Consider the following 57098-nt stretch of genomic DNA (forward strand, 5'->3'; position numbering starts at 1 on the left):
GCGAAGTCCTGAATCTTTCCCGGCGACCCCCGCTATTCCGCCGATCACAAGAAACACACCATATATCCAAATTTGCTGATTTTCTAATGTCTCTCTGGTTATTTTCATTGGCTGACACCTCTTCTCCGCCCATTATACCTTCTTTTCTGCCGCTCTTGCATTATGGTTCTGCCGGAATTAAAAAACACCAAGGGTCTGTGACACTTGGTGTTTTTGGAACGCGAGTTATTTTTGTCAAAACCGCTTATGAAAGTTTACTTGTGTTCTCTGTCCTGCCAACGAATAAGGTGACCGCAACACTGGCTGAACTGACCAAAGTTCCCAGGACAGCAGCAAGAATTGTCAAAAAGCCATTGGGAATCAGAAATCCAATCGGAATGAGCCCCGCAAACGTGAGGACGATAAAACATTGATAGACTCCGGATATGATTCTCACAACCAAACTGCCAAAAAAGGACATGACGAATGGAGGAATGAACAAACATAAGATGATTCCGAGTGAGATCAATAAAATCATAGGCTCGTCAAAAGAAATGACACGATCGCCGGGAGACTCTTCAGCAGCCGCGAATACAGCAAATACAGACATTATCAGCGTAAGAAAAACAAGAAAAAACCTTCTCAGCAACGTTATGACTCCTTTTTTATAAAAACGGGTATCTTTTTTTTAATCACAATAACCATTTTATGTTATCAAATGAAATAATATGAAGTCAATTGATGAAGGAATCATAATAAAGCGTGTCATTCCCCGGATGACTTGACAAATAAGAGTAATGAGGCAAACTTAATATAAAAATTGTACTAATGAGGTGGGGTTAATGATTTTAGATTTAAAAGGTGAAACACACATGGATCATGTTGTGGGGATGCTGTATTCTGCCGTTAATGAAAATTACAGTCGCTTAAAAACCATAGTATCTGACATGTCACAGGAGGAAATCGATTATAAAGGGCCAAATCAAAAATACAATAGTACAGCTCAGCTAATAAGACATTTAGCATATGTTGATCTCTGTTGGATATTTAGAATTAAGGGTGAGCCTGTACCAAAGGAACTGGAAGAAAAGTATGGACCAATGTTAGATCAAAACAATGAGATTCCTTTCATTTCCGGTGTGTCATTAAAACAAATTCTCTCTGATTATGATGAGATATTCAGCATGTTTAAGTCTGTTTGTTATCAGTTAACTGACGATCAACTGAATCATACAGTAGATTATGAAGCTGGAAAACAAGCAACCATTCAGTGGGGGATATGGCATGTAGCAGATCATAATAGGTACCATCAAGCTCATATCAATCAACTTCACAAATGGTTTGAAGAAGAAAAACAGAAACTTGGCAGTTAAAGCGAGATTGAGCAAGGGGCTGCTCCAACTGCAGCTAAATTTATTTCAAATTCCCTTTAGATTATAAATTTAGAATCAAGCCCAACAATTAACCTCTCATCACCCTTGAGCGGCAGTTAAAATTGATAATACCAAAAAATCGCGATCTCATTCGCCGTTGAAAAGTTGGAATAAAGCATAGTATCAACTGCGCCTATTACAAAGCCGTGTTTAGCATAAAAATGACAAGCTGATACATTAATATCTTGTGTTTCAAGCATGAGACCGCAAAAATCATTCTCCTTTGCCCATTCAATCCCTTTATTTAATAATGCCGTTCCAATCCCATTGTTTCGATAGTCCTTTGCAACCGCAATGTCCTCTATCAGCGCATATCCATTCCAATTAGAACGTATCTTAATCCGGCCGATGCAGTTATTTTCATCATAATAAAAAAAAACTGCTTTCCCCTCTTCCTCAACATAACTGACGTCAATTTCGTCATCTTCATATTTCTTAACATAAGGCTTAGAAAATCGTTCCTCAGTATATGTCCAAACATTGTTTTCAAGTGCGGGTATAATTCTCCCGAAAACAACCAGAGGTTCATTTGATTTATTGAAGTCTTTCATATGAAACGAAGTCATTTTAATGATCATCTCAATCTCCTTCTCAACGAGATTACATTTCATCATTTCCATTATATGTTACTTCGCAAATAAATCAATAACGTGTGCAAAATGAACGTAGAAGCTAAAAAAGATGGTCTCTTTCTTTGCCGAAAAGCCTAATCAAGAAGGCCATATTTGGAATCGTGCCGTGGTATTTCGGAGAATTTGAGGCCGTTAAAACCGATTCATTGCCCGCAGCGATCAAAGACCGTTAAAATAAATCCAACAAAAAATAAGGCCGATTCATATTAAATCGGCCTTATTTACCGTACTCTTGGGCAGCCAGAATGGCATAATCCCAGTTTGTCAAACCTCCGCAGCATACTTTATGCTAACCTTCCGCAGCCTCTGCATCTGCCTTAGTCACATGAACCGTACCAAATGGATGGTTGGGAGGCGCATAAATTGAATATAGCTTTAACGGCGTATTACCCGTATTAATTACATTGTGCCAAGTGCCAGCAGGTACAACAATGGCAAAGTCATCATAGACATTTCTTTGGAAAGTTAAATTTTCCTTGCTCCTGCCCATTTTAACGATTCCCCGGCCTTGCTCAATCCGTAAGAATTGATCTACGTGGGGGTGGATTTCCAAACCGATATCTTCCCCAATGCCAATACTCATCAAAGTAATTTGAAAATGTTTTCCTGTCCATAAGGCAGTACGGAACGTATGATTTTGTTTTGCGGCTTTATTGATATTCACAACTAATGGTTTTGATCCGTAATCTTTTAGGAGAAGATTTCTATCTTCGGGTGAAGATCGCAACCCCATGTCATTTGGATAAGCCCAATAAACAGATCTTCCGTCGTTATACATCGGTACATTCACATAATAATAACATTGATGCGAAAAAGGTATATAATACATTTTTCATCCCCGCAATTTCAAATTTTTACGATGTTATCCTATGCTTTTACAGTGAGAATGTGCCACGCTAAGGAATTTTCCCCTTATCATGAGTACGACTGAGAAAACTTGAACTTCCGCAGGTCACTCACCCATTGTCCCTCAATGATACTGTTCTCTGTTCCAAAAACCGGCTATATGTTGATACGTAATGAGAAGAGAGCGACAGCAATTGATAAACCCGTCAGCTTTGCATTAAAAGTTAAAGCTTAAAAAATCGCTTTTAGTAAGCATCGCAATTGCTTGGACTGATGTTATATTTTTTTCGGAATCGGGCATCCTTACTCTATACAATAAACTTGTTGCTATTAAAAACTTACAGTTTCTGAAAATGCTAAACTCACTAAAAAAATAATGATACATTGCGGATCAAGTAACGGTGTTAGACGAATCCGGAGGCGTTTATGTCACATTTAATCACATTATTTGAACAACATAGTTATTTGATTTTATTTTTAGGTATTATTTTAGAGCTTTTAGCTATTCCGATTTCAGCTGAATTGATCATGAGTTATGCAGGGTATTTCGTTTATCAAGGGAAAATGAATTATGTTTTAGCACTGTTAACTGCTTTTATTTCCACGGGCGCAGGAATAACAATTACGTACTGGATTGGCCGACTCGGAGGATATAGATTAATCGAGAGATATGGAAAGTATGTTCATTTAGGGCCCGAAAGGTATCAAAAAACAGCGGCTTGGTTTCAACGGTCAGGAAGTAAATTACTTGTGTTTGCTTATTTCATTCCCGGGGTCAGGCATTTTGCCGGTTATGTATCAGGAAGTTCCAGAATGTCATTCCAGACATTTATTATTCCTGCTTACATTGGGGCCATTTTGTGGGGAAGCTGTTTTATTACTTTAGGGAAATTATTGGGACCTAAATGGGAAAACTTACATCAGGCAGCAAGCAAATATTTAATCATTTTTCTTCTTGTTCTGGCTGTTTTGTTAACGGGATATCTTCTTTTTAGATTTTATAAAATCCAGATTAAAAACTTTTTTATCCAATGGCTGACGAGGTTAACAAATCGATTCAGAACGATAAGAGCCACTGAAATATTCCTTACTTGCCTCACGTCAGTTTTAATTGGATTTGTGATCCTGATGTTTGGCTTAGCTCAGGATTATCTTGCAAATGACGTTGCCCAGTTTAATCAAATTGCGGAATATATCGTTTATACTGCCTTTTATATGGACTGGATGAAAGAATTATTCATTTTTCAACAACCGGCTGCCCTTGCCGGCCTCATCATTTTAACCCTATTAGTCATTTGGTTGAAGAATCAGAACAGGCTGCTGGAGTATCTATTATTGTCGGTTTCCATACTCGGGGGAGCCCCTTTTCGTGAATTTATTATGGAGGCCTTCTCTATCCTTCGAACAATTGGTTTTAAGGGGAAATTTCATTCTGCCGATTTTCCGGATCTGAATGCCGCTATGATGATGATCATTTATGGAACTTGCATATTTTTGCTTGTTCGTCATTCAAACACACATTATGTGACCATTGCGGCTCCTTTATTTGGATTATTGTTATTAATAGGTCTCGCGATTGTAAATATGAAATGGACAAGCGTTCTTCCAAGCGACATAGTGGGCGGATATGTATATGGCGGAGTTTGGATGTTTTTTAACTTCTTGTTGTTTGAACTATTTCGGCTTGTAATCGAAAGGATTAAAGGAGAAAGGCTGAACAAAAAGTGAAAGCAAACATTTTATATGAACCATATGTAAACAATAGAAAAGCTCCCTTAACAAGGAGCTTTTCTATGTGCGTGAGCTAAACAATTCTCTGTAAATTTACTTACCAAGCGTATACATCCCGGAAAGCTTTGGAGCATCAGGAGGCTTTCATCCATCTCTGCATTCAAATCAGATAAAAATTTAATGATGATGGCGGCCGTCCGTCTGCTCAATTTTTGCCTGACAAAGGATTGCATTGTCGTGATTATGAGCTGCTGTTTCCATTTGAATCGTTACATGCGTAATGCCTTTATCTCCAAGCTCATGTTCAATTTTGCGTAAAATATGTTCGCTTTCTGAAATGGTCAGCTGATCGTCAACAACAGCGTGGCAGGAAAGAGCATTCAACCCGCTTGTGATAGACCATATATGTAAATCATGAATATGCTGAATGCCCTCTGTCTCTTCAATCGTATGGATGATGTCAGTCACGTCAATATTTTCCGGAGTTCCTTCCATTAATACGTGAATGGAATCTTTCGTCACATGGTAACCGCTTCTTAAAACAAGAACAGCTACAATGACACTGGCCAACGGGTCTGCCCAGCCCCACCCGAAGAAGATGATAAGCACCGCAGCCAGAATGGCACCTACAGAGCCGAGCATATCACTGATTACATGTAAATAAGCTCCCCTTATGTTCAGGTTATTCTTTGTATCTCCGCCGCTCAGCATAATCCAAGCGACCAATATATTCACAGCTAACCCGATGATACTAATGATAAGCATGCCCGTTGTTGCCACTTCTGGCGGATGAGAGAAACGTTTGATTGCTTCATAAATGATATAAAGGGAAATCAATATTAAGGCAACACCGTTTATCACAGCTGCGAGAATCTCAAATCGTTTATAGCCGAATGTCTTATGATGACTTGCCTTTTTTTCGGCCAATTTAAAAGCAATCAGAGCAACCATTAATGAGATTGAGTCACTCAGCATATGACCGGCATCTGACAAAAGCGCTAAACTATTGGTTACAAATCCACCTATCGCTTCTATTATCATATAACCTGTAATTACGATAAAAGAGATCAATAAAACCTTCTTATTGGACCCGCCGGCGTGATTGTGATTGTGACCCATAAAAAATCTCCTCCTTATCTCATACACTGCATTTATTATTTCTTTTCTGTTATGAAGCATTCTAACATGGACACAAAAATAATCATATATGATTATGTGCTCATATATGAATATATAGGTTCTTTACTGAAATGTCAAAATCTTTTTCTATATGATGCTGCAGCGCAATAATGAAACTTGATATCATTGTCTTATCATCAGCTTGGGAGGTTATATTTTTATGAAACCGCGGGTTACAGTCATCACTTTAGGCGTAGATCATCTGGAACGATCACCTCGCTTCTATCGGGACGGCCTCGGACTGCCTACTGGGGGAATAGTCGGAAAAGAGTTTGAACATGGCGCCGTTGCCTTTTTTGACTTACAAACAGGACTGAAACTCGCCCTTTGGAATCGTAAAGACATCGCACATGAGACAAACATTGCTTTAACTGCACCAAGCCCGGCAGAATTTACATTAGGACATAATGTTACGAGTAAAGCTGAAGTCGATAAAGTCATGGAACAGGCAAAACAGGCAGGAGCGACGATAACTGATCCCGCTCATGATACTTTTTGGGGCGGATACTCCGGTCACTTCCAAGACCCCGACGGGCACCTATGGGAAATCGTTTGGAATCCGCATTGGGATATAACTGAATAACGGAATGTTCATCAGTGAAAAACAGATAGGCCAGAGCAGTGTTTTTCCTGCAAGACCGTTCTTGACACATCACTGACGGCAGGGCTAAAAATAAAAACACACCTGAATGTTCTGGTGTGTTCCAACTGGATGATGTTCAGCACTAAGCGTTTTTATTTTGTGTAACAAAACGAATAAACTATTGATTGGATGGCGGTATGCTTTGCGGAAAACGAAATACATTTTCGGGATCGTATTTCGCCTTTATTTTTCGAAGCCTTGCAAAGTTTGAGCCATAATATGCTTTTCCGAAATTTTCAATATTCTGATCCGGAACATTAACGTATGAACCAGTTACATATGGTTTCAACAGCTGACGCACTCTTTCAACTGATGCAAGGTTCGAGGCTTCTTGTGATTTATTTTTCCAACTGGCCGTCCATTCCGTATAAAACAATGGACGGCGCCAAAAGAAGGCTGTTTCGCTGCTGGGAACTCTGCTTATCGCACCGCCCCAATTGATAAAAAAGAAATTTGTTTCTGTTCCGGTGGCTTTTTCTAAAAATTGTCTCATCACTGAAATAGGTTTTTCCGGCCAAAGATTTAGCGCCCACGCCGAGGAGAATTTAACACTCTGATCAGATCTTCCCGGGATCGGTTCATCAGGGTCCAGGAAATCTATGCAATCCGGATAGTATAATGTTTTGATAATTGTCCGTGTCGGGGTTCCGGCATTTAATAAAGGATTTAATAATTGAATCAGCTCAGGTTTTGAACCGAGGAACAATCCTTCCGCATGGCACAAGCCATTTACTTTGCTGTAAATCTCAAGGTAGCACCCCAATCGTTCGTCTGTAAACGGCGCCCACTTTTGCCAAGCTTTAAAGACCGTCTCCAACTGCTCCCATGGCCAAATAATATTAAAGACGGTTGCGGTTTTAGGAGCACGGTGAACTTTGAACGTGTATTGGGTATTATATCCGAAGTTGCCTCCCCCGCCGCCTCTGGAAGCCCATAGTAAATCTTCATTGTGAGATTGATTTGCTTGAATGATCCTGCCTTTTGCATCTACCATTTTCAGTGCGAGAAGGTTATCACTTATCAGGCCGATTGATCGTGAAAGCACTCCAAATCCGCCGCCCATCGTAATTCCTCCGATCCCCACTGTCGGACTGTCTCCAAACGGAGCCATAAAACCATCCCGGGCCAATCCTTTCACAAGCGGGCCAACGTGAATGCCGGTTTGAACGGTTGCAATCGCGTTTTTTTCGTCTAATAAAACTTTATTCATGTCACTCACATCAATAACTATTCCATCACTTACGACTGAAAGGTTTCTATCCAGAGCATGGCGGCCGCTTCTGACACGCAAAGGCACATTATTCTCACGCGCCCATTTAATCGCATTACTTACATCGTATGAATTTTGTGCAAAAACAAAGACGAGCGGACAGACATCAACATAAGGGTTCCAATTCTTAACCGCCTGCGCATAGCCGGGGTCCCCTTTGAAGATGACGCGCCCTGTTAACTGTGCTGATCCCATCTGTTTCACTCCCCATAAACATTTGATTCCGATTCCAGTATATGCAGGATGTGGACAAATTCTTAGACGGATGATCTGCTGACTTAAAAATAAACAGAAATACGCGAAGATGATATAAAAACACAAAAAAGACAAGAGCGGCAGGCTGCCAAAACTCTTGTCTCTCCTATCTTTTTAATATGATTGGCGTGATATACTGCCTTGGCTATGGAAGCTCATAGGAAAGTTTTTGTTTGCCCTGCTATGCGTCCTTTTTGCCGCACCAGCTGAGTAATCTTCCTGTTTGATCCTCCAACAAGAATCTTTTTCTTTATCGTTTTTGCAGCCTTGGGCCGGAATTTCTCTTATTTTTTCTTCTTGTGTTTACGTTTGCAATCATGTTTTTTCTCTTTCTTATGATGTTTTTTACATTTCGCTTTTGCTGCTGCTTTTGCCGCTTTTACCTTTGCTTCTGCTGCTGCTCTTTCTGCTTCTGCTGCTCTGGCTCTTGCTTCTTCCGCTCTTGCTATTGCCTCTTCCGCTCTTGCTCTCGCTTCTTCTTCTCTAGCAGCTTCTGCTCTTGCTTCGTCTTCCGCCATATCAAAATCATGGCCAAGGTCACAGGCTTCGTCGTATGGTTTTTTCTGAACGTGTTTATCACCTGGGTTATAATACATGAACTACCACTCCTTCTCATATTTTTTAATCTCTTCATACTATGTAGATAAAAGACTCCAGCTTGGATTATTCATTTGGTTAACCAACACATTTCAGCCGCTATTTTCATTTATCCATACAACAAACTCTGGATGCCTGCAATAAACTTGAAAAATAATAAGCGGCGAAAACCACAAAAAACCAAGGGGCTGAACCCTTGGTTTTTTGTGAGGCTGAGAGATGCTGCACGCTGCAGCCTTCTTCTGTACCGACATTTTTGACTTTTAATTTGCTTGCTGTGTTTGTTTTACCGGTTCTTTGCTAAAAAGTCCAACAATGTTCCACAAGACAACTACTGAAGCTATTATTAAACGAGCAGTGTTAACTTCTTGGTTGGTCAATAATTTATAACCATATATTGATCCCAATGCAACTATACAAAAAATATTGAACCATTTACTCCAACGCAATTAGAAAACTCCTTATCAAATGATAAAATTTCCAAACAATGTATTATAATATTAACAAAATTTTTCAATATTTAACCTTAAACCTTTCTTAATTTCGGTTTATCATTACAGGCTAGACCCAGACATCATTTTCAGCTGTTTGATCAGTTATTTCTTGCCCGGTATTCACAACACCCTTAGGTTCTACAAGCAAAATTTTACACTCTGATTCTGCATAAGGTTTATGTTCAGCATTTTTCGGAATGACAAACATTTCACCTTCATTTAATTTTACTTCTCCATCACGAAATTCAATGATTAAATTCCCCTCAATAACAATAAAGACTTCATCTGTTTCCTCATGCTTATGCCAAACAAAGTCCCCTTGTACTTTAACAAGTTTAAATTGATAATCATTCATTTCAGCAATTACTTTTGGAGACCATTGATCTTGGAATGCAGCTAATTTCTCTTGAAAATTAATCGGATTATATTTCATTCTTTCACCTTCCCCTGTAAAACTAAAGACATCATATTTCCGCCTTTGTTCTTCTCCTGATTTTAACTAGTCCCAAATGAAAGGCCGCTCCGCTTCAGCAGTTCTGAGATAGTCTAAAAGTTGACCGGTATGTACTGACTCATGATAATCAATGTCCCCCAGTTCGCAGACATATCCAACATCAGACCTATTAATCTTTATATTTGTTAAATCTGGTTCGTTTTAAAATTCGATGAATGTCAAAAACTCGGTCCAAAACGGTTTTGCAAATATGTTTTAGTAACATTTGACGATAAAGAAATTCTGCTTCTAAAACATGTCTTATCATTTCCTTACACGACATGGCTTCGGAATCCGGGCGCCAGTCCATTCTTTCCTTAGGGATAGCTGTCCACAAACTTGATGCTTCGCCGTCTCACTTATTTTTAAACCATTCTCCTTCTTCCCGGAAAAACCTCTTCAATTAAAGAAGATATTTTTTCCCATCCCGCTGGATTGATAAATCAAACAATTTTTAAGATCAAGAGATATCCATTCATCCATACAATAGACTCTGGCTGAACATATACTGAATGATAGTTTTCATTAGAAAGGAGACATCAGCTTTGGCAAAATATCGGATCATGACCTTTGATGGGGGAGGTACGTTAGGTGCTTTAAGTTTACAGCTATTGAACAGATTGGTTAAACAAAATCCCACTTTAATAAGCCGGACCCATGTGTTTTCAGGAAATTCAATCGGTTCATTCACTGCCCTTGCATTAGCCAGCGGAAGATCGCCGCATGAGACATTCCGCTATTTTAAGGAAAAAATCCTGCCCGCATTCAGCGTTTCCCGGCCGGGCGGACCCGTTTTCAATCAACAATTACCATATTCCGGTTTTATTAAAGCGGTACGGAATTTTTTCCCGGCAGATCTTCGCCTCAAAGATTTAAGAAAGCGAATTGTTGTCCCTTCATTCAAATTATACTCTCCAAAACTGGATCGTTGGACTCCTGTATTATTTCACAACTTCCCCGGCTCTCCCTATTTAAATGAGAAAGTGAGTGATGTCATACTGCGGAGCAGCGGTGCCCCTGCGACGCAACGCGCCTATCAAAACTATGTGGACGGATATGTTGTAGCAACGAACCCCAGTACAGCCAGTATCGCGTTTGCAGTTGGTAAAGCCAACGTGCCATTGGATCAAATTGCGGTATTGTCCATCGGAACAGGTGAAGCCCCGACCCGTTTAAGAAGAGATACGAGGGGATGGGGAATGGTAAGTGCAGATAACATACGTCCCGAAAATCTGAAGAACCTTCCGCCAAATTGGGGAGTCCTTTTGGACAGGTCGCCTAATGAACCTTTACTGCCATTTCTTCAGATAATTGCTGGCGGAAATGGTTACTATGAATCCATGGTCAGTGCGAATCTTCTGGGAGATCGGTTTTTCCGATTAGATCCGAGGATTCCGAACTTCTCCAAAACGGACCCTGCCGTCGTTCCCGCTGTCATTGAAATTGCGAACAAAACCAACTTACAGCCTGCGATTGAATTCATAGAGAAAAACTGGAACAACAAATAAGAACAGACAAAATACCAAGGGTGGAAAAACCCTTGGTTTTTTAGATACGGCCCGAGGACTGATTAATATGAAGCTGAATCGGTCTCCGGCTTTTGCTCTTTTTTTATTTTCACCGTTTCAGGCAGTAAGAAATTCAATATTGCCGCTCCCAACAAAATAATCATTGAGAAATAAAACGAAAGATCATAGTTACCCATTTCACTATAAAGAAAACCCGGTACATAAGCGCCCAGCGCCGATCCTATCTGATGGCTCAGGAATAACCAGCCTAAAATAAAACCAACTGAATATTGCTTAAAATATTGCGTGGCTAACATTTGGGCAGGAGCTACAGTTGCAAAATCAACCAGCCCAAACAGAATTGCAAAAATAAGTAATATAACCGGATGATGACTGTATAACAGGATGCAAATCGATAATGCGCGGATGACATATAAAAGAATAAGCATCTTTTTACTGCTCCAGCGGTCTGCCGCAATTCCTGAAATGATTATCCCCAAAATATTAAATCCCGCCAACACACTAACTGCAGCACTGGTTACACTTGTTGAAAACCCATGGTCATGAGAAAAAGGAATAAGGTGAGTATCCATCAGGCCTGTAGTTGTAAAACCGCATATCGCAAAGGGTAATATTAAAAACCAGAATTGTTTCTTGCAAAATACTTCCCAAACAGAAATGCCGGTCGTATGCTGCCCACTTCCAGCTTCTTCTTTCATAAAGCCGCCCATAGGAGATAACCCCATCTCGCCGGGATGATTCCGTAAAAATAACAGGATGACAGGAAACACAATAACCATTAAAAGCAGACCCAAAATCACTACAGTTAACTTCCAGTCAAACCATTGAATCAAAATGAGAGAGCCGGGAACAAGAAGCATCTGACCAGCGCCAAACCCCGCCTCCATAATTCCAAAAGCAAGCCCGCGTTTTTCATTAAACCAATTTGTAACCACAACTGTTGCGGCTACATTAGATGCCCCTCCAACACCGACGGAGATAACAACTCCGTAAAGGATAAATAATTGCCATGGATGACTCACAAAAGAAGTTAAAATAAAGCTAAGCCCGACCAAGAAAGTGCTGACTGACAAAATCATTTTGGGGCCTAGTTTATCAACCAGCCTCCCTATTATGGGCTGAGATAGGCCATATATGATAAAACTCAGAGTAGAAATAAGTGAGATTGTTCCTCTGTTCATAGAAAAATCTTTTTCCCACGGTTCAACAAAAGCTCCAAATGAAAGACGTGCCCCTTGAACCGCTAATAAGGTTAAAAAACTGACAAAAACAATGATCCATGCGTAGTGATATTTTATTCGCATCCTATCCCCCCTCACTTTTATTTATAATTCCAAATCCCAGCGCTCTTCTATTAAATTTGATCCCCATAAAGGTTTCTCTTCATGAATTTCTGTTATTTCGAATCCGTTTTTTTTATACAATGGCCGGGCTGTTGACATGTCTTTTACCGTCCAAAGAAATATGCGCTCGTATCCATTTTCTTTACAATATTGAACAAGTGCCTTCATCAGACGGCTGCCGACACCTTTTCTTTGAAAAGACGGATCGACTAAAAACCATCTTAACTGTCCTGTTTTTTCACCGTCATTCACTAAGCCGATACAACCCGCAAATGTATTCCCGCTTTCCGCCACCCATATTTTTTCAATATCAGCTTTAAACGTATCGCGAAGATAAGATAAGAATGTGTCATCCCACCCATGGGATTTGGCATAAAATAATCGCTGTTTTTCAATTATGTTTTTGACATCCTCTGAAGTATAATAGTCTCTTATTGAAATCGGAGATTCTTTATCATAAAAAGAATGCTGCAAAATGTGTCGAATGGTTTCCATTGAATCTACAAGTTTTTCTTGTTCCTCTTTGTCTATGCATTCAAGGATATATTCAACTTGCTGATTGGCTTTTTTCTCCAGACTTTTATAAAGACTTTTCCCTGACTCGGTGACATAAAGGAAATGATTACGTCCGTCTTCTTTGCATTTTTGCTTATATATGAATCCTTCCTCTTCGAATTTTCTGATAATTCTGCTTACATATCCTCTGTCCAGGTCTAATCTTTCTTGAATGATTTTTGCTGTACAATCGGGCGTATTATAAATTTCGTATAAAATCCTGGTTTCTGTTAAAGAGAATGGACTGTCATAAATATGTTCATTCAGAAAACCCAAAATATCTGTATAAAATCTATTAAATTGTCTGAATGCCAAAACACGTTTTGTTTCCAAATTGATGTACCTCCTCCAAAAGATTGACTTAAGCAACTTTTTCCATCGTAATCGAATCAGTTGCTTAAGTCAACTATATTTTTCATTCCTTCTACCTTTTTTGTAATGAGCACTTTTGATTTCTAAAAAACAAAAATCAACGGCACTGTTTCATCGGAGAACCGTTACGCACCGCCATAAATTCTTTTTTACTTCAAGTTCCTTTTACAAATTTTGAAAAACTCATTGACTATTCAGTTGAACTGTATTACATTATTATAAAGTTGAACTATATAGTCGAACTGAATAGAGGGTGAGGATATGAAACATAAATTATTACCGCTGTCTGAAACCATGCATTACATTTTATTAGCTCTGCGTGAGCCGCTTCATGGCTATGCCGCTATGCAGAAGATAGAAAAGATGAGTAACGGTACTGTTATTTTAGCGGCCGGCACATTATACGGCGCGATTGAAAACTTGAATAAGCATGGCTGGATTGAGCCTGTCGGAGAGTCGGGCCGGAGAAAAGTCTATATGATCACTGCGGAAGGAAGCGCCATTTTAAAAATGGAACAAAACAGGTTATTGCATATTTTATCCCTGTACGAAGGAAGTGAATCGAATGAAGAAATTTAAGATGTTTTTTGATATTGAAAAAGAGGAGCAATGGCTGAACGAGCAATTACAAAAAGGCTATCGTTGTACAAATATTAGCGGATTAGGAATATACACCTTCGAAAAAACAGATAAGAGATATGTAATGCGAGTGGATTATCAAGATTATTTATCAATGAAAAAGTTCAAAGATTACAAAGGAATTTATGAAGACTTCGGCTGGAGTTATATAAATGGCCCGTGGGGGCTTGGAACTCGATATTGGCAAAAAGAAGATGATGGTCAAAATGAAATCTTCTCGGATCGCCAATCAAAGAGTAATTATTATAAAAGATTAATGAGTTATTCATCAAGTTTTGGTTTCCTGTGTTTGTTTATTTCTTATATGTTTTACAAGGATTCAGGTTTATATTTAGCCGAAGGTCTGTGGAGTATGGAAGGCTCAATGTTTTGGAAAGCATTTTTATTTGAAACTCCATTTGCCCTTTTGAGGTCGCTTCCCGCCCTTATGGCTGTTACCTTCGGCATCAGTTTCTATAAAGCGTATCGAAAGTATTCAATGTTAAAAGAAGAATAATACGGGGAAGTTACATTCAAAAAAGTAATGAAGGATCATGTACCTGCCACAGTCGGGCGCTTTAACGCCCTGAATTCACTGACAGATCAGACGGCTTATTTAAAACAAAAAATACCAAGGGCGTTAAAACCCTTGGTATCATTGGGGTGCGGCTGAGACGGCTTAAACCTTCACAGAGATAGTGACGTTTTTAAAACAGATGAAGCAAAACATTCTTGCAACCAGCTCTTCTATTCGTTTCATCCCGAAATGATCCTCCCCTGTTTAGCGGGGATTTTTTTCATTCGAGGCTTTTGGAAATATATCATAGAATGTTGCATGTTAGACTGGATACAATTTAAATTTTCAGAAAAATATCCATTCAAGTACAGCGCCTATAATGTTAATGCTTTTGCAGACAAAGCAGCTTTCAATCTTCGTATCCCTTCTTCTATTTCTTTCTCAGCTAAATTTCCGTAACCTAAAATAATTTTGTTTTTATGAACCCCTTTCTGGATTGTATGGCGTTCAACCGGGTAAATTTTAATTTTATGCTGATCTAACTTTTTCAGCACCTGTTCAGAAAAAATGACATTTTCAAAACTGGCTATTAAATGGAGACCTGTCGAATCCCCAAATATCTTGACCTCATCTCCAAATTCACGATTCAGACTTTGTTTTAAAGCCTCACGACGTTTCTTATACACTTTTTTCATTTTACTAATATGGTGTTCTAGATAACGATCCTCAATAAAGTTTGCAAGTGTAAGCTGCTCCAAGGAAGAGGTATGAAGATCTGTAAACCATTTTAGATTCTTACACTTCTCAACGAGAGAACCTAGTATTTAGTAATGGAACAGATGAATTAATTCGTATCATATGCAGGGCCTTTCTAGGGACAGGGACAAATGCTGTTTTATCAAGCCTTTCTTTTCCTCAATATAAAAGGTATGCAGTTATGGAAGGTGCCGATATTCATGAAGTTCCACATGTAAATGGACGGCATCATATAGAAAAAATGATTGATGCGGTTGATGACAATACACGGGTTATTTGGATCTGTAATCCTAACAATCCGACAGGGGAGTATGTACGCGAGCAAGAACTTATACATTTACTAAATTCAGTTAACCAAAATGTTCTTGTAGTATGTGACGAGGCTTATTATGAATATGTTACCTATTGATAATGGAACGTCTTGGACACGGTTCAGTTGCCTTTACAACGGACACATATTACATCTTTTGAACCTCCACCGCTTATTCACCCGCTGGGCCCTCAATAAAGTGATGATGTATTTGTGAGTCGTAAAAGTGTATAATACCAGCTTTTTAATCGGGCTGGTTATTATTTTGTTGTTGAGATGTCCCTAATTGAAAAGCTGACTCCACAACAAACTCCATTTTTTCACCACTTCACCCTCTTCATATCCAAAAAACCTTTAATTGATTAGCGTACAAGTTCCCCATATAGAAAATAAAAAGCCAGCTCTCCTTCGGGAGAAGAACTGGCATAACAAAGCTTCTTGCTTCTTATTTTGCTGTATTGCTCGGACCTTTTAATTTCTCTTCGTTCTTGCGTCAATGTTTTATTATTAGGACACAACCAATAAAATAATGACGATCGAGAAGCTGCAGTCATTGCTGCTCAGATAATCCCGGATTATTCTGAGTCTGTATGTCGAGTAGTCGGTCAATTAAATGGATGCTTTTTTCATTCCTTTTCTGTTTGCTCCATTTTCCACCACAGTGAATCTTTTGGATTTTCAACAGCTTCTTGAAACTCAGCTTTAGAAGCAACTGTTGGGTAAGAACCTTTTAAAGATTTACCTGAAGTATCTTTAAATAAGGTTAACACAACGATTAAGCCAATTAAACTAACTGCTAATAAATAGAAACCTGGCGCCAAATTGTTTCTTGTCACATGGGTTAACCAAGAAGCAACTAAAGGAGTTGTTCCGCCAAAAATAGAAACCGATAAGTTGAATGTCCAGGATAAAGTACGATATCTGATGTCAGTATGGAACAACGTAGGTAAAGATCCTGGCATAGTACCTTCGTATACAGATAATACAATACCCAACATTAAAAGTCCTATAAATAAGAATGTTATACTCCCCATATTAAGAAATTGGAAAGAGATAATCGAAAATACAATTCCTAATACTAATCCAATTGTTATAACTTTTTTATTTCCTATTTTATCTCCCAGTTTACCAAAAGTTAAAGCGAACGGTACCATAATAATCAATACAATTGCTGTAACCGGTGTACTTATATTATCACTTATACCAAGGTTCTCATCTAAATAAGAAGGCATATAACCTAACAATAGGTAATTGGTTATATTGAAAAACGCCACAAATACGATACATAAAAAGATATCTTTTTTATATGTTTTAATTACTTCTAATAAACCTGGTTGTTGTTCATGGTTTTCAGAAATGTCATTTTCAAAGATTGGTGATTCATCTAAATGACTTCTCAAATACAAACCAAATAATCCGATTGGAATACTTAAGAAGAAAGGAATCCTCCATCCCCAACTATTCATTTGAACATCAGATAAAGCCCAGAAAAGTACTGTAACTAAAACAGAAGCTACGATATAACCAGATAATGTGCCGATTTCTAAACCACTGCCTAACCTTATACGTTTATTATCTGGAGAAGATTCAGCGATATATACCATTGCACCAGCGTACTCTCCACCCACAGAAAAACCTTGCAGAATACGAGCTAAGAGTAATAATATAGGGGCCCATACACCAATCTGATCATAGGTAGGAAGTACACCAATTATTAAAGTAGATAAAGCCATCATTAAAATAGTAATTGTTAATACCATTTTCCGGCCAAATTTATCACCCATTTTACCAAAAATAATTCCGCCTACCGGTCTAAGTAAAAAGGCAATTGCAAATGTAGCAAAAGTAAATATTAACTTTAATTCATCGTTTTGAACCGGACTGAAAAAGTTTTTACTAATAATAACTGCCAAATAAGAATATAAAGCAAAATCAAACCATTCCATCGCGTTTCCTATCCCTGTAGCAAACACGCTTTTCTTCGCTTTTTGAATGTCTACAACGTTAATTTTTTTCTTGTTGAACTTCATTTAATAATATCAACTCCTTAATGATCAAATCCACATGATACAAGCGGATAAACGGTCCAAGCGTGCAGTCCCAGAATGTATAGCGTAATGCTTCTCTAAAAGTCTGGGGGTTTCTGTTTCACCTGATGGAGAGCTAATGGCATAGTGGCTGATTGGTTCAACTGGACCTTAAAAGACTGGACCAATATCCATATCAGCGCCAAATATCATTGTAAACCAAGAAAGAAGGATGAAATTCAGTTTTTTCGCTGGTTTCCTTCACTTATTTTTGCCGATTGGACTAAAAATAATACAAAAAGCAACAAAAAGAGAAACAACCAACAGATCATACAAGCCAAAGTGGTTAGTGATATATCCTTGGGCTGTGGTTGGTATTTTCTGCAGACTATTTGGAGAAATGATTCCCCTTCATACAGCTCTATTGTGAATATTATCACAATCGAAAAAAAACTTTTATTTCTTCAAAGTATCCTAAACCTTTATTTTAGTTCTTCCATTACGTCTTCCAATATGTTTATTATGTGTTGCAGATAGATTGAGGTGATTCCTAAGTATTATTTACTGATCCTATCTTTATTACCCCGCAATCAGGTGAAACAAAACATTATAAACGTAGCATACCTTTTTAAAACCTGACAAGCCCAACAGGGTGATAAAAACCCGGCTAAAGCCAAGCTAATCAATGGATAGAAGAATTTTTTTTTGTTTTTCCCAAGGAATAACCGTCTGCGTTTAATCTAGCCCATTAGAAAGAAAAAGAGCAGGAGTCATCCTGCTCTTTCATTCAAAACTTTAATATGTATGATGAATTTCGTGTACCTCGATACATTAACTTTTTTCTTTTTTCATACCGCCATCATCAATAATGCATTATAAAATCAAAGATATTTTTTCCTATTAAGATAACAGTAACTAAAATAAATAACATTCTCACATAGGTAACACCTTTTTTAATTGCGAAGTTCGATCCCACAAGTGCTCCCAATATCATTGATATACCCATTGGTACACCATATAAAAAATTAATTTTATGAAGAAAAAGAAACATAATTAGAGCTGCAATGTTACTGCCGAAATTAAGAAATTTTGCATTTCCTGCAGATTGTAAAAAATCGAAGCCTATTATCAAAAAGGCAAATAAAATAAATGAACCCGTTCCTGCACCTAAAAATCCATCATAAAAACCAATAGCGAATATTACAAAAGAAAAAAGAATGGCTTTTTTCCAAGTCAATTTTTTATAAGTAGATTCATTACCCCAGTTTTTCTTCAAAATAGTGTAAATAGCTACACCTACTAAAAGAATTAATATTAATGGTTTTAATAATTCAGATGAAATAAAATTGACAACTAAAGCACCCAATAAGGACCCTATAAAAACAATCGGAAACAATTTAGATACTAACTGAAAATTAACTTTTCCTGATCTTATAAAGGAAATCGTACTCGTTAATGTACCCATTGTACTGGCTAACTTATTTGTAGCGATAGCAACTGAAGGCGGGAGACCTGAAAATAACAAAGCTGGTATAGAGATTAGTCCTCCTCCTCCCACTACTGAATCAATAAAAGAAGCAAGAAATCCGAAACATACTACTATTAATAGCGTATAAAAATTAATATCCTCCACTTACAAAATCCTCCCCATAATGGTAAATAACTATGTTAATATTCAGAATTTAACTAAAAGTATTTTACTTATCAGCTGCAAAATTCGACCTTTATCTGTATTTTAATTATATGCTGGGAATTCCCTCTAGAGTTTTTTTAAAAATAACTAGTTAGGATTCTTTCTGTAAGTTTTTGAGGCGTTTGACTGCAGAAGGAGTACAGCGTCCTCAAAACAAGTTTTTCATATGATGAGGAGCTTTTAAAGAGGAGCCAATCACCATATAAGTTGCCCCCCATTTCTTGAACTCGCTTCATATTATAAATGATTAAATCTTTTTTATTTCAATCCCCTGATGATTTAATTCCAGTATATAAAAATTTTTTATAAAATTCCACATCTTATCCATTTCCTTTAGGTGACACGTATGGATTCGTTCAAAAACACACCCAAAATTCAGGTGTGTTTCAAAAAGGCACTCAATTCATATCACTTGTAATGAAGGTTTGTTGCACTTTCTAACTCCACATTCATCATTTCTATATGTTTGGATAAGTTGGGTTAATAACAATTGGTTAACAAAAACCACCCTTACTTTCCAACTTCTATTCCCATTACGTTCAATTTATTACCTATCCTTCACCAATTTTTTTGGAAGCCCACAAAATATTTAGTTATGTCGCCGATCAATGGATTGATTTCATTGATATGAAGATCGTTTTCCTTATTAGCATCTCCGATGTGCTGGAACATGCCAGCTTATCCGATGCATATTTTAGAAGAAAACGACCTTTCTTTTTTGTTTTAATCTTAAGATAAATCATCATTATCTGTTTCAAGGTGCTGGTCTTTTTTCTTTAAAGTAAGGGCTAAAATGAAAGAGACAATTGCAAAGACAATCGCTGCACGATAAACTGTATGAACACCTTGGGTCATACTTTGTATGTTCAACACCGTTTTGTTGACTTCGTTTGTATGTTGAATATAATGCTGCGAAGCCGCAGCCATAATACTTGTATAAAGAGCCGGACCGATTGCACCAGATACTTGGTTAATGGTATTAGAGATTGCTGATCCATGGGCATGCAGCTGTTTAGGAACTTGATTCATCCCAAGAGTCATCACAGGCCCTATACTCAACCCTACTCCAATTGTAAATGCTGCATAAAGAATGGCAGCTGTTGTCGTAGTCGTTTCGTTTGAAATCTGAGTGAATAAACTTAAAACGATCATTAAAAAAATTAAACCAATGATGATCAGCGGTTTAAAACCAACCTTATCAAACAATCTCCCGCCAATCATCGCTGTAAGTGCCAGCGTGATTCCGCCAGGCAGCATAAGAAATCCCGTTTCTACTGGTGTCAAGCCGGCAGCTGTTTGAAAGTAAAGAGGTAGTATAAGCATCATCGAGAACTGAATCATCATAATGAGAAACATCAGAAACATCGCTCTTGAAAAAACGGATGACGTAAATGGTTTCATGCTGATCATAGGTGACGAAAGCTTCGTTTGCTGTCTGACGAAGAATGCAAGAGCCAGCACCCCAACGACAAGCGTAATCCATACGATTGGGTTTCCCCATCCAGATGCTTCGCCAGCTGTACTAAATCCATAAACAACTCCGCCAAACCCAACTGTCGAAAGAATCACGGATGGAATGTGAATCGTCGGTTTAGATGTTTCAGACACATTTCGAAGCTTAAAGACAGCTATTATCAAAATGAGCACCGCTGCAATCAAAAGCCCCAAGAAAACGATTCGCCATGAATAATATTGAATAATTAAACCAGAAATGACAGGTCCGATCGCTGGAGCAAATAAAATCGCTACGTTGAAAATTCCCATCACAGTTCCGCGTATACTTACCGGTACAAGTGTTAACATTGTACTCATGACTAATGGTAAAACAACACCTGTTCCCAATGCTTGAATCATACGGCCAATAAAGAGTAAAGAGAAAAATGGCGTAATAAATCCAATCAATGAACCGATCACATATAAACACATCGCTGTGATAAACAGCTGCCTTAGTGTAAACCGTTGAATTAAAAAGGCTGAGACCGGTACGGATATCCCGATGATAAGCATATAGCCGGTTGACAGCCATTGTGCGGTGCTTGTTGTAACGTGCAAAGTTGAAATGATGCTGGGCAATGCCACATTCATTACAGTTTCACTGATTAGGCATAGGAAATTCCCTAAAATTAAAATGAAGAGAATGACTTTGCTTTGTGTACTCATTTTTTCATTTGTTGTCATGACTTTTCACCTCTTATATCGAAAATAGCTTGTTCGCTGATTACCTTCAAGGAGCAATACTTTTTTCGTCAGGGACAGTGCAGAAACGCCTTCGATCCAAGAAGAACCCATTGCCTTGTTTCTTCCGTTTCATTTCCCTATCGTATACACGGCTTCACTGGTTTTTATTTTACAGATATCACCTCTTCTAAAACATTAGCTGGTTTAGTGAGTTTCCAACCTAGTAAGATAATAATCAAACCTAAGGTGATAAGAAGATATAATGCAGGAACAAAACTTCCTAAATAATCATGAAGAAAACCGATGATAAACGGACCCACTGCACCAATCATATATCCAATCGCTTGAGTCATCGCTGACCAAGTACTTGCTTCTATAGATGAAGCTGTTTTATCTATTGGTAATAATAAGGTTAGCGAGACAAGACCACCGCCGCCAATCCCTAAACATATACTTGAAACAACAGGTGTTAAGTTCGTAAAACATAAAAGGGATAAACCAATCATCACACTCAGGGTAAAGAATGTAATCCAAAATCTTCTGCTTGGTATTACCCTCAAGAGACTAGGCAATAAAAGCGTAGCCGGCAGCTGCGCAAGCATAGATATTGTACCGATAAGACCTCCAAATGCTGAAGTTCCTCCTTTTTCCTCTACAATTGCCGGCAGCCAAGCTGCAAAACAATAAAATAAAAGAGTTACCAAACCTACAAAAGAAGTTAATAACCAGGCCTCTTTATTTTTTAAAGGTAAGGACGCACGCCTCTTTTGTGACGCTTTATTTGTGTGATGATGAGCGTATTTTGTCACTATAAACCAAAGTGGAAGAGCGAATAGCGCAAAAATACTCCAGAATGCTAATCCGTTTTTCCATGAATCATTGAGCAAGCGTTGAAGCGGTGTCGTCAGCCCAATAGAAATAGATGCACCAACGACCATTGAAGTAGAATATATGCCTATCATAGATGCTGCCTTCTCCGGAAAGTAACTTTTAATGAAGCCAGAGAGCAGAGGGCTGACAATCCCAATTCCTGCACCAATAAACAAAGCCGTTATTAATAGGTATATTGAGGAATTTGAAAAGAAACGCAGAAACGTTGCAATACCTATACAGGCTATAAAGAATGTGATAATTTTCTCTGATTGATAGCGATTGGCTAAACGACCAGCAAATAACGAACAAAAACCAAAACATAATAAAGGAATAGAAGTGAGTAAACTTGCTGACGCAGAACTCATGCCTAGTTCCTTCGTTATTCCGTGTAATACCGGGCTGACTGAAGTGATACCCGGCCTAAGATTGAATGCAGCTAATATAAGCGCAAATAGAAATAATCTATTACGATTGATCATAGTTGTTACCTCCGATTAATTTCTTAAAGTTTAATTCTCTCTAATGGTACATGAAGTTTTCACATGAATAAAATGCATATTAATTATGTGGGAGATAACAAAAATGGTATGAAAAACCGCAAATTCAACTTAGTGACGGCTGATTTTAAAAAAGTCACAAGTCTGAGGTAATACGTTTATTGAAAAAACAAAAGCTGATTTCTCCAACGCTAAGGAGCCATCAGCTTCATTGTTATGTCTTTACATGTATTCTATCCCTTATCATTAATACTTAATTTGCAAAGAATGAATCTATGACATCTTATAAATCTGGCAACGATATGATTTTAAGGGTTCGGAACCTGACATGGGGTCCAGCTGCTCTATACCTATCAATTGATTCACGTTTGCACCTTCAGCTGAAAATGGATCAAATCCTAATAACTCTAGTTCATCACACTTATCCCACCATCCCGCTTGAGTATATACCGTACCCACGGGTATACTTTGTGTCATTCGAGTGACTGCCTTCATTCTGCCATGAGGAGATACCAATTGAATCCAATCACCATCATTTAATTTATACATATGAGCTGTTTGTGGGTGAATCTCAATAAAAGGATCAGGATGCATTTTCCTTAGTTTAGCAATATTTCGATGCTGACTATGACAAAAAGATTTTAATTTATTTGAAGAAAGAACTAACGGAAAATTATATGATTTATCCTGATAATACGGAACAGTTAATGGTTTTTCAAATTGGGGCAACGGATCATATCCATGCTGTAACAAAAACTCGGAATAAATCTCCAACTTCCGCGTTGGGGTGGAAAAGCCACTGACTCCTCCATTCTTTTTTTCACTATATTTACAATAGTTTACTTGTAAGGGGATTGATATCCCTGCAGGCTGAGAACGAAGTTGATCTAATGTTAAATTCAACGGTTCCAGATAGTAATTAAACGCCGCTTCAATATCCCCATTCCAAAACTCTTCTTCATAGCCCATTTCCAATGCCAGATCCATTATAATTTGCAGGTCAGGACGAGTTTCCCCAGAAGCCTTTGACATTGCAGGGTTATATTGAATATGTTGAGCCGTTTGTAAACTCCCATCAAAACCAGCCAACAGACTTGGCGACTCCCAGGCATGCGCCGCAGGTAATACAATATCTGCAAACCTTGTCATAGGGTTATGAAACATATCGACATGGACATGAAATTCTAGTTTTTTTAAGGCCTCCATCATGTTTCCGCTTTCCGGGTTTTGTGTGACCATATTACTCCCAAAACTTAATAACGCTCTCATAGGATAAGGCGTTTCGTTCAATACAGCATCGGCAAAATCATACCCGGTAGCGGAAAGTTTCGGAGCACCTAGGGGCCTCTTCTCTCTTCCTAAACGCTTCTGTTGTTGTGAACGCGGAATCAAATTTTGATCTTTAATTGGATTAACTGGTAAAGACGGGAGGATAATATTTCCCCCCTGCTTATCAAAATAACCGGTCAGGCTATAAAGGATACATAATGCTCGATTGGTTGATGAACTATTTACATGCTGTTCTAAGCCATTCCATGAATAATAAGATATCGGATCTCCATCGCTTAATAATTCCCCAAGTTCCACTAATTTTTCATATGGAACACCCGTTATTTTTTCCACCTTTTCTATCGTGAAAGAAGAGACTCTTTTCATTAATTGAGAAAAAACAGTTTCTGAAGAAACGCTTTCATTTGTATATTCACCTGTAAGCAAAATATTTTCTGACCATGTTTGAGGATCTTCCCGGGTATCAATTTTATATGGCTTCTCATTCTTATCAAGAGCTAAAAATTCATATGGATGATGATTTTCCGGCCGAAGGAATTTCCCCGTTTGCTTATCCACTAAGAAGGGGGCATTGGTCCAATTAAGCAGAAATTTATGATCAAATGAATGATTCTCAATTAAAAAGCGAATACAGCCTAATATTAAGGCACTATCAGTTCCATGATTCGGAGCAATCCATAAATCTGCCGCTGCAGCTGTCGTTGTTCGACGCGGGTCAATTACTACTAGTTTGCTCCCTCTTTTTTTCGCTCCCATGAGCCTTTTCCATGTCTGAAGATTCGTATCAGCTGGATTGTGTCCCCATATCAATATTAAATCAGCATGTTCAAAGTCGGGTTGAGGCAATCCAACACCGTACGTGTATTTTGATCCCTCATCCCTCGCCCATTGGCAGACATTTGTATGGGAAATATAGTTGGGAGTGCCGTAAAGATTCATCAAGCGATGCAGGTATGGCCCCCAGTTAAAACTTCCGCTCGCACCAACAGTTGGAAAAGTGTATGATACCGATTCTGCCCCTGTTTCAGAACTGATCTGTTTCAACTTATCAGTAATGGTTTGTATGGCTTCTTCCCATTTTATTCTTTTCCATTTCGGTTCTTCCCCTTTTGGATTCGTTCTTTTTAAAGGGAAAAGAATACGATCAGGATGATTGATTATCTGAGGGGCTGACGCTCCTTTTGGACAGATTCCCCCATTCGGATGACTTTTATCGGGAATCACCTTTTTTAACCGATCATTTTCCGTAATGGAAATAACCCCGCATTTTGAAACGCATTGCGAACAAAACCCCGATCTTCTTTTTTCACTAGTATTCATCATACTTCTCTCCTTTTTAAGGTTGAGTTGATTAGTGATAACAAAAAACTAGGAACCTTTTCGGTCGAACATCTCAAATAAGGATCACATATTCTAGAATTCCTTGTGATTCTTATCCAGCTCTTGTTGAATGTCTTCCGCTTGTCTACGGTTATTGTTATTATCTTGAAGTTTCATTCTCTTTTATGGTACATTAGATTTCATCATAAATAAAATGCATATTAATCATATGGGAGATAACAAGAACGATATGAATAGATCACAAATTCAACTGATTGTTAAGATATCGGAAACAGGAAGTTTTACAAAAGCTGGTGAAGAACTACACATGACACAACCTGCGGTAAGTCGTGCCGTAGCAACGATTGAATCGGAATTAGGGACGAAGTTAATTAAGAGAAATAAGAAGAACGGATTGTTTTTTACGGATGTAGGAGAGCGTGTCTTAATTAAATTTAGAAATATCCTGGGTGAATTACAGAAAGTAGATGAATTAATTGCAGCTGAACAAGGATTAGAAATAGGCAAGGTTCATATTGGAGCTTACCCAACTGCGTGCAAAAGGTTTATCCCAAAAATTATACGGACAATGGAAGATAAGTATCCTGGTCTTGAAGTTAAGATTTCGGAAGGAAGTGTAGATCAAGTCAAAGAATGGTTACGTTCTAAATGTGTTGATGTAGGAATGATTATTCCTCCTGTAGAAGATTTCGATATCGTGCCCTTAATGAAAGATCAATTGATTGTCATTATGCACTCGAGTCATCCTTTATATCAGAAAGAAACAATAGGTATTCCCGACTTACAAGATGAGGATATATTACTTGGAAGAGGCGGTTATGAGGTACAAATTCACTCTTTATTCAAAGATTTTAAATTGAAACCTAATGTACGGTTTGTCATTGATTATATAGACACAGCATTATGTATGGTACAAGAAGGATTAGGAATTACAATCACAACGAAAAAAAATATTCTATCACTACCGGAAAATGTCGTTTTTCGTGAATTAAAGCCAAACACGTTTAGAGAAATCGGTATAGCTGTTCCAGATATGAAAGATATCTCTAAAGCAACAGATGTCTTTATCCAAACAGCTCGTACTCTTTTCGCTAATGAAAGTGATTAGCATAAAAAAATACCTGGGGTCTACAACCCTTGGTATCATTGAGATGCGGCCGAGAGGACATGAACCTCCGCGGGTTATTCACCCACTAGGCCCTCAACATAGTAAATCCATATCACTGGTTATGAAAGCTTGTTTTCATTACACTCTCTATTGTGCCCATGTAGATTGCAAACATGTCATTAATGTCAAGTCATGAACTCCTAATGGATATTTAATAACTCATTTTCAATGAAAAACTGAACTCTGATAATTAGTCGAGATTCTAAGATATACACGGACCAATCGACCTTCCCTTTTTTTGGAAACCCAATGGTTCCCTCTTGTTTTGATGTTGTTTTTTTCAAAAAGTTATTGACACAAAAAAAATATCATGTTATTATTATAAATTTGATATCTCACTCCATATATGGTAACCTTAAGTTGAGTTACCATATATGGAGGTGGATGATATGTTTCAAATTGGCGATAACATCGTTTATCCAATGCACGGAGCAGGTATAATTGAAGCCATAGAAGAAAAAGAATTCTTAGAGGAAAAAGAACATTATTATGTCATAAAAATGTCAATCAGTCATATGACAGTTATGATTCCAACGCGTAAAATATTGAGTTTAAATATACGACCAGTTACTGATATACTTGCATTAAAACACATTATGCACATTTTTCAGCATGGAGAATCAGATAAGTTACTGCCGTGGAAACAAAGATATAAAGTAAACACAGACAAAATAAAAACGGGTAAAATACAAGAAGGTGCTGAAGTTGTACGTGATTTAATGCGTATGAAGAAAGAAAAAGCACTTAATGCAAGCGAAAAAAAAATGTTGGATAATGCATATGAATTTTTGATTAGTGAACTGGAAGTCATTAAAGGAATCACTGAAAATCAAATAAAAAGTTTCTGTTAAGGCTAATGTGTTTTGCATTCCAAAACACCCTTAAGTTTTCAGAAAATTACGATTAAACGTTTAACTTCTTCAACTTACTTTTAGAACATTAACCTCTTTTATTACTCCTGCAATCTAATCTGTTTTATTTTTAAATTTCTTCAACGAACATTTGAATTTTTATCAAAAACTCGATGGAATAGTCACTTGATTTTTGTAATCCTGATTCACACTGGCACGGACAAGGAGCCGTAAGGATGGGAGAGAGGCAGGGCTTTCATTGTTTTAGGTCTAAGTGATTATTTCCAGAAGAAAAAACAACCACTCCCCTCTTTATCTTTAAGAATTTCTTACATCTCTTGCGACAGTGAATAGCAGTTGTTTATCTTCTTTTCATAAAAGAGATGTGCGAATTGTAACAAAGAATTATCTTAAGAACATAAAAACAAATCATTTATATATATTCCACATATCGTCAATCCGGTATGTTATACTGTAAACAATCCTTTGAGGTTTTAAACCTTTTTCTTACCTTGTAGCATCTGTCCCTACTCGAACGTTGAGTAGGGTTTTTTTATTCAGTATGATACAGAGAACATAAAAAAACAGGCCCTATATAAAGAGCCTGTTTGTATAAACGATTAAAGATTAAGCAGTTTTTTGAACATTAGCAGCTTGAGCTCCACGAGCACCTTGCTCAACGTCAAACGATACTTTTTGACCTTCGTCTAAAGATTTGAATCCGTCACTTTGGATTGCAGAAAAGTGTACGAATACGTCATCTCCATTTTCACGTTCGATAAATCCAAAACCTTTTTCTGCATTAAACCATTTAACTGTACCTTGTTCCATTTTTGTTGCCTCCTAGTGTGTTACACATTGTATTACTATCCTTGCCCAAAGTATCATCAAGACGAAAAGTCGATATTCATACTATCCTTTACACGAACAAAAATAATTCTCCTTTATCATAACACGAAACGGAAATAACTGCAAATTAATCTCATGTTTCATTTTGTTAAACGTGTCGATACGAGTGCAAAATAAGATGCCTATTAATAACGATGGTTTGAAAACACCGTGAAAATGGATCACGAGTGTCTTCAAAAAAGCTCAGCTGTTTCTTGTTCAAGTACAAGATATTTTTTTAAAAGAAGGGCTGTTCACTGGTATAGCTTTGTTTCTGCACATGTTTCCAAACGATGACTCAGGTATCCCTCTATTTTTAACGGTATTATTTCCTTCACTTGTAATGTTTGTTGCTCAAACAATCAATGTTTACGGTCTAAATAAACCGATTACCATAGGGGAGCATGGAGAGAGTTTGGCCCGATAAAGAGCCGGGTATAATCTTCATACGCTTTTTGTATCCCGGCTGGCCATTGCTAATAAAGATTTAATCGAGATGGAGATCATTTTCTGACCTTCAATCATTTTACATAGGATGAGGAAAGATACTTATCATACATGGAGTATGACAGCTGGAACTTCAAAGACAACAAAACGGGTTCTATACTTAGATTAAGAACAGCAGGGAAGGTGAAGCTTTTAAAAATGAATGAACAAAACCTAAGGACTTTGAGAAAACTGGTTACCCCTTATGAAAAGTCCGATTTACAAAAAAGTATTTATCAAATCATTAACACATTGGTGCCATTTTTCCTGTTATGGTGTTTGGCCTATAAGAGCTTATCGATTTCTTATATTCTTACATTAGCGATTTCTGTCGTTGCAGCAGGTTTTTTAGTGAGAACCTTCATTATCTTTCATGATTGCTGCCACTATTCCTTTTTTAAGAACCGAAAGGCGAATCGAATCCTTGGAACAATTACAGGAATTCTAACGCTGCATCCGTTTGATCATTGGGCACACGATCATTCTGTCCATCATGCGACAAGCAGCAACCTGGACAAACGCGGTACAGGCGATATTTGGGTACTGACCGTTGATGAATATAAGGAAGTCTCAACTAAGACAAAAATAATGTACCGTTTGTACAGAAATCCGTTTGTTATGTTTATTATCGGACCGATTTACGTCTTCGGGATAACCAATCGTTTTAATCGTAAAGAGGCAAAACGCAAAGAACGGATGAATACATATGTAACGAACCTGGGGATCGTCGCTTTGGCAGCACTTTTATGTTGGGCTATCGGCTGGCAAAACTTTCTGCTGGTCCAGACGCCAATTTTTATGATATCGGGATCCCTCGGAATTTGGATGTTTTATATTCAGCATACGTTTGAGGATTCATATTTCGAAGAAGATGAGCAGTGGGAATATGTAAAAGCAGCAGTTGAAGGAAGCTCTTTTTATAAGCTTCCAAAAGTCATGCAATGGTTAACAGGCAATATCGGTTTCCATCATGTTCATCATTTAAGCCCAAGAGTCCCAAACTATAAGCTTGAAATCGTACATAACAACACTGAACCATTGCAAAACGTTCCGACCATCACACTGGCAACAAGTCTTAAGTCGTTAAAGTTCCGCCTATGGGATGAAGAAGGCAAAAAATTTGTTGGTTTTAACCACTTTAAAAAAACGTCTAAAAGCCATGTATCAGCTCGGCTGGGAACGGATTAAAAACACTCCCATAATCGCTGATAATGGGCAGTGTATCTTGCAGAATAAAAGTGCAGACTCGCGCAAAGATTTTGTGCAGAGATCAGCACTTTTTTAATGCCCAATGCACTTACAACAAAAAATACCAAGGGTGTCAAAACCCTTGGTATCATTGAGATGCGGCTGAGAGCCTTTGTTTCTGCTCAATAACTTATTCAGCTTCTCCAACAACTGTAAAGCGTTCATTTATATGTTTTGGATTTTCGATTTCATCCAATACTGCAATTGCATAGTCTGCATAGCTGATATAACTTTCGCCTTTCGAATTCACAAGAAGATGATCTTTTCCTGACTGATAAAATCCAGTTCTTTTCCCGTCTGGGTCAAATACCGCTGAAGGACTGATAAATGTCCAGTTAATATCAGAAGTTTCCTTTAGCTCTTGCAAGTTACGACCTTGCCCTTTAGCTGTTGGAATAAAAATCTCCGGGAAATCAGGTGTATCCATTACACTGACAGTTTTATTTTCGTCTACATAAAGACTCCCTGCTCCGCCTACAATTACGGCTCTTGTATCCATTCCTTTTAATGCCCTAATTAATGCCCGGCCAGCATCTACATGTGCCTGTTCTTCTCCTAATGGAGCACCGAAGGCATTAACTGCTACATCTAACTTTTTTAGATCATCCGATGTAAGATCAATTATATTTTTTTCAATGATTGCGATCTTTTCCTCTTTAAGTTTTGTAGCATCTCTTACAATTGCAGTTACTTCATGTCCCCTGCTTACCGCTTCTTTCAAGATAAGACTTCCAGCTTTTCCGGTTGCACCAATGATTCCAATTTTCAATTTCCAGTCCTCCTAATAATTCGAAATTTAAAATGTAACCATATTGATTACATGTAATAATTTTAGTTACAACTTATTTATTTGTCAATACTTTTATCATCTTGAAGCATATTAGAGTAAAATAAACTTGTAATACATTCGGTTACAAGTGTACTATAAAGAGTGTAAAGTAATGAGGATGGTGAAGAAATCATGTCTATTAGCAGCCGTTTTGCTGTAGGAATTCATATATTGGCTCTTATTGAAATAAATGCAGACGGAATTAGCACTTCTGAATTTTTAGCTGGAAGTGTAAATACAAATCCCGCCTTAATAAGAAAAATTATGGGAATGCTGAAAAAAGCAGGTTTAGTAAATGTACGGCCAGGTATTGCAGGAGCCGAATTAGCGAAGGATTTAACTGAAATCACCTTACTTGATGTTTATAGAGCAGTTAACGTTGTTCAAGATAAAGAATTGTTTAGTATACATGAAAATCCCAATCCTCAATGTCCTGTAGGCCGGAACATTCAAAGTACAATTGGTCCAATATTTGAAATCGCCCAATCTGCCTTGGAAAAAGCTCTTGGACATATAACAATTGAGGATGTGGTAAAGGATATTATTGAAAAGGAGAAATTGACCAATAATTGTTAAATAACTCCTGGAAAATCTTTTATCAGACTGGGGATAAGAAAATCAATAAAACAAAAAGGGACTGGATCATATTGAATCCAGCCCCGTATTGATATTAATTTTTTGATTAAAAAATGGCTTTTCATGAACAAAAAAAGAGCAGACTCAGAGTCCACTCAATTAATTAAGATGATTGCTCAATTCATCCAGACACCTATAAAAAATGAAAGGTGACGATGATATGCCACCACAAAGGTCATTTAGCGTTTAATTAATACTGATAACTCACCTTCAAACACTTTTTCCTCTTTCTGATTATAGGTAGATAACAATACAGTAAGTATCCCCGTCTGGCTTTTATTTGGTTTTTTATCAATAACCTTAACAATAGTGTTCAGTTTATCATTAGGGTAAACGGGTACTAGGAATTTTATATTATTCATTCCTGTCCCAGCAATAATATCGTCTTCATGACACCCTTCTTCAATCCAAAGCTTAAAAGTAATAGATAACGTTTGTATTCCAGAAGCAATAATTCCATTAAATCTGCCCATTTTTGCTTTTTCTTCATTTAAATGCATGTATTGTGGGTCATACACTTCTGCAAAATTCATTATATTCTCTTTTGTTAATTCAAAAGATTTAGTTTGAAAAACCTGCCCGATGGTGAATTCATCCAACTTCATAAATAAATCTCCTAGAATCTAAACTTTATTATTAAATCTACGTAGCATTTTAACATACTGGCTCTCACACAACAACTTAACGGTAAAACAATTGTTCCCCTATCAGGAATGAACAAGCACATTGTTTTTGTTTCCTTGCCTTTAACCTCTTTATAATCAGGTGTTTTCTTATAAAGACCAAGGCGGTCGCCATCACCATCACCCAGCATATGTGCCATTTCCTCATAAGAATCTCCAAGCTTCTCATAATAAGAATAAGCAGTCAGCCTACGAGAACTTTCTTCTGGCTGATAAAACGCAAGTTGAATATATTTCCCGTCATCATATACACGAATTATGGCGTTATCTCTTTTGTGCTCATCTGAATCTGCTCGCATTTCTTTTCTGACTTTCTTCTCCTGCTTCATCACTTCATTAATCATTATCATATTTACTACCGCCGCACGCAGTCAGCAGAAGGATGAAGGTGACTGACAAATCATACGACCTACTATAAGTAAGTGGACAGTAACAGATAAATTTTTATAAACAAAAAATACCAAGGGTATCAAAACCCTTGGTATCATTGATGCGGCCGAGAGGACTTGAATCTCCGCGGGTTATTCACCCGCTAGGCCCACCATCTATATTCATAAAACTATTGCTCAGTTGTCAGCATGTTAAGTAAATTACGAATTTCCTTGTTATAACTTTTAATTTCTTCTTCATTACAACCGGTTTTATCAAATACTGCATTAGGAATCAATGTGACTTTTTCTTTAAACTCATTCCCTTCAGTTGTTAACGTAATAATTACACTTCGTTCATCCTCTTTTGAACGCTCTCTTATAATAAGACCTCGCTCCTCAAGTCGTTTTAAAACTGGAGTTAATGTTCCGGAGTCTAGATATAATTCTTCGCCTAAACCTTTAACAGATATTTTTTCCTTCTCCCACAAAACAAGAAGAACCAAATACTGCGGATAAGTAATTCCTAATTCTTTTAAGAGAGGATGGTATAACTTTATCATTTCACGGGAAGCTGCATAAATCGCAAAACATAGATGATTACTTAACAGTAATTTATCATCCTTCTTCATGTTAAATCCCTCACAATATTTATATTCATTATTACACATAATAGCACAAGAATTACATTAAGTAAAATTGAATGACTAACAATTTAATTAATCATAACTTATACTATGATCTCCTATTTTCTCAATATGGTTATTATGTACACTAACTTTAAACTGCCATTTAATTACGAATTTAAATTGAGAACAATTGAATTTTTAAAAATTTAATTGACAACGCTAGTTATATTGATTAAAATTCAATTGTGTTAAATTTAATTTATAGGAGTGTTTGATGATGACAGTATATTTTACAGCAGAAGCTACAACGAAAGGCGGAAGAGAAGGTCATGTAAAATCTAATGATCTTATGATTGATTTGGATTTAGCTATGCCAAAACCAAATCAAGTATCCACGGCGACAAATCCAGAACAATTATTTGCGGCAGGCTATTCAGCTTGTTATGACAGTGCTCTTCATTTAGCAGCCCAAAGAAAACGATTAAAAATCGAATCAGCAGTTACTGGTAAAGTAAGTTTATTAAAAGATGAAAGTGATAATGGTTATAAACTCGGAGTTGTTTTGGAGGTGGAAATTCAAGGGGTATCTCAAGAGCAAGCAGAAGAATTAACACATGCAGCTCATCAAGTATGTCCATATTCTAAAGCTACTCGCGGAAATATTGATGTACAAATCATTACAACAGCAATGTAAGACAAAAGATGCCAAGATGGAATAAAAAATAATGATTAAAACATATAGGTGACCAACCTTCAAATAAGGAGTGAGATTTATGTTAAAGAAAGTACAATTAGAAAAAGCAGCTCAAGAATTTGCAGAAGCAACCGCGAACCCACCCTATCTATTCGACCTTGGACCTGAGAAAGGACGAGAAGCTGTAGATGAGGTCCAATCTGACCCAATTGATAAACTGCCAGTTGATATTGAAGATATTATGATTTCAGGAGGACCGAGCGGACAGGTATCAGTAAGAATAATGCGCCCACAGAATGCGCCTGCGCACCTTCCTGTCATCGTGTACATTCATGGGGCCGGCTGGGTATTTGGTAATGAGCATACACATGATCGGCTCATCCGTGAGCTAGCAGTTGGAGCACAAGCTGCTATTGTCTTTCCAAATTACACCTTATCTCCAGAAGCAAAATATCCGACAGCCATTGAAGAAATCTATGCAGTAGTGAAGTGGGCAGCTGAAAATGGCCGTGAGAACGGCATGATTCCCGAGAGTCTAACAATTGCAGGTGATAGTGTTGGAGGCAATATGACTGCTGCTGTCACGCTAATGGCCAAAGCACGAGGTGACTTGAATATCCGACAACAATTACTTTTCTATCCGGTAACAGACGCTTCTTTCGATACGGAATCCTATCACCAGTTTGCTACAGGATACTTTTTACGCAAGGACGCGATGATGTGGTTTTGGGATCAGTACACAACCAATTCGAATGAGCGTGCTGAAATTACAGCATCACCTCTACGTGCAACTTCTGAGCAGCTTCAAGGGCTCCCGCCTGCATTGATTATCACAGCTGAAGCTGATGTACTTCGTGACGAGGGAGAAGCATATGCCAATAAACTTCGTGAAGCTGGTGTTCCGGTCACTGCCGTACGTTTCCAAGGTATCATTCACGATTTCGTGATGCTCAACGCCTTAGCTAAAACTGAAGCTGCGCGCGGAGCAATTGATCTTGCCACAGCCTGGTTGCGTAAAGGGTTTTAATTCACATTGTTTCGTCACATAGAGGCCGCTGCAAAAAAATAAAAAACAAACAGATCCACTCAAATAATTGAGTGGATCGTATATTGATTTAATCACTTATCGCAAATATATTCACGTTGGAATAATGGAACTTTTGATGAGCTTTTTAATCAAAAAGAGAAACATCCAACAGATCATACCAGCCAAAGCGGTTAGTGATATATCCTTGGGCTGTGGTTGGTATTTTCTGCAGACTATTTGGAGAAATGATTCCCCTTCATACAGCTCTATTGTGAATATTATCACATTCGAAAACAAACTTTTATTTCTCCAAAGTATCCTAAACCTTTAATATTAGTTCTTCCATTACGGCTTCCAATATGTTTATTATAAGATTGAGGTCGTTCCTAAGAATTATTTACTGATTCTATCTTTATTACCCCACAATCAGGTGAAACAAAACACTATAAACGTAGCATACCTTTTTAAAATCTGACAAGCCCAACAGGGTGATAGAAACCCGGCTAAAGCCCAGCTAGTCATTGGATAGAAGAAATTTTTTTGTTTTTCCCAAGGAATAACCGTCTGTGTTTAATCTTGCCCAATTAGAAAGAAAAAGAGCAGGAGTAATCCTGCTCTTTCATTCAAAACTTTAATTTGTATGAAGAATTTCGTATACCTTTTCGACTTTCTTTACCTATTAATCAGTATGCAGACTACAACAGAAATAAGTAGCACCGGGTATGAAATAATGGATGCATTTAAACAGGCCAATCACCGACAATTGAATTTATTGCATGACACCTAACAAAATTATTTTTTAAATCCAGCTGGAAATAAAGAAACATTTCTTAGGTAATGATTTTATTTTTGATCGGCTATTTCTTACAGCTAAATCCAGATATCATTTTCAGCTGTTTGATCAGTTATTTCTTGCCCGGTATTCACAACACCTTTAGGTTCTGCAAGCAAAATTTCACACTCTGATTCTGCATAAGGTTTATGTTCAACATTTTTCGGTATGACAAACATTTCACCTTCATTTAATTTTACTTCTCCATCATGAAATTCAATGATTAAATTATCCCCAATGACAATAAAGACTAATAATTACTAAAATTTTAGCAAACCCCAATATTCATTATCTCAATTATTGTTTAACTAACTGGTAATTGTAACAGTAAACTCATGTTTATGAAAAGTTATAACACCCGAAAATTTTCCAATTCAAGTCTGTTTAACCAGTTATGAACCAATGAATTAAATACATCGGTTTGTTCGATTTGCAGGTTGTGACCAGCCATATCAAGTACTGCAAAAGTTGCCCTTGGGTAATCTTCGAGTAGTCGCCATGCATCGTGGTATCCGACTACATTGTCCTGACGCCCTGTGATAATTAGCGTGGGATACTCAAGTTTAGATGAAATATCGAAGGTAAACCCATATCCATTTTGACGAATGTTGTTTATGAATTCATAATTTGTTTGTTTAGAAGGAAGTAAAATTTCATTTCGAAACCTCTCCCATTCAGTTTTACCTTGCACAATCCCCATAGAGCAAAATTCATCCGCCTCCTCTGAAGACAAATGTGATATCAAGTCGCTGTCTCTTTTTAAAACAGTCTTCTGCGGTACTACCCTTTCATCGAATTCGGGTATAGTTAATGGTGCCATCAGCAGTAATCCACGAACTGTTTCCTGACGTGAACGAACGATACCTCTGGCAATGTACCCTCCATATGAATTACCACAAACAATAAACTGTTGATCAGGAATAATTTCGTCCAAAAGACGCAATATCGCTTCTAAAATATCATCAGAGTTCCGAATAGACGGTTGTGGCTTAGAATGTCCCATACCCGGTAAGTCTATGTATATTCTCTTCCAACCGCTTCGTTTCTCGAATAACGGTTCCATTGCATGTAACATCACCTGATGGTCAAGTGTCCAACCATGCAACATAACGATCGGATATCCCTCTCCAATTACTTTATGGTAAATCGACATGTATTTGTTTCCCCTTCCCTGTAATCCTAATGTTTCGTTATGAACATTTAATCTTTTCATATATTTATCACAATTTTAACAAACTTTTAACTGAACTTGGTAAGTTGAACAAGGATTAAACATTGAATTTTGACAATCGCAAACTGTCATATGTGTCCGTCATATCAAAAGAATCTGTAATGTGTTGTTTAGCGCTTTCGTTACGGCGACTATCGACAAATAAGAACCAAGCAAAGTATTGGCCAGATACGTTGAATATTTTGATCACTTTGAACTTTAATTAAGTGGGCAGTTTGTGAGCAGTAGATCATTTAAAAATAAGCACAAAAAAATACCAAGGATCTCTCTATTACCCTAGGTATCATTGATGCGGCCGAGAGGACTTGAACCTTCACGGGTTATTCACCCGCTGGGCCCTCAACCTAGTAAAAACCTATCATGAGTTACAAAAACTTTTATTCAAAGCATCTGTTTATTTTATTTATACTTATTTTCATCATTTTTCATGAATTCTGAGCACAAATTGGGCACCGATTAGAGACCAAGGAACTCTACATTTCATCAAGAAATATGTACTCATTGCCCTGTTGTAATTAGTTTTAAGCCCTCGCTCTATGCCCCCTGCATTCAGTATTCGATGTAACTTTGAAATTAAGTTTATTAAAATCTATCACAAACCCTTATTTTCACAACACATAATTTGTTTCAGCCTCCCTTGCGAATACCGGATCAATGCTCAGCTTTAAGATAGTCAACCAATTTCTCCGCACTGTTCTTAACATCTTCTTTTGAAAGGTGAAGTGTCCCATATTGTGTAAAGGCAGGAAGAAAACGCATTCCTATATAGTTAGCAGTGACTTGAAACGGTCTGATAAGCTCGCTGATCGTGATATTATATTCTCCGCCTGCTTGATAATCAGATTCCGGTGCGCCTAAGGAGATAGCTAAGAGCAGTTCTTTTCCATGCAATTTAGTACCTCCAGTTCCATAAGCCCAGCCATGTGTTAACACATCATCTTCCCATTGTTTGAGTAACGCGGGACTGCTGTACCAATACATTGGGAACTGAAAAACGATACGCTCATGATCTAACAGGAGCTGCTGCTCTTTTTCTACATCAATGATAAAATTAGGGTATTCACCGTACAGGTCATGAACCGTAATGTCATTCTCTTGCTTTAAACGATTCATCCAGGTTTTGTTGACAGCGGACGTTTCCAAATTAGGGTGTATAACGATAACCAATGTTTTCATTTGACTGATTATCCTTTCTTCGCCGATTAGTTATTATTGCTTTTGCGATAATGAATTGATTCTAATTTTAAAATAGCAACTTTATTACACCTATTTTATCCCTTTTCATAAATTCAGGGCAACTAATTGGGCAGCAATTATAGTCAAAAAAAGGCCTACCCTTTTAAAAAGATTAAGCCTTTTTAGTACCCTCGTGCGCCTACCCTATCAGCAGCCACTTTGACTTCTGTACATTGATCATCTTGCAAATAAGTTATTGAAAATACACTACTTAAAATCTCCGCTGTCAAAAGAATCCGCCTGATTTTCATTAATAATCTCCCCTTGTTTAATTTTTCGTCTTGCTTCAATACTCATACGATAATATTCATTAGAGAGCATTAAATTTCCTTTTTGTATTAATTTAGGAAGGAGGGCTCGACCAATTACTCCAGTCCCCCAGCAACAATGATCTTCATACTATTTCTTATTTACCTGCTAATCTTGAAGCAGCTTCTTCAACTTCTTTATTTGCTTTTTGTAATACACCCTCCGGATTTAGTACATCTGTTCCTTGCACTCGGATAGTTTGATAATCCTCAATACCTAAGAAATTGAACATTGATTTCAGGTATTTATGAGAGTATTCAACTTCTGTATACCAATCATTATTTGTATAGATTCCTCCACTTGCTTGGATGACAAGCATTCTTCGTCCGTCTTTAAGCAGACCCACTGAGCCAGTGTCCGTATATTTAAATGTTTCACGTGCGATCATGATATTGTCCATATAGTCTTTTAATTTTGATGGAATATTGAAATTATGCAAAGGTAAAACGATGACATATGTTTTTGCGCTTTTGAATTGTTCCAATACTTCTGTCATGCGTTCTGTTACTTTTTGTTCCTCGCTTGTCAGTTCTTCGCCCTTGCCTGCCTTTTCCCATGCGCTTAAAACTGTTTTATCAATCATAGGCACTTCATCACTATATAAGTTAATTTGCTCAAGCTCTTCACTCTCTGGAATTAATTCTTTGTAAGCCTCTAAAAAGTGGTTCATTACCCCTAAACTGTATGACGATGTATCATCTACTTTTGGATGTGCGTTAATGATAAGTGTTTTGCTCATTTGAAACTCTCCTTTTAATTTATATTAAAGACTAAGTTAATCGACGATTAATCCGATCTCTAATATAAACCCTGTATTTTTTTTTGTCAAACGGAACAAATAATATACCTAAAGAAGGGTTTTATGATTGACTATCACCAAAAATACTCCTAAGATACAATGTGATAACCCTTAAAATCAAAAGCAGGTGAGTTTATATGCAGTATAGTGTTGGGGTTGAATATGCTTTACATTGCCTGGTTTATTTAATAGATGTTCCCTCCAAGGAAAGTGTCGGGATTCGGGACCTTGCAGAGTTCCAAGGACTTTCAGAAACATTTCTTTCAAAAGTTTTCGGTAAATTATCTAAAGCTGGTATTGTAAATTCTGTCCCTGGTGTAAAGGGAGGATATAGGTTAGCAAAAACCCCAGAAGATATTTCCTTTTGGGATGTAATAGAGGCTGTTGAAGGGCCAAAACCCATTTTTCAATGTAAAAATATTGTAAGCAATGGTCTGCTTTATCGAGACAAATGCAACTCCTGTGAATCCAGCAATTCCTCTTGTACAATTAACTTGGTAATGCTTGAAGCAGAAGAACACATGCGTAAGTATCTTCGTAATAAAACGCTCGCATGGTTAAATAAAGAATTGGACGTAGTATTGCCTAAAAAAACTAGGATAGATACTCGGGAATACTTCATAAAAAAAAGCTCTGACTAAATTAATGAGTCAGAGCTTTTTTGTGCTTAAAGATGCCTTTAAACAAGAATAACAATCTTCTTATTTAACGGACTAATTTCAAAAAAGGAAGGAGAAATGTAAAATGAAAGCATGAATGACACTGTATCTTAGGCTCGCTTGAGGAATTAGCTTTTTAACTTCTGCTGCCGATCGATTCGGAATATGGGGGGACACCTGGCAAGCCTAATGTCGTATAGGGAAATATTGAAAATTACACGGATGATGTTGCTGCCTTAACTCCTTTTATACCAGATGCTCTTGTACCGATAGCAGGATGGATAGCAACTATTTTTGAAACCATCTTAGGAATACTTTTGATCATTGGTTTCAAAACAAGAATAACTGCTGTATGAGTGGTGCTATGTTGATTATTTTCGCTCTAGGTTTAACAGTAGGAACAGGTTTTAAGACTTCCTCTTGACTATTCTGTCTGCATCTGCAGGTGCATTCATATTAATTAATTTAAAAAATACCCTATAGTATAGATGCTTTACTGATGAAAAAAACTATAGAGGCTAAATCATTTTCACTAGAGTCAGACAAATAGCCCTCAAACCTCCAAAAAATAGGGAAAGAAATATTGAAGCATAAAAAAGGAGCAGACTAAAGTCTACTCGGGCTTTCTGTGCGGAATCTTTATTTAATGCGGATATGATTTAGCTTTACCATCAATCTGTCGGTGAACCTTCGGAGGCTGCCCCTCGTATCAGGGTCTAATGGAAGATTGGCTCTTGCGGCTATGGTTTCTGCCACCTCCTGAATCGACATGTTGTCTGTTTGGAGGTGATCCGCAAAAACTGGTGATGACAATCCTTCAATGCAACGGCCGATTTGTTTGGCGGCCCATGAATTTTTTCCTTCTGCTCTTGTGCGCAGCCGTTTTAACAAGGCTTCCTTTGAAGCCATTAGTGTAAAGTGGTGAACCGTCTGACCGTCATGTCTAAGTCTGCCGATGATCTCATAAAAGTATTCAGGATGTACAATCGTCATAGGCACAATGATGATGCCACGGTATGTATCGGTCAGAGAGGCTAACAGGCGGTTATTGAACGTCCGCCATAAGGGATAGCTTTGAAAATCGTCTTCCGCGATCTCCGGCGGTATCATGGAGCGCAGCGCAAAACCCATCTTCTCAGGATCATACACATAAGATGCTTTCAGCCTTCTGTGCAGTTCGAAGGCGGTTTGTGTTTTTCCAGAACCGAAAGCCCCGTTTATCCAAATGATCATCTCCATTTCTCCCTTCTTATTTATCATACAAAAAAAGCCTCGAGCAGACATATAAATCTACTCTTCCAACTTTGTTTCTTTTCCTTTAACTTCTTCATAATCAGGTGTTTTCTTATACAGATCAAGTCGGTCGCCATCCCCATCACCCGGCATATGTGCCATTTCCTCAAAAGAATCTCCAAGCTTCTCATAATAAGAATAGGTAGTAAGCTTGCGAGAACTTTCTTCTGGCTGATAAAACGCAAGTTGAATATACTTCCCGTCATCATATACACGAATTATGGCGTTATCTCTCTTGTACTCATCAGAAGCAGCTCTCATTTCTTTTCTGGCTTTCTTCTTCTGCTTAATTACTTCATTAATTGCATTATCATATTTACTACCGCCGCACGCAGTCAGCAGAAGCAAAGCGAATATATTAAGGAAAATAAAAAGGTTCTTCAAAAAGAGATAGCTGACAAATCATACGACCTACTATAAATAAGTGGACAGTAACAGATAAATGTCTATAAACAAAAAATACCAAGGGTATCTAAACCCTTGGTATCATTGGGATGCGGCCGAGAGGACTTGAACCTCCACGGGTTATTCACCCACTAGGCCCTCAACCTAGCGCGTCTGCCATTCCGCCACGACCGCGTGCTATGAAGCTGTTTTTCCACTAAGCATGTAAGCTAGTGTTCAGCATTTTGAAAAGAAAGTGCGGGTGAAGGGACTCGAACCCCCACGTCGTAAGACACTAGATCCTAAGTCTAGCGCGTCTGCCAATTCCGCCACACCCGCGTGACAAGTGGTGAGCCATGAAGGACTCGAACCTTCGACCCTCTGATTAAAAGTCAGATGCTCTACCAACTGAGCTAATGGCTCGCTCTATAAAAGTGATTCAAAATTTTAAAATAAAATGGCTGGGCTAGCTGGATTCGAACCAACGCATGACGGAGTCAAAGTCCGTTGCCTTACCGCTTGGCTATAGCCCAACGAAGGTAAATGGTGACCCGTACGGGATTCGAACCCGTGTTACCGCCGTGAAAGGGCGGTGTCTTAACCGCTTGACCAACGGGCCGTCTGGTTGAGAACTTATCTGGCGGAGAAGGAGGGATTTGAACCCTCGCGCCGCTTACGCGACCTACACCCTTAGCAGGGGCGCCTCTTCAGCCACTTGAGTACTTCTCCATATGGCTCCACAGGCAGGATTCGAACCTGCGACCGATCGGTTAACAGCCGATAGCTCTACCACTGAGCTACTGTGGAATAATCAGACTTCCTTCATTATAAATGATGCGACATATTGTGTCAATAAGCAACATTTATTTTTTGAGAAAGTGTCGTTGTCTCTCAACGACTTTTATAATTTAACATAGAACATTAAAATGAGTCAAGCCTTTTTAAAAAAATCTTTTGATTTTTCCTCTGCATTTTCCGCAGGCATATCTTTCCGGATTCATTGCCCGCTTCTTTATATACTGTTGGCCGCAGGCCGTGCATCTATACATATATGTTTTCTTTTGTGTCTTTTTTGTTTGGAGCGGCGTGCAGAATCTCGGCGCTCCGACTTTCTGAAGCAGGTCTCTGAAGTCTTTGTCTCTGTGCTTGTACCCTTTTCCTTCAAGGTGAAGGTGATAATGGCAAAGCTCGTGTTTGATGATGCCTACCAGCTCGCTCTGGCCGTGTTCGAGCAGATATTTGCGGTTTAATTCGATGTTATGGGAAGACAGCATGTACCGGCCGCCTGTCGTTTTCAGCCGGTCATTGAAAAAGGCCCGGTGACGGAACGGCTTCCCGAAATCCTGTGCAGAGATGTCTTCCGTCAGCTTTTGAAGTTGTTCGTTATCCATATGTGCACCCCGCTTAAAAACATCGAACGGGACAATTTACCGTTCGCATACAATATGTTAAAACCGCCCTCTAACTAAAAGCTGAGGAGGAATGAGCCATGCCGAATTGGCTGATGAAACAAATGCAAAAAGCGTTTTTAGAAAAGGACAATTATCAAATCAAACTGCTGAACCAGTGCTGGTATTTCTACAGAAAAAAACACTGCTCGTAAGCAGTGCTTTTATTTTACCATAGACAGCGACACCCTGCCTTTTTGCACGTCCACCCCTTCGACCCATACGGTGACAATGTCTCCGACCGATACGATGTCGAGAGGATGTTTGACGAACTGATTGCTCAGTTTTGAGATGTGCACAAGCCCGTCTTGCTTGACGCCGATATCGACGAAAGCGCCGAAATCTACAACGTTGCGGACGGTGCCCTGCAATTCCATTCCTTCCTTTAAATCCTCAAGCTGCAGAACGTCTTTTTTCAGCAAAGGCTTCGGCACTTCGTCACGGGGATCGCGTTCCGGCCTTGTCAGCTGTTCGCAAATATCTGCAAGTGTAATTTCCCCTATACCGAGCTCCTCAGCCGTCTCAGACAGCGGCAGTGCGCTGATTTTCTCTTTTACGTCCGCGCTTCCGATCTGATCTGCAGTGAGCTGCAGTTTTTTGAGCAGCGCCTTTGTCTCTTTATAGCTTTCCGGGTGTATCCCGGTGCGGTCAAGCGGCTCCTGGCCTCCGGGCACTCTCAAGAAGCCGATGCATTGTTCATATGTTTTTGCGCCGAGGCGCGGGATTTCTTTCAGCTCTTTACGATTTGTAAATTTGCCGAGTTCTTCCCTTTTTTTGACGATATTGCCGGCGACGGTTTTGGATAATCCGGCTACATATTGAAGCAGCGCGGCGGATGCTGTGTTGACATTTACCCCGACTTGGTTGACGACGGTTTCTACGACAAAACGGAGAGATTCGTTTAATTGCTTTTGGCTGACATCATGCTGGTATTGCCCGACACCGACGGATTTAGGATCAATTTTTACAAGCTCGGCCAGCGGGTCCTGCAATCTCCGCGCGATGGAGACGGCGCTGCGCTCTTCGACTTGAAAATCCGGAAATTCCTCACGGGCGATTTCTGACGCGGAATACACGCTTGCTCCAGCCTCATTGACGATGACGTAATAAATGTCCCGCTCTGTTTCTTTTAACACATCAACGACGAATTGCTCTGTCTCCCTTGATGCCGTTCCGTTTCCGATCGCCACAACCTCGACTTCGTACCGGTCCAGCAATTCTTTGATTTTTTTCCGGGCTTCCGCTGTCTTTTTGACGGGAGCGTGCGGATAAATGACGTCGATTTTCAGCACTTTTCCCGTCTCGTCAACGACTGCCAGTTTGCACCCCGTACGGAAGGCCGGATCGACGCCGAGCACGACTTTTCCCTTCATCGGCGGCTGCAGCAGGAGCTTACGCAGGTTTTCAGCGAAAATATGGATCGCCTGCGCGTCTGCTTTTTCTGACAACTCTTTGCGGATGTCACGCTCAATAGCCGGCTGGATCAGGCGTTTGTAACTGTCCTCAATGGCTTCTTTCAGCGTTTCTTTCACAGGCGTTTCACGGTGTTTGATGATTTGCTTTTCTAAATAAGCTTTTATCTGATCGGCGGGCGGTTCGATCGCAATCTTTAAAATGCCTTCTTTTTCACCGCGGTTCATCGCGAGCACTCTGTGAGGAACGACCTTTTGAATCGGCTCTTCGTACTCATAGTACATTTCATAGACGTTTTTCTCGTCGTCTGCGGCTGACTTGCCTGCCGCGGATGTGAGAATTCCTTTTTTATACGTTTCCTGGCGGATCCACTTTCTGAAATGAGGATCATCCGAGATTTGTTCGGCTATGATGTGCTTCGCGCCTTCAATAACTTCTTCCCTTGTGGCGACTTCCTTTTCTGCATTGATATATTGATCAGCGGTTTCGTGAAGACGGTTGTCTTTCGGGAGTGAAAGAATATAGTCCGCAAGCGGTTCAAGCCCTTTGCTTTTGGCGACGGTCGCTTTTGTTTTCCGTTTTTGTTTAAAGGGACGGTATAAATCCTCGACTTCCTGAAGCTTGGCCGCATGTTCGATTTTTTGCTTCAGTCCGTCCGTCAGCTTGTCCTGTTCGGCGATCAATCTGATGACTTCTTCTTTCCGCTGCGTCAGGTTTTGTATGTACTGCCACCGCTCGGAGATTGCCTGAATCTGCACCTCATCCATTGAACCGGTCTGCTCTTTTCGGTACCGCGCAATAAACGGAACGGTATTGCCGTCTTCAAGCAGGCGGATGACACTTTCGACATGTTTTTGGGATAACGCTGTTTCTTCAGCAATTTGTTTTTTCAAAAGGGCTAATGTTTCCATCTCACCAAAGCCTCCATCTCTTCATTCTTTCTCTAGTGTATCAAAAAACGGCGGAACATAAAAAAAGCAGCCTTACGATAAAAGCTGCCCGAGAATATAGGTCAAATCATCACGTCTGGATGTTGTGTACGGATGAATTGATTTTGATATATCTTCTATTGAGTGTCCCTGCTTTAAGCAGGTGCGGATATGCGGAACCTCCAGCCCATCCGTGTAGATGATGAATGTCGCCCCTTTTTCGTATGATGACGTATACGTTTTGTATTTTTGCGGTTTGCCTGAGAGGTAACCCGAAATCGGGAGCGGATGAAAGACTTCGCCTGATGGGGAGTGCAGAAAGAAACGGACATTCCCGATCGAACAGTATGTCAGTTCTCTTTTGGTGAAATTGATTTTTAAGATGGAGGCAGTCGCCCCTCTTTTGTTTTTCATCGCTTGGTTACAGCGCTCAATGATGCTTTCCACATCCTCATCCGCATATGCTTCCACGATGTCTTTAATAGCTGAGGAGGATTCGTTGGCAAGGGATCCGCTGCCGAGACCGTCGGCTACCGCGCAAACCAATTCCTCTTCATCCGCCTTCATGAAAAAGCTGTCCCCGCATATGGACTTGCCTTCTTTATTTAATTGGTATACAAGAGTTTGAACATGTTCGTTTTCTTCAACCTGAATCATTACATTAGCTCCATGGAGGGATCTCCAATCAAGGCCTCTCTCAGTTTTTTCACCGCTTTCCGCTGAAGGCGCGAGACGTGCATTTGAGATATTCCGAGAATGTCCCCTGTTTCTTTTTGGCTTTTATTTTGCACAAATGTTAGATCGATAATTTGTTTTTCGCGTTCAGACAGCACATGAAGCACGCTTTGGATCATCATCTGCTGGTTGACGCGTTCGTATCCTTCCTCGTGCGAACCGACGATATCAAGGATCGTGACGGTGCTTCCGTCTGCATCCGCTTCGATGCTGTGATCGACAGACAGCGCCTGATAGCTTTTTCCCATCTCCATCGTTTCAAGCACTTCCTCTTCTGACACATCGAGAAAGGCTGCGATTTCTTCGACTTTCGGCGACCGCTGTGTCTCTGTCGTCAGCTGATCCACCGCCATTTTAATGCGCGGCCCGAGTTCCTTAATTCGTCTCGGGACGTGTACACTCCATGTTTTATCTCGGAGAAAGCGTTTGATCTCGCCGATAATGGTCGGAATCGCAAATGCCTCAAAGGATTTGCCGACCTCCGGATCATAGCGTTTAATGGCGCCGAGAAGCCCGATCATCCCGACCTGGCGGAGATCCTCGTGAAAGCTTTTTCCTTTTGAATATTTCTTTGCCAGCATTTCGACGAGATTGGTATACACCTCGACGAGTGTCTCCTGGGCTTTTTTATTATCATTTATTTGAAAGTCGCGTATGAGCCGATCAACTTCATCTTTAGTTAGTTTCGTAGTTTTTGATGGTTGTGCCATGATCAACTCGCTCCCCATTTAAATACTTTGTCATCGCCACGGTTACGCCAGAGTTGCTTTGAACTTTGACTTCATCCATGAGCGTTTCCATTAAATATAGACCGAGTCCTCCTTCTGACAATTGATCGACTGTGTGCGAAGGTGTGTACGGCCCGAGATCCTGCTGCTTCTGATCAAAATCAAAGCTGTCTCCCTGATCGGCGACAATGACCTCCAGCCGGTCCTCAAACACACCGAACCGCACGGATACTTCTCCCTTGTTTTCATCTTTGTATGCATGCTGGACAGCGTTTGTACAAGCTTCGCTGACAGCGATTTTCAAATCTTCAATGTCATCGTAGGTATAGCCCATTCTGCTGGCGACACCTGATAATGTAAGCCTGACGATCCCTACGTATTCCGGTTCAGCCGGAATTTTCATCTCAATATAATCAACTGATGTACTCATTGCACGCCACCTTCTGACTTTGCCGAAATGTCGATGATGTCCTTAAGCCCCGTAATTTCAAACAGACGGACGAGCCGATCGGAAAGATTCTCAAGCTTCAAAGAACCGCCTTCCTTGCTCACCGTTTTAAACACGCCTACAAAAACGCCTAAACCCGTACTGTCCATATAGTTTACATCTTTTAAGCAGATTCTCATGTTTTTCCCCTCGTTTGCCAAGGGCATCAGCTTTTCACGAACCACCGGAGCTGAGTATACATCGATTTCCCCAGCGATATTGATTTGTATATCTGAAAGATTCTCCTTCATATCTACCGTTAAATTCATCGTATCACCTCTGAAAGTTATCCTTACTCGTGCTAATGGCTTTTTACCCGTGCTGCCGTTTTGTTAAACCTTTCTTTTCAAAACTATTAACGTAAAATCGTCATGAAGCTGAAAGTCCTGGAGTCTCAGCAGGCTGTCGTAAATATTTTTGACCATATCCTGCGCCGAGCATTCCATATGTTCTTCCAGCATGCGCTGAATGTCGCTGCGCTCCAAGAAACCGTTTTCGGTACGGCATTCGGTGACGCCGTCAGAAAAAAGAACGATCATGTCTCCTTCGTCCATGTGCTGTTCGTATTGGCTGTAATCAAAATCCTGAGAAATTCCCAGCACCAATCCTTTTGCCTCCAGATCATAAAACTTCTTTTCTTTTTCAGAGTAGTAGAAGCCCGGTTCATGCCCCGCAGAAGCATAGGTAAATTGGTGATTTTTCGTATTGTAGTTTGCGTAAAACATGGTGATAAACATGCTTGAGTCCACATTCTGTTCTACAACGCGGTTAAGGTTTTTCAACACTTGGGAGGGGTGAATGCCGATCTCTGGAAGAGAGTCCATGGCATACTTGATCATCGACATGCACAATGCGGCGGGTATTCCTTTTCCGATGACATCGGCTATCGCGATGTTAATCGATTCCTTGTCTTTGACAAAGTGATAATAGTCCCCGCTCATCTGCTTGGCGGGAACGCTGATCGCCCCGATATCCAGCTCTTCTTCTTCAGGAATTTTTGTGCCCAGCAGCGTCTGCTGGACATTTGCGGCAATTTCAATTTCTGAACGAAGCTCCTGCTGGATATCTCTCAGACTTTGATGTTCCTGATAAGCCATCCCGTAGCCAATCATGACTTCTATTAAAAAATCCAGCGAATGAAAAACATCTTCCGGCAGATCCGGATACAGTTCCTTTATTACTTTTCGGTGGATGCTGATAATTTCCTCCGGAGGAACCTGATGTTCAATCGTTTTTCGGCTGAATTTTTGGGCTTGATATAAAGATGTTTCTGTTAATTCGGCTATATATCGGCTAAGCAGCTGATGGTACCGCTGCTCTATAACCTCCCTGAAATCCACGTTCTAACCTCCTACCGAAGCCATTTCACGGCTTGAATCTCTGTTCCTTCCTCTGCAACAGATTGCAGGCTGAATTCATCCATCAGCCTTTTGACGCCCGGAAGGCCCGCTCCCAGTCCGCCTGACGTTGAAAAGCCGTCTTCCATCACTTTACGGATGTCGGGGATTCCGGGTCCTTTGTCTTCTGCTATGATTTTAAGGCCTTTTTTTCCTCTGTCGTTTACTTGTTCTATGCTGACCTGGCCCTTGCCGGCATATAAGTAGATATTTCTGGCCAATTCTGAGATAGCCGTCGTGATTCTGGCCTGGTCCACCGTGCCGAAGCCTAATTCCTTCGCAACGTTGCGGCCAAGCTGTCTGGCGGCTACGATATCCCATTCTGTCATGATTTTCACACAGGATTGGTCGTTCATCGCTATTCCCCCAATTCCCGCTTCAATGTCTCAAGCCCTTGCTCTAAGTCGAGCGCTGTTTCGATTTCCTCAAGTGAGATTCCGAGTTCAATCAATGTGACCGCTACAGCCGGCTGAATTCCCGTCAACACGACTTTTGCGCCCATTAATTTTGACATGGTAATAACATCGCCGAGCACTTTCGCGATAAATGAATCGATCATATCAACGGATGTCAGGTCGATGACGACCCCGTTTGCGCCGGTTTCATAGATTTTGTTCAGCAGGTCTTCCTGAAAATGCAAAGCAGTCTGGTCGTCAAGTTCCCATTGAATGGATACCAATAAGCAGTTATACAGTTTCAAGATCGGGATTTTCGGATGTCTCACAATGTTATTCCCCCAATGAAACGATTTTTCGATTTGTCATCTCAAGCGCTGTTTGAATTCCTTTTTGAAGGGTATTCTTCGTAATAACCTGTGACAAATCAATTCCCAGATTAACGATGGTCTGCGCGATTTCCGGACGGATTCCGACGAGCAGGCATTTCGCGCCGACAAGCCGCACCGCTTCCGATGCCTGAATAATATGGTGCGCCACCATCGTATCAACGACCGGCACGCCCGTAATATCAATCAATACAACCTGTGAACGGTGCTTTACGACGCCGTTTAACAGATTTTCCATAATATGCTTTGCACGCTCCGTATCAATCGTCCCGACAAGCGGCATAACCGTTACATGCTCAAATACCGGGATCAGCGGAGCTGACAATTCCTGAAGCGCGATTTTTTGCAAAGTAACCGTTTTTTCCCAGGAGATAGAATACTGATTTAAGATTTCCGTGTTGATCGGATTGAAAAAGCTGTCTATTTCCAAAATCAAATCCGCTCTGTCCTGATCGGCCATATTAAGGTCGACCATCGTTTCGTAAAGCAGTTTCCAAAACTCTGACAGGGTGGCTGAAAGAAGTTTCAGTGACAGGCCAAGCTGAACGGCGCGCAGTGCGAGTTCACTGATCTGCTCTTCGGTGACCTCATCATTTTTAGTCGATAATAAAAGAATGTCTATATAATCTTTACAAATATTTTCACATATGTGATTCGTAAGCTGATAGTCTTCCTGATTGCCTACTTCTTTTAGTTTGGCTGTCCAAGTATCAAGCAGTTCATCATGCTGATCAATAATGAACTGATACACTTTCTGATTCGACATGGGTTTCACTGACCTCCCGACACAAAACAACAAATTTTGTTTGATTATCTCTTTATTATAGCGCTTGTGTTTTTCGAAAACAAAAAAAGTTGCTCCATATGAGCAACCAGAAAAATATGACTAAAAATCAATGAGTGCCAAACTGATTTGCAGGGCTTCATCAACCTTATCCATCATTTCATCATCCAGATGAGTTATTTTATCCGTTAATCTTTGCTTGTCAATCGTCCGAATTTGCTCCAGCAAAATAACGGAATCTCTTTCAAAACCGTAGCGTTTCGCATCAATTTCGACGTGGGTTGGTAATTTCGCTTTCTGTATTTGGGCTGTTATGGCTGCAACAATAGCAGTCGGGCTAAAGCGATTTCCGATATCATTCTGGATCACTAAAACCGGGCGTACGCCGCCTTGCTCTGAGCCAACAACAGGAGATAAATCAGCAAAATAAACATCGCCGCGCTTTACAATCAAAATGATTATCCTCCGCTGACTAAGCGCTCAACGGTCGTTTCTGCTTCGCACTCAGCATAGTGAGCCTCAGAAGAAATGTTCAAGTTGATTTTCGCCATTTCCATATACCCGCGTCTCATCAAATCACGGTTGTGGCGAGTTGTCCGTTCGCTGACATACGCTCTCACTGCTTGTGATATCAGTTCGTTTCTGCTTCGTTTCTCCCGCATCGCTACACCATCCAATTCAGCTACTAAGTTTTCAGGCAAGCTGATTTTCATTTCGGTTCTTGCGCTGGATTCAGACAAAAAACATACACCTCCACCAAACTTACGGATACGACCAATTCATCCATCCAGACATAATGATACCATTATTCAAACGTCAAGCAAAGCTGTTTTATAAATTCTCTTTTTCCGGATGACGGCTACTTGCTTGTATTTTCTTGCAGTAAAGGATTTCTTACTTCCATTATACTCTCATTTTCCAAAAACATACGGGGAACGCGGGAACTAATGGTACAAGGGACCTCGTAATTAATCGTCTCAAGCCGCCCGGCGATTTCGTCCATCGTGATCGTTTCTTCTTTCTGGCTGCCGATCAGGGTGACTTTGGTGCCCGGCGGATAAGATTGGTCTAATTCGACCATCAATTGGTCCATGCAGATCCTTCCGGCAATGTTCATCCGTCTGCCGCCGATCAGCACAGCCGTACCGCTCAGCTTGCGGAGCCATCCGTCTGCATAGCCGATGGGAACAGTTCCGATCCATTGATCCTTCTCTGCCGTATATGTTGCACCGTAGCTGACGCTTTCCCCTTTGCGGATCTTTTTCACATGGGATAAAACAGAGTGCAGTGCAAAAGCCGGCTTTAATTGAAACGGAATTTCGTTTTGGATGTCAGCGGAAGGACGGAGCCCGTACATACTGATGCCGAAACGAACCGCGTTAAAGAAGCCTTTTTTAAGACGAAGTCCGGCAGCGCTGTTCGCGCAGTGAACCATCAATTCTTTTAAAGGAAGCGGAGCGATCAATTTTTTAAAGCGTTCAAATTGGAAGAGGAAATAATCTCTGTTTTTTTCATCCGCGGTTGCAAAATGGGTGAATACGCCTTTACAGACTAAACCGGGATTTTGGCCGAGGATTTTTAACACGCTTTGGATTTCTTCCTCCGTTTTGACTCCGAGTCTGTTCATGCCGGTATCGACTTTCAGGTGAAACGGCACTGTTTCACTTCCGAGGTGGCGCGCAGCTTCCTGAAGCCATTCAACAGAATATCCCGTCAGTGTGACGTCATATTCGGCAGCGGCTTGTACATATTCAGGGGGCACGGCGCCAAGCACGAGAATCGGCGCTGTAATGCCCCGTTTTCTCAAGGAGATTGCCTCATCCAGTATCGCTACGGCAAGACACGAGGCACCCGCTTCAAGCGCGGCTTTCCCGACTTCCAAATCTCCGTGGCCGTAAGCGTTCGCCTTTACAACCGCCATGAGATGGACGTTTTCGCCGATGTGTTTTTTCATATGTGTGACATTTTCTTTAATCGCAGACAGGTTGATTTCCGCCCACGTTTCTCTGTAAAAGGATGCTGTGTTCACTCGATACACTTCCTAGCATTATTTTCAAACCATATTGTTATTATCATACTAAAATTATGCTGCAAAGTGAAATGGAATCAAAAAAGAGGCCGGCAGCGGCGGCCTCTTTTTGACGTTATTTTGACGACTGTCCCTGCATGCTTTTGGCGGCGGCCACCATTTCGTCTTTGGTAAGATCCTTCGATGACAGGAGATAATCCACTCCGTCATATGTCCACGTTAAAGACGTATCGGATAGTGCGGCGACCGTGAAGCCGAGATTAACCGGTTCGCCTTTCAGCGTGACGGCAGAAGCTGCTTTTGCGATTTGGGCTTTTTCTTGAATGAGCGTGAATGATTTTTCCCCGCCGTATGTCATGACGACCCGTTTGCCGTCCGCGGTTGAAATATCTTTCTCTTCAAGCTTTTTGACGCCGGCCGGCACTTGAAGCGGTGTTTTGACGGCAAATGAATCAGACGGCTTGGCGCTTGTGGCGACGTCCATCTGGGAAAGCGTCATATTTTTCTTCTCGTCAAAAGAGTCTTTGTCAAACGGTTTGTTGAATTCAAAGCTTTTGAATTCGACTTTTACCATCACTTTCCGGTCTGTATCCATGACTTTGACGAGCGATGGGCTCATGTCCTTTTTGTTGAAAGTGATTTCTTGCGTCGGCAGCATTTTGTTATGCTGATAGTTTGTTTTTGTTTCAAACGTGTACTTTTTATCTTTGGCGGAATAGACGGCGTCTTTGTCATTTTGCACGTCTTTTACAAGTGACTCAAACAAATATACTTGGCTGCTGTTATTCGGCCAGTCGCTTTGGAAGCGGAAGCTCTTATTTAAAGACGGCGTGAGGACAAAGACTCCGTTGGCGTTCCGTAAAATGACTTGATTTTGGTCTTTTTTCGGATTTTCCAGATAGACCCGGTATAGGGAAGGTTTTTTATGCCAGATTTCCACATTGTATACTTGCGGATCACTCCCCGTTTCAATGGTCATTTTGGCTTTTGCTTTGTACGAGGTGTATTCTTTCGCCTTCTTATCTAAACCGGTCACGATATCTTCCTGTGATTTTTGGCCGCAGGCCGAAAGAATAAGGACGGCAAGCAGTCCCGTTAAAAGCAAAACAAAGCTTTTTCTCACCTTTTTCCAACCCCTTCTTCTCAATTGATGTAAAGGGAAGAAATCGCTTGTTTGACTTTAACGGTACGCCCTGAACGGCCGGACGCGTACCATAAAAGCCTCAAACAACTTGTCTCCCTTAATGCACTATCAAATATATGAAGGGGTTTCGGCTAATATGCAGACTAGCGTGACAACCTTTCAATCACGACCTGCGCCGCGGCGTATTCTTTTGTGTGGGTAATGGAGACGTGAATTGCCGCGCCGTCAAGCTTGGCGCACGTCAGCACTGGCTTTCCGGCCGGGTCCTTTCCGGTTTCAATATCCTGAAAGCTGAGCTCTTTGCCGATCCCCGTGCCGTACGCTTTCGAAAAGGCTTCTTTTGCCGCGAATCTTCCCGCGAGAAATTCAATTTTCCTTTTGTCCGACAGCTGTGTAAAACGGACGTATTCACCGTCCGTCAATATTCTTTGCGGAAATCTCGTCTGCCGGCTGAGCATGTTTTCAATTCTGTGCAGTTCAACGATGTCGATTCCGATTCCGAAAATCATGTGAATTCCTCCTAAAAGTCCGTACTAAAAAACGGTTTGTGTCATAAACGTGTTACTATATATGTAACAAATCAAGTGCAAAGGGGCTTGCGATGTTTATACGAACGGAAAATTTCCAGACTTTTATCAGACGTTATCCCGCCGTCAGCTGTATTCTGGCGCTTCAGGCGTTTTTATGGCTGTTTTTCAGCCTGCCGCTTCATTCCGTCATGATGTGGTCAGATGCAGTGACCGGCTATAATTACGGCGTTTTCGAGGGAGAATGGTGGCGGCTGGTGACACCAATGTTTTTACACGCGAATTTCACCCATCTCCTGTTTAACTCCATGTCTCTGTTTTTATTCGCGCCCCCGCTTGAGCAGATGCTCGGAAAAGTCCGTTTTCTGATTGTGTACATCGCATCAGGCATCATCGGCAATATCGGCACGTATCTTGTCGAGCCGCTTGATTATGTGCATGTCGGCGCATCAGGGGCGATCTTCGGACTTTTCGGCGTGTATGTGTTTCTGACTGTTTTCCGGAAAGAGCTGATCGGCCGGGACCAGTCAAAAATGATTATGACGCTGCTTGTCATCGCGGTGCTGTCGACCTTTATCAATTCTAATATTAACATTATGGCGCATTTATTCGGACTGGCAGGCGGATTTTTGCTTTCTTTTTTATGCGTGCAGCAAAAAAAGCGGCGGTATTAACCGTCCGCTTTTTCATATGAATACCAGCGCCCGATGCGTTCGGCATCTTCCTCACTGACATCCTTCAGCATGACATGCTCCATGTGGTGAGCTGATTTCACTGCGGTAGCCACGGATGCGAGCCGTCTTCTTTTTTGCAGAATAGACCGGCTGACTTCAAACATCTGCATTCTTCTTCTCAGCATAATCGTGGTCGTCTTCCCGATCAGCCTCGTGGTGATCTGAAGCCTGCCGCCGTTTATGCACCATGACGCTGTCCTAAACGAGGCATATCCAAGCACCAGTTCGGCAGGAAGCACAAGCAGCGAGGCATATCCCCACGGTTTAAACAGAATACAAAGCGGGATGATTACGAAAACCGAAAAGATAACGGATCGGAATAAATACCGGCGCAGCGCCCTTTTCGGCAAATGATTCCGGTTTTCTTCCAGCACGTAGTCCGGTGTGAAATCGTTCAGCATCACACCGAGCTTTGATCTGCGGATGATCGGAAACAGAATCGTCTGAGCGCCTTCTTTCTCATTCCCCGCCCTGCCTGCACTGACAATCGCAACCGTCGCGTATCCGAATAGCTGTCTGATGACATTTTCTTTAATTTTAATGGCCTGAATTTTACGGAGCGGGATCGTCACTTGATGCTTTTCAATAATTCCTCGTGTAATGACTAATTCATGTTCCTTTTTCTCTATTTTGAAGTTGGCATGCTTGATCATCATACCGGCGATGCTTAACAGCCAGGCGATGAACAATCCTATGAAAATGATCACGGCGTAAATGCCGATGCTCGCATGCTTGAGAAAAGAGAACCTGTCATAGAGCCAGTCCATCGGAAATACTTCATCAATCTGAGAAAAGAGGGCGAATACCGCTGAGATGATGACACCGATTCCCCCGGATGTTGAAGCCGCCATGAGCAGCTCGCCTAAAGACAGCCTGTAGACGGATTGCACATCACCCCTAGGCATCGGCTCCTGCTCCGCCGCTGTCTCCCGGTGTTCTTCCAGCTCAGCTTTTTGCTGAAAAACCGCTGCTCTGATCCGTTCCGCCTCTTCCACAGTAATGGCGGATAAGACGGCCTCGGCATTTTTTCCGTCGCCGGCCGTTTCGATTTGCAGCTTAACCAGCTTAAAAAGCTGCTGAATGACGCCTGCACTCGTATTCATTGATTGAATCCGGTCAATGGAGATGTATCTTTTTTTCGTAAAAAATAAGCCTTCTTCTATTCTGAATTCCCCGTCTTCAATGCGATATGTAAACTTTCTCCATTCGATCACGCTTGCTGCAATCAGCCAGATAAGCAAAACGGCGAGCGCAATGCCGCCATAAAAGCGGATGAAGTGGTTGGAATTGACGATATAGACGAGAAAAAACGGAAGAATGATATTTTTAATGGTTTCGATAATAATATGGAATAAGTTCAAAATCACGGCCGCCGGGTGCAGACGTTTCGGTTCAGACATCATCTTCCGTCACCCTTGCCAGACGGGAAATGGAATCCCTCAGCCGGTCAGCTTCCTCCATATCAAGCGCCGGAATGGAATGAATGGTCGCCGCCGTGGAGATTTTGACTGAGGCCAGGCGGTATCTTCTGAGAAGCGGGCCTTGTGAAGTATCTACGTGCTGCACCCTCACCATCGGCACAATGACCCGTTTGACAATAAAAATGCCGGATTGAATATCTATTTCATTTTCATGGACTTCATAGCGCCAGATCCTGTGCCTGATTTTCGGTATGGCATAGATGGATATCACTGAGCCGATGATCCAAATGATGCCGAGGACTCCGGTGATCCAATACGGCCAATGGAAAAAATGGCTTAAAACAGCTGCTGCTATAACGGCCAGAAGACAAACGGCGGACAGGATGATTTCCTGAAGACGCCAGACTTTTAAGCCGCTTGGACTGATTCGATTTTTTGGCTGTGCTCTCAACATACCTACCTCCCATTTTTTATCATACATACAAATACGGCTGATTTGCAAAAAAGATTCACTTTCCGGCATATCGAAAAAAAGCGGACCCTGTAAAAGGGTCCGCTTCCTGTGTTTTAGTATGATTTTTTCTGGCGTCTGTCACTTGAAGATGAACGGCGGTCAGTTGAACGTTTTTTATCGTAGGAAGAACGGCTGTTGTTTTTCCCTTTGCCGCCGCGGTAGCCGCCGCCTTGGCCGTCTCTGCGCTTAGAAGTACGCTGGTTTTTATAGCGTTTGCTGACCATCGGCGCTTCATCAGTGAGGCGTACAGGCGTGCTGTCCGGCTCTTTTGTCGCCATTTTGATGGCTGCAGCCACAACTGTCACTGCATCATGATCTTCTAA

At 40.1% G+C, this 57098-nt stretch carries 62 protein-coding genes, 7 tRNA genes and 7 pseudogenes (2 of these 76 running past the window's edge); 18 read left to right on the top strand and 58 right to left on the bottom strand.

Annotated features, from left to right (window positions below; translation table 11 throughout):
- Both ACXN9U_RS11825 and ACXN9U_RS11830 read right to left on the bottom strand, forming a co-directional pair.
- On the bottom strand, window positions 1-108 hold the 5' end (the start) of the coding sequence (locus ACXN9U_RS11825; RefSeq protein ID WP_489201688.1) for an arsenic resistance protein. It extends 855 nt beyond the left edge of the window; the window shows 108 of its 963 coding nt (coding positions 1-108); it begins with the start codon at window positions 106-108; its stop codon lies off the left edge, out of view.
- A 136-nt stretch (window positions 109-244) separates the two neighbouring features.
- On the bottom strand, window positions 245-628 hold the full coding sequence (locus ACXN9U_RS11830) for a hypothetical protein (RefSeq protein ID WP_060963483.1): 384 nt from the start codon (window positions 626-628) through the stop codon (window positions 245-247).
- A 193-nt stretch (window positions 629-821) separates the two neighbouring features.
- Between ACXN9U_RS11830 and ACXN9U_RS11835 the strand changes: the two genes are divergently transcribed.
- Window positions 822-1352 (top strand): DinB family protein, encoded by a 531-nt coding sequence (locus ACXN9U_RS11835; protein WP_489201689.1) that lies wholly within the window; start codon window positions 822-824, stop codon window positions 1350-1352.
- Between the two features lie 116 nt (window positions 1353-1468).
- Here ACXN9U_RS11835 and satA read toward each other — a convergent pair whose 3' ends face one another.
- Together satA and ACXN9U_RS11845 are read right to left on the bottom strand one after the other, a co-directional pair.
- Entirely contained in the window at window positions 1469-1990 is a 522-nt protein-coding gene (satA, locus tag ACXN9U_RS11840) for a streptothricin N-acetyltransferase SatA (protein WP_060963485.1), read from the bottom strand.
- A gap of 343 nt (window positions 1991-2333) precedes the next feature.
- Window positions 2334-2873, bottom strand: a complete 540-nt coding sequence (locus ACXN9U_RS11845) for a cupin domain-containing protein (protein WP_060963486.1) — start codon at window positions 2871-2873, stop codon at window positions 2334-2336.
- 443 nt (window positions 2874-3316) lie between these two features.
- Between ACXN9U_RS11845 and ACXN9U_RS11850 the strand changes: the two genes are divergently transcribed.
- Complete coding sequence (locus ACXN9U_RS11850; protein ID WP_060963487.1) at window positions 3317-4618, top strand: VTT domain-containing protein; 1302 nt, start codon at window positions 3317-3319, stop codon at window positions 4616-4618.
- A 180-nt stretch (window positions 4619-4798) separates the two neighbouring features.
- On the opposite strand, the gene ACXN9U_RS11855 is transcribed toward ACXN9U_RS11850, so the two are convergent.
- On the bottom strand, window positions 4799-5740 hold the full coding sequence (locus tag ACXN9U_RS11855) for a cation diffusion facilitator family transporter (protein ID WP_060963488.1): 942 nt from the start codon (window positions 5738-5740) through the stop codon (window positions 4799-4801).
- 220 nt (window positions 5741-5960) lie between these two features.
- Between ACXN9U_RS11855 and ACXN9U_RS11860 the strand changes: the two genes are divergently transcribed.
- A complete protein-coding gene (locus ACXN9U_RS11860; protein ID WP_060963489.1) occupies window positions 5961-6383 on the top strand; it encodes a VOC family protein in 423 nt (140 codons plus the stop codon).
- 178 nt (window positions 6384-6561) lie between these two features.
- Here ACXN9U_RS11860 and ACXN9U_RS11865 read toward each other — a convergent pair whose 3' ends face one another.
- The 5 genes and pseudogenes from ACXN9U_RS11865 to ACXN9U_RS11885 form a co-directional block, all read right to left on the bottom strand.
- Complete coding sequence (locus ACXN9U_RS11865) at window positions 6562-7908, bottom strand: FAD-binding oxidoreductase (RefSeq protein WP_489202494.1); 1347 nt, start codon at window positions 7906-7908, stop codon at window positions 6562-6564.
- A 344-nt stretch (window positions 7909-8252) separates the two neighbouring features.
- Window positions 8253-8564 carry a hypothetical protein gene (locus ACXN9U_RS11870; RefSeq protein ID WP_060963491.1) on the bottom strand — a complete coding sequence of 104 codons (312 nt, stop codon included), beginning with the start codon at window positions 8562-8564 and terminating at the stop codon, window positions 8253-8255.
- Between the two features lie 264 nt (window positions 8565-8828).
- Window positions 8829-9014: a hypothetical protein gene (locus tag ACXN9U_RS11875; protein WP_060963492.1), complete on the bottom strand. Its 186-nt coding sequence runs from the start codon at window positions 9012-9014 to the stop codon at window positions 8829-8831.
- 112 nt (window positions 9015-9126) lie between these two features.
- Window positions 9127-9492, bottom strand: a complete 366-nt coding sequence (locus ACXN9U_RS11880; RefSeq protein WP_060963493.1) for a cupin domain-containing protein — start codon at window positions 9490-9492, stop codon at window positions 9127-9129.
- 66 nt (window positions 9493-9558) lie between these two features.
- Window positions 9559-9911: pseudogene (locus ACXN9U_RS11885) on the bottom strand (DinB family protein).
- Window positions 9912-10097: 186 nt separating this feature from the next.
- On the opposite strand from ACXN9U_RS11885, the gene cotR reads away from it, so the two are divergent.
- Entirely contained in the window at window positions 10098-11060 is a 963-nt protein-coding gene (gene cotR, locus ACXN9U_RS11890) for a sporulation hydrolase CotR (protein WP_016937134.1), read from the top strand.
- Window positions 11061-11122: 62 nt separating this feature from the next.
- Here the strand turns inward: cotR and ACXN9U_RS11895 are convergent, their stop codons facing one another.
- On the bottom strand, window positions 11123-12385 hold the full coding sequence (locus tag ACXN9U_RS11895; protein WP_489201690.1) for an MFS transporter: 1263 nt from the start codon (window positions 12383-12385) through the stop codon (window positions 11123-11125).
- Window positions 12386-12406: 21 nt separating this feature from the next.
- A complete protein-coding gene (locus tag ACXN9U_RS11900) occupies window positions 12407-13312 on the bottom strand; it encodes a bifunctional helix-turn-helix transcriptional regulator/GNAT family N-acetyltransferase (protein ID WP_489201691.1) in 906 nt (301 codons plus the stop codon).
- Window positions 13313-13612: 300 nt separating this feature from the next.
- Here ACXN9U_RS11900 and ACXN9U_RS11905 point away from each other — a divergent pair, with 300 nt between their 5' ends.
- Window positions 13613-13930 carry a PadR family transcriptional regulator gene (locus ACXN9U_RS11905; protein ID WP_015416893.1) on the top strand — a complete coding sequence of 106 codons (318 nt, stop codon included), beginning with the start codon at window positions 13613-13615 and terminating at the stop codon, window positions 13928-13930.
- The gene (locus ACXN9U_RS11910) at window positions 13917-14486 is read left to right on the top strand and encodes a DUF2812 domain-containing protein (protein ID WP_489201692.1); all 570 of its coding nucleotides are present in this window, start codon (window positions 13917-13919) and stop codon (window positions 14484-14486) included. The genes ACXN9U_RS11905 and ACXN9U_RS11910 overlap by 14 nt, the downstream gene beginning before the upstream one ends.
- A 374-nt stretch (window positions 14487-14860) precedes the next feature.
- Here the strand turns inward: ACXN9U_RS11910 and ACXN9U_RS11915 are convergent, their stop codons facing one another.
- Window positions 14861-15244 (bottom strand): hypothetical protein, encoded by a 384-nt coding sequence (locus ACXN9U_RS11915; RefSeq protein WP_489201693.1) that lies wholly within the window; start codon window positions 15242-15244, stop codon window positions 14861-14863.
- A 98-nt stretch (window positions 15245-15342) separates the two neighbouring features.
- On the opposite strand from ACXN9U_RS11915, the gene ACXN9U_RS11920 reads away from it, so the two are divergent.
- A complete protein-coding gene (locus ACXN9U_RS11920; protein ID WP_235588416.1) occupies window positions 15343-15651 on the top strand; it encodes an aminotransferase class I/II-fold pyridoxal phosphate-dependent enzyme in 309 nt (102 codons plus the stop codon).
- Window positions 15652-16178: 527 nt separating this feature from the next.
- On the opposite strand, the gene ACXN9U_RS11925 is transcribed toward ACXN9U_RS11920, so the two are convergent.
- The 3 genes and pseudogenes from ACXN9U_RS11925 to ACXN9U_RS11935 all read right to left on the bottom strand — a co-directional run bounded on the left by ACXN9U_RS11925 (window position 16179) and on the right by ACXN9U_RS11935 (window position 19212).
- The gene (locus ACXN9U_RS11925) at window positions 16179-17582 is read right to left on the bottom strand and encodes an MFS transporter (protein ID WP_489201694.1); all 1404 of its coding nucleotides are present in this window, start codon (window positions 17580-17582) and stop codon (window positions 16179-16181) included.
- Window positions 17583-17617: 35 nt separating this feature from the next.
- Window positions 17618-17987 (bottom strand): annotated as a pseudogene (locus ACXN9U_RS11930) (BCCT family transporter); the annotation flags it as partial.
- A 454-nt stretch (window positions 17988-18441) separates the two neighbouring features.
- Entirely contained in the window at window positions 18442-19212 is a 771-nt protein-coding gene (locus ACXN9U_RS11935; protein ID WP_016937142.1) for a TSUP family transporter, read from the bottom strand.
- A 657-nt stretch (window positions 19213-19869) separates the two neighbouring features.
- On the opposite strand from ACXN9U_RS11935, the pseudogene ACXN9U_RS11940 reads away from it, so the two are divergent.
- Window positions 19870-19965, top strand: a pseudogene (locus ACXN9U_RS11940) (hypothetical protein); the annotation flags it as partial.
- Between the two features lie 36 nt (window positions 19966-20001).
- Here ACXN9U_RS11940 and ACXN9U_RS11945 read toward each other — a convergent pair.
- From ACXN9U_RS11945 to ACXN9U_RS11955, 3 genes are all read right to left on the bottom strand, one after another.
- On the bottom strand, window positions 20002-21450 hold the full coding sequence (locus ACXN9U_RS11945) for a DHA2 family efflux MFS transporter permease subunit (RefSeq protein WP_489201695.1): 1449 nt from the start codon (window positions 21448-21450) through the stop codon (window positions 20002-20004).
- 164 nt (window positions 21451-21614) lie between these two features.
- Window positions 21615-22802 carry an MFS transporter gene (locus ACXN9U_RS11950; protein ID WP_060963504.1) on the bottom strand — a complete coding sequence of 396 codons (1188 nt, stop codon included), beginning with the start codon at window positions 22800-22802 and terminating at the stop codon, window positions 21615-21617.
- 291 nt (window positions 22803-23093) lie between these two features.
- Entirely contained in the window at window positions 23094-25430 is a 2337-nt protein-coding gene (locus ACXN9U_RS11955; RefSeq protein ID WP_489201696.1) for a molybdopterin-containing oxidoreductase family protein, read from the bottom strand.
- Between the two features lie 250 nt (window positions 25431-25680).
- Between ACXN9U_RS11955 and ACXN9U_RS11960 the strand changes: the two genes are divergently transcribed.
- Entirely contained in the window at window positions 25681-26559 is an 879-nt protein-coding gene (locus ACXN9U_RS11960; RefSeq protein WP_327847302.1) for a LysR family transcriptional regulator, read from the top strand.
- 449 nt (window positions 26560-27008) lie between these two features.
- Window positions 27009-27470, top strand: a complete 462-nt coding sequence (locus tag ACXN9U_RS11965; RefSeq protein WP_060963507.1) for a CarD family transcriptional regulator — start codon at window positions 27009-27011, stop codon at window positions 27468-27470.
- Window positions 27471-28097: 627 nt separating this feature from the next.
- Here the strand turns inward: ACXN9U_RS11965 and cspC are convergent.
- Entirely contained in the window at window positions 28098-28301 is a 204-nt protein-coding gene (cspC, locus tag ACXN9U_RS11970; protein ID WP_020955377.1) for a cold shock protein CspC, read from the bottom strand.
- A 702-nt stretch (window positions 28302-29003) separates the two neighbouring features.
- On the opposite strand from cspC, the gene desA reads away from it, so the two are divergent.
- The gene (desA, locus tag ACXN9U_RS11975; protein WP_489202495.1) at window positions 29004-30032 is read left to right on the top strand and encodes a Delta(5) desaturase DesA; all 1029 of its coding nucleotides are present in this window, start codon (window positions 29004-29006) and stop codon (window positions 30030-30032) included.
- A gap of 190 nt (window positions 30033-30222) precedes the next feature.
- Here desA and ACXN9U_RS11980 read toward each other — a convergent pair whose 3' ends face one another.
- Window positions 30223-30861, bottom strand: a complete 639-nt coding sequence (locus ACXN9U_RS11980) for an NAD(P)-dependent oxidoreductase (protein ID WP_489201697.1) — start codon at window positions 30859-30861, stop codon at window positions 30223-30225.
- Between the two features lie 192 nt (window positions 30862-31053).
- On the opposite strand from ACXN9U_RS11980, the gene ACXN9U_RS11985 reads away from it, so the two are divergent.
- Entirely contained in the window at window positions 31054-31497 is a 444-nt protein-coding gene (locus tag ACXN9U_RS11985) for an Rrf2 family transcriptional regulator (protein ID WP_060963509.1), read from the top strand.
- A gap of 239 nt (window positions 31498-31736) precedes the next feature.
- On the opposite strand, the gene ACXN9U_RS11990 is transcribed toward ACXN9U_RS11985, so the two are convergent.
- From ACXN9U_RS11990 to ACXN9U_RS12000, 3 genes and pseudogenes are all read right to left on the bottom strand, one after another.
- Window positions 31737-32162 (bottom strand): MaoC family dehydratase, encoded by a 426-nt coding sequence (locus ACXN9U_RS11990; RefSeq protein ID WP_060963510.1) that lies wholly within the window; start codon window positions 32160-32162, stop codon window positions 31737-31739.
- A 125-nt stretch (window positions 32163-32287) separates the two neighbouring features.
- A pseudogene (locus ACXN9U_RS11995) lies at window positions 32288-32639 on the bottom strand (cystatin-like fold lipoprotein); the annotation flags it as partial.
- Window positions 32640-32799: 160 nt separating this feature from the next.
- On the bottom strand, window positions 32800-33240 hold the full coding sequence (locus ACXN9U_RS12000; protein WP_060963512.1) for a MarR family winged helix-turn-helix transcriptional regulator: 441 nt from the start codon (window positions 33238-33240) through the stop codon (window positions 32800-32802).
- A gap of 271 nt (window positions 33241-33511) precedes the next feature.
- On the opposite strand from ACXN9U_RS12000, the gene ACXN9U_RS12005 reads away from it, so the two are divergent.
- On the top strand, window positions 33512-33931 hold the full coding sequence (locus ACXN9U_RS12005) for an organic hydroperoxide resistance protein (RefSeq protein WP_060963513.1): 420 nt from the start codon (window positions 33512-33514) through the stop codon (window positions 33929-33931).
- A 79-nt stretch (window positions 33932-34010) separates the two neighbouring features.
- Window positions 34011-34958, top strand: a complete 948-nt coding sequence (locus ACXN9U_RS12010; RefSeq protein ID WP_489201698.1) for an alpha/beta hydrolase — start codon at window positions 34011-34013, stop codon at window positions 34956-34958.
- 870 nt (window positions 34959-35828) lie between these two features.
- Here ACXN9U_RS12010 and ACXN9U_RS12015 read toward each other — a convergent pair.
- The 7 genes and pseudogenes from ACXN9U_RS12015 to ACXN9U_RS12045 form a co-directional block, all read right to left on the bottom strand.
- Window positions 35829-36041, bottom strand: a pseudogene (locus tag ACXN9U_RS12015) (cupin domain-containing protein); the annotation flags it as partial.
- 98 nt (window positions 36042-36139) lie between these two features.
- Complete coding sequence (locus ACXN9U_RS12020; protein WP_489201699.1) at window positions 36140-36943, bottom strand: alpha/beta fold hydrolase; 804 nt, start codon at window positions 36941-36943, stop codon at window positions 36140-36142.
- Window positions 36944-37058: 115 nt separating this feature from the next.
- Window positions 37059-37181: pseudogene (locus tag ACXN9U_RS12025) on the bottom strand (IS1595 family transposase); the annotation flags it as partial.
- Window positions 37182-37672: 491 nt separating this feature from the next.
- Window positions 37673-38197 carry an NAD(P)H-dependent oxidoreductase gene (locus ACXN9U_RS12030; RefSeq protein WP_016937151.1) on the bottom strand — a complete coding sequence of 175 codons (525 nt, stop codon included), beginning with the start codon at window positions 38195-38197 and terminating at the stop codon, window positions 37673-37675.
- A gap of 182 nt (window positions 38198-38379) precedes the next feature.
- Entirely contained in the window at window positions 38380-38508 is a 129-nt protein-coding gene (locus ACXN9U_RS12035; RefSeq protein ID WP_082761625.1) for a phosphatase, read from the bottom strand.
- Window positions 38465-38593: pseudogene (locus ACXN9U_RS12040) on the bottom strand (tetratricopeptide repeat protein); the annotation flags it as partial. The gene ACXN9U_RS12035 and the pseudogene ACXN9U_RS12040, both read right to left, overlap by 44 nt.
- 70 nt (window positions 38594-38663) lie before the next feature.
- On the bottom strand, window positions 38664-39305 hold the full coding sequence (locus tag ACXN9U_RS12045) for an FMN-dependent NADH-azoreductase (RefSeq protein WP_016937153.1): 642 nt from the start codon (window positions 39303-39305) through the stop codon (window positions 38664-38666).
- 197 nt (window positions 39306-39502) lie between these two features.
- Here ACXN9U_RS12045 and ACXN9U_RS12050 point away from each other — a divergent pair, with 197 nt between their 5' ends.
- Entirely contained in the window at window positions 39503-40006 is a 504-nt protein-coding gene (locus ACXN9U_RS12050) for an RrF2 family transcriptional regulator (RefSeq protein ID WP_045925214.1), read from the top strand.
- 320 nt (window positions 40007-40326) lie between these two features.
- A complete protein-coding gene (locus tag ACXN9U_RS12055; protein WP_420913155.1) occupies window positions 40327-40380 on the top strand; it encodes a hypothetical protein in 54 nt (17 codons plus the stop codon).
- Window positions 40381-40663: 283 nt separating this feature from the next.
- Here the strand turns inward: ACXN9U_RS12055 and tmrB are convergent, their stop codons facing one another.
- The 10 genes from tmrB to ACXN9U_RS12105 all read right to left on the bottom strand — a co-directional run bounded on the left by tmrB (window position 40664) and on the right by ACXN9U_RS12105 (window position 43092).
- The gene (gene tmrB / locus ACXN9U_RS12060) at window positions 40664-41257 is read right to left on the bottom strand and encodes a tunicamycin resistance ATP-binding TmrB (RefSeq protein WP_060963518.1); all 594 of its coding nucleotides are present in this window, start codon (window positions 41255-41257) and stop codon (window positions 40664-40666) included.
- Window positions 41258-41314: 57 nt separating this feature from the next.
- Entirely contained in the window at window positions 41315-41701 is a 387-nt protein-coding gene (locus tag ACXN9U_RS12065) for a cystatin-like fold lipoprotein (protein ID WP_060963519.1), read from the bottom strand.
- Between the two features lie 111 nt (window positions 41702-41812).
- Window positions 41813-41896: transfer RNA gene (locus ACXN9U_RS12070), tRNA-Leu, on the bottom strand.
- 62 nt (window positions 41897-41958) lie between these two features.
- Window positions 41959-42040 (bottom strand) — tRNA-Leu (locus ACXN9U_RS12075).
- Between the two features lie 8 nt (window positions 42041-42048).
- A tRNA-Lys gene (locus ACXN9U_RS12080) sits at window positions 42049-42124 on the bottom strand.
- A 35-nt stretch (window positions 42125-42159) separates the two neighbouring features.
- A tRNA-Gln gene (locus ACXN9U_RS12085) sits at window positions 42160-42234 on the bottom strand.
- A gap of 11 nt (window positions 42235-42245) precedes the next feature.
- A tRNA-Glu gene (locus tag ACXN9U_RS12090) sits at window positions 42246-42320 on the bottom strand.
- 19 nt (window positions 42321-42339) lie between these two features.
- Window positions 42340-42430: transfer RNA gene (locus tag ACXN9U_RS12095), tRNA-Ser, on the bottom strand.
- A 3-nt stretch (window positions 42431-42433) separates the two neighbouring features.
- A tRNA-Asn gene (locus ACXN9U_RS12100) sits at window positions 42434-42508 on the bottom strand.
- Window positions 42509-42642: 134 nt separating this feature from the next.
- A complete protein-coding gene (locus ACXN9U_RS12105; RefSeq protein WP_060963540.1) occupies window positions 42643-43092 on the bottom strand; it encodes a SprT family protein in 450 nt (149 codons plus the stop codon).
- A gap of 98 nt (window positions 43093-43190) precedes the next feature.
- Here ACXN9U_RS12105 and cmpA point away from each other — a divergent pair, with 98 nt between their 5' ends.
- Window positions 43191-43304, top strand: coding sequence for a cortex morphogenetic protein CmpA (gene cmpA / locus ACXN9U_RS12110; protein ID WP_003156164.1), 114 nt, complete (start codon window positions 43191-43193; stop codon window positions 43302-43304).
- 9 nt (window positions 43305-43313) lie between these two features.
- On the opposite strand, the gene ACXN9U_RS12115 is transcribed toward cmpA, so the two are convergent.
- The 14 genes from ACXN9U_RS12115 to acpS form a co-directional block, all read right to left on the bottom strand.
- Window positions 43314-45473: a Tex family protein gene (locus ACXN9U_RS12115; RefSeq protein ID WP_060963541.1), complete on the bottom strand. Its 2160-nt coding sequence runs from the start codon at window positions 45471-45473 to the stop codon at window positions 43314-43316.
- A 72-nt stretch (window positions 45474-45545) separates the two neighbouring features.
- Window positions 45546-46148: a phosphoserine phosphatase RsbX gene (rsbX, locus tag ACXN9U_RS12120; RefSeq protein WP_060963542.1), complete on the bottom strand. Its 603-nt coding sequence runs from the start codon at window positions 46146-46148 to the stop codon at window positions 45546-45548.
- The gene (gene sigB, locus ACXN9U_RS12125; RefSeq protein ID WP_060963543.1) at window positions 46148-46936 is read right to left on the bottom strand and encodes an RNA polymerase sigma factor SigB; all 789 of its coding nucleotides are present in this window, start codon (window positions 46934-46936) and stop codon (window positions 46148-46150) included. Before sigB ends, rsbX begins: the two co-directional genes overlap by 1 nt.
- Window positions 46902-47384 carry an anti-sigma B factor RsbW gene (gene rsbW / locus ACXN9U_RS12130; protein ID WP_003156173.1) on the bottom strand — a complete coding sequence of 161 codons (483 nt, stop codon included), beginning with the start codon at window positions 47382-47384 and terminating at the stop codon, window positions 46902-46904. The genes sigB and rsbW overlap by 35 nt, the downstream gene beginning before the upstream one ends.
- Window positions 47381-47710, bottom strand: a complete 330-nt coding sequence (locus tag ACXN9U_RS12135) for an anti-sigma factor antagonist (protein WP_016937169.1) — start codon at window positions 47708-47710, stop codon at window positions 47381-47383. The genes rsbW and ACXN9U_RS12135 overlap by 4 nt, the downstream gene beginning before the upstream one ends.
- A 63-nt stretch (window positions 47711-47773) precedes the next feature.
- On the bottom strand, window positions 47774-48781 hold the full coding sequence (locus ACXN9U_RS12140) for a PP2C family protein-serine/threonine phosphatase (protein ID WP_016937170.1): 1008 nt from the start codon (window positions 48779-48781) through the stop codon (window positions 47774-47776).
- Window positions 48782-48792: 11 nt separating this feature from the next.
- On the bottom strand, window positions 48793-49194 hold the full coding sequence (locus ACXN9U_RS12145) for an anti-sigma regulatory factor (RefSeq protein ID WP_003156178.1): 402 nt from the start codon (window positions 49192-49194) through the stop codon (window positions 48793-48795).
- A 2-nt stretch (window positions 49195-49196) separates the two neighbouring features.
- Window positions 49197-49562, bottom strand: coding sequence for an RsbT antagonist protein RsbS (gene rsbS, locus ACXN9U_RS12150; protein ID WP_003156180.1), 366 nt, complete (start codon window positions 49560-49562; stop codon window positions 49197-49199).
- A 4-nt stretch (window positions 49563-49566) separates the two neighbouring features.
- A complete protein-coding gene (locus ACXN9U_RS12155) occupies window positions 49567-50388 on the bottom strand; it encodes an STAS domain-containing protein (RefSeq protein WP_060963544.1) in 822 nt (273 codons plus the stop codon).
- A gap of 120 nt (window positions 50389-50508) precedes the next feature.
- A complete protein-coding gene (gene ndoA / locus ACXN9U_RS12160; protein WP_003156187.1) occupies window positions 50509-50859 on the bottom strand; it encodes a type II toxin-antitoxin system endoribonuclease NdoA in 351 nt (116 codons plus the stop codon).
- Window positions 50860-50864: 5 nt separating this feature from the next.
- Window positions 50865-51146 (bottom strand): type II toxin-antitoxin system antitoxin EndoAI, encoded by a 282-nt coding sequence (gene endB, locus ACXN9U_RS12165; RefSeq protein WP_003156188.1) that lies wholly within the window; start codon window positions 51144-51146, stop codon window positions 50865-50867.
- Between the two features lie 119 nt (window positions 51147-51265).
- On the bottom strand, window positions 51266-52435 hold the full coding sequence (gene alr, locus ACXN9U_RS12170) for an alanine racemase (protein WP_016937171.1): 1170 nt from the start codon (window positions 52433-52435) through the stop codon (window positions 51266-51268).
- Between the two features lie 115 nt (window positions 52436-52550).
- Window positions 52551-53558 (bottom strand): LolA family protein, encoded by a 1008-nt coding sequence (locus ACXN9U_RS12175; RefSeq protein WP_016937172.1) that lies wholly within the window; start codon window positions 53556-53558, stop codon window positions 52551-52553.
- Window positions 53559-53722: 164 nt separating this feature from the next.
- Entirely contained in the window at window positions 53723-54088 is a 366-nt protein-coding gene (gene acpS / locus ACXN9U_RS12180) for a holo-ACP synthase (protein ID WP_060963545.1), read from the bottom strand.
- A 92-nt stretch (window positions 54089-54180) separates the two neighbouring features.
- On the opposite strand from acpS, the gene ACXN9U_RS12185 reads away from it, so the two are divergent.
- Complete coding sequence (locus ACXN9U_RS12185; RefSeq protein WP_016937174.1) at window positions 54181-54780, top strand: rhomboid family intramembrane serine protease; 600 nt, start codon at window positions 54181-54183, stop codon at window positions 54778-54780.
- Here ACXN9U_RS12185 and ACXN9U_RS12190 read toward each other — a convergent pair.
- The 3 genes from ACXN9U_RS12190 to cshA form a co-directional block, all read right to left on the bottom strand.
- Window positions 54777-56243: a PH domain-containing protein gene (locus tag ACXN9U_RS12190; RefSeq protein ID WP_060963546.1), complete on the bottom strand. Its 1467-nt coding sequence runs from the start codon at window positions 56241-56243 to the stop codon at window positions 54777-54779. The two genes, ACXN9U_RS12185 and ACXN9U_RS12190, sit on opposite strands and share 4 nt — an antisense overlap.
- Window positions 56233-56712, bottom strand: a complete 480-nt coding sequence (locus ACXN9U_RS12195) for a PH domain-containing protein (protein ID WP_060965072.1) — start codon at window positions 56710-56712, stop codon at window positions 56233-56235. Before ACXN9U_RS12195 ends, ACXN9U_RS12190 begins: the two co-directional genes overlap by 11 nt.
- Window positions 56713-56828: 116 nt before the next feature.
- Window positions 56829-57098, bottom strand: partial view of a degradosome RNA helicase CshA gene (gene cshA, locus ACXN9U_RS12200; RefSeq protein ID WP_060963547.1) — the end only. The gene runs 1218 nt beyond the window's last position; only the last 270 of its 1488 coding nucleotides appear in the window; its start codon lies beyond the right edge, outside the window — the gene reads right to left on this strand; its stop codon occupies window positions 56829-56831.

Source organism: Bacillus sp. BACIII, from assembly GCF_057836745.1.

Coding starts and splice junctions, on each gene's coding strand:
- ACXN9U_RS12020 (WP_489201699.1), bottom strand. CDS start 36,943: ATGTCGATTTACCATAAAGTAATTGGAGAGGGATATCCGATCGTTATG.
- ACXN9U_RS12050 (WP_045925214.1), top strand. CDS start 39,503: ATGCAGTATAGTGTTGGGGTTGAATATGCTTTACATTGCCTGGTTTAT.
- ACXN9U_RS12105 (WP_060963540.1), bottom strand. CDS start 43,092: ATGGATAACGAACAACTTCAAAAGCTGACGGAAGACATCTCTGCACAG.
- ACXN9U_RS12030 (WP_016937151.1), bottom strand. CDS start 38,197: ATGAAAACATTGGTTATCGTTATACACCCTAATTTGGAAACGTCCGCT.
- ACXN9U_RS12035 (WP_082761625.1), bottom strand. CDS start 38,508: ATGAAAATCAGGCGGATTCTTTTGACAGCGGAGATTTTAAGTAGTGTA.
- ACXN9U_RS11895 (WP_489201690.1), bottom strand. CDS start 12,385: ATGCGAATAAAATATCACTACGCATGGATCATTGTTTTTGTCAGTTTT.
- ACXN9U_RS11950 (WP_060963504.1), bottom strand. CDS start 22,802: ATGATCAATCGTAATAGATTATTTCTATTTGCGCTTATATTAGCTGCA.
- ACXN9U_RS11850 (WP_060963487.1), top strand. CDS start 3,317: ATGTCACATTTAATCACATTATTTGAACAACATAGTTATTTGATTTTA.
- ACXN9U_RS11870 (WP_060963491.1), bottom strand. CDS start 8,564: ATGTATTATAACCCAGGTGATAAACACGTTCAGAAAAAACCATACGAC.
- ACXN9U_RS11925 (WP_489201694.1), bottom strand. CDS start 17,582: ATGAAGTTCAACAAGAAAAAAATTAACGTTGTAGACATTCAAAAAGCG.
- ACXN9U_RS12155 (WP_060963544.1), bottom strand. CDS start 50,388: ATGTCGAATCAGAAAGTGTATCAGTTCATTATTGATCAGCATGATGAA.
- ACXN9U_RS12010 (WP_489201698.1), top strand. CDS start 34,011: ATGTTAAAGAAAGTACAATTAGAAAAAGCAGCTCAAGAATTTGCAGAA.
- ACXN9U_RS12145 (WP_003156178.1), bottom strand. CDS start 49,194: ATGAACGACCAATCCTGTGTGAAAATCATGACAGAATGGGATATCGTA.
- ACXN9U_RS11910 (WP_489201692.1), top strand. CDS start 13,917: ATGAAGAAATTTAAGATGTTTTTTGATATTGAAAAAGAGGAGCAATGG.
- ACXN9U_RS11990 (WP_060963510.1), bottom strand. CDS start 32,162: ATGAAGTTGGATGAATTCACCATCGGGCAGGTTTTTCAAACTAAATCT.
- ACXN9U_RS11865 (WP_489202494.1), bottom strand. CDS start 7,908: ATGGGATCAGCACAGTTAACAGGGCGCGTCATCTTCAAAGGGGACCCC.
- ACXN9U_RS11880 (WP_060963493.1), bottom strand. CDS start 9,492: ATGAAATATAATCCGATTAATTTTCAAGAGAAATTAGCTGCATTCCAA.
- ACXN9U_RS11955 (WP_489201696.1), bottom strand. CDS start 25,430: ATGAATACTAGTGAAAAAAGAAGATCGGGGTTTTGTTCGCAATGCGTT.
- ACXN9U_RS11845 (WP_060963486.1), bottom strand. CDS start 2,873: ATGTATTATATACCTTTTTCGCATCAATGTTATTATTATGTGAATGTA.
- sigB (WP_060963543.1), bottom strand. CDS start 46,936: ATGGCACAACCATCAAAAACTACGAAACTAACTAAAGATGAAGTTGAT.
- ACXN9U_RS12000 (WP_060963512.1), bottom strand. CDS start 33,240: ATGAAGAAGGATGATAAATTACTGTTAAGTAATCATCTATGTTTTGCG.
- ACXN9U_RS11945 (WP_489201695.1), bottom strand. CDS start 21,450: ATGACAACAAATGAAAAAATGAGTACACAAAGCAAAGTCATTCTCTTC.
- ACXN9U_RS11985 (WP_060963509.1), top strand. CDS start 31,054: ATGTCTATTAGCAGCCGTTTTGCTGTAGGAATTCATATATTGGCTCTT.
- ACXN9U_RS12185 (WP_016937174.1), top strand. CDS start 54,181: ATGTTTATACGAACGGAAAATTTCCAGACTTTTATCAGACGTTATCCC.
- ACXN9U_RS11860 (WP_060963489.1), top strand. CDS start 5,961: ATGAAACCGCGGGTTACAGTCATCACTTTAGGCGTAGATCATCTGGAA.
- acpS (WP_060963545.1), bottom strand. CDS start 54,088: ATGATTTTCGGAATCGGAATCGACATCGTTGAACTGCACAGAATTGAA.
- rsbW (WP_003156173.1), bottom strand. CDS start 47,384: ATGAGTACATCAGTTGATTATATTGAGATGAAAATTCCGGCTGAACCG.
- ACXN9U_RS12135 (WP_016937169.1), bottom strand. CDS start 47,710: ATGAATTTAACGGTAGATATGAAGGAGAATCTTTCAGATATACAAATC.
- ACXN9U_RS12190 (WP_060963546.1), bottom strand. CDS start 56,243: ATGATGTCTGAACCGAAACGTCTGCACCCGGCGGCCGTGATTTTGAAC.
- ACXN9U_RS11965 (WP_060963507.1), top strand. CDS start 27,009: ATGTTTCAAATTGGCGATAACATCGTTTATCCAATGCACGGAGCAGGT.
- ACXN9U_RS12005 (WP_060963513.1), top strand. CDS start 33,512: ATGATGACAGTATATTTTACAGCAGAAGCTACAACGAAAGGCGGAAGA.
- tmrB (WP_060963518.1), bottom strand. CDS start 41,257: ATGATCATTTGGATAAACGGGGCTTTCGGTTCTGGAAAAACACAAACC.
- rsbX (WP_060963542.1), bottom strand. CDS start 46,148: ATGATTCAGGTTGAAGAAAACGAACATGTTCAAACTCTTGTATACCAA.
- ACXN9U_RS12115 (WP_060963541.1), bottom strand. CDS start 45,473: ATGGAAACATTAGCCCTTTTGAAAAAACAAATTGCTGAAGAAACAGCG.
- ACXN9U_RS11835 (WP_489201689.1), top strand. CDS start 822: ATGATTTTAGATTTAAAAGGTGAAACACACATGGATCATGTTGTGGGG.
- desA (WP_489202495.1), top strand. CDS start 29,004: ATGAATGAACAAAACCTAAGGACTTTGAGAAAACTGGTTACCCCTTAT.
- cspC (WP_020955377.1), bottom strand. CDS start 28,301: ATGGAACAAGGTACAGTTAAATGGTTTAATGCAGAAAAAGGTTTTGGA.
- cmpA (WP_003156164.1), top strand. CDS start 43,191: ATGCCGAATTGGCTGATGAAACAAATGCAAAAAGCGTTTTTAGAAAAG.
- ACXN9U_RS11905 (WP_015416893.1), top strand. CDS start 13,613: ATGAAACATAAATTATTACCGCTGTCTGAAACCATGCATTACATTTTA.
- ACXN9U_RS12045 (WP_016937153.1), bottom strand. CDS start 39,305: ATGAGCAAAACACTTATCATTAACGCACATCCAAAAGTAGATGATACA.
- satA (WP_060963485.1), bottom strand. CDS start 1,990: ATGATCATTAAAATGACTTCGTTTCATATGAAAGACTTCAATAAATCA.
- ACXN9U_RS11855 (WP_060963488.1), bottom strand. CDS start 5,740: ATGGGTCACAATCACAATCACGCCGGCGGGTCCAATAAGAAGGTTTTA.
- ACXN9U_RS11960 (WP_327847302.1), top strand. CDS start 25,681: ATGAATAGATCACAAATTCAACTGATTGTTAAGATATCGGAAACAGGA.